This is a genomic window from Lysinibacillus sp. NPDC059133 (assembly GCF_042755925.1).
Lineage (GTDB): Bacteria > Bacillota > Bacilli > Bacillales_A > Planococcaceae > Lysinibacillus.
In genome coordinates this window covers 17,099-64,423 of record NZ_JBHZDH010000023.1, presented here as the reverse complement: position 1 = coordinate 64,423, position 47,325 = coordinate 17,099, and the positions used below count along the sequence as shown (strand labels likewise).

The 47,325-nt window shown below is 38.2% G+C and carries 46 protein-coding genes, 1 pseudogene, 1 riboswitch and 2 other annotated features; of the genes and pseudogenes, 7 read left to right on the top strand and 40 right to left on the bottom strand.

The window, feature by feature from the left end:
- Positions 1-520: 520 nt before the first annotated feature.
- The 11 genes from ACFXN8_RS13910 to ACFXN8_RS13860 form a co-directional block, all read right to left on the bottom strand.
- Entirely contained in the window at positions 521-1,240 is a 720-nt protein-coding gene (locus ACFXN8_RS13910) for a YebC/PmpR family DNA-binding transcriptional regulator (RefSeq protein ID WP_376072400.1), read from the bottom strand.
- Between the two features lie 612 nt (positions 1,241-1,852).
- Entirely contained in the window at positions 1,853-2,317 is a 465-nt protein-coding gene (locus tag ACFXN8_RS13905; RefSeq protein WP_386845851.1) for a low molecular weight protein-tyrosine-phosphatase, read from the bottom strand.
- 299 nt (positions 2,318-2,616) lie between these two features.
- Positions 2,617-3,225: a lysophospholipid acyltransferase family protein gene (locus ACFXN8_RS13900; RefSeq protein WP_376072393.1), complete on the bottom strand. Its 609-nt coding sequence runs from the start codon at positions 3,223-3,225 to the stop codon at positions 2,617-2,619.
- Between the two features lie 79 nt (positions 3,226-3,304).
- On the bottom strand, positions 3,305-4,141 hold the full coding sequence (locus tag ACFXN8_RS13895) for a putative RNA methyltransferase (protein WP_386845848.1): 837 nt from the start codon (positions 4,139-4,141) through the stop codon (positions 3,305-3,307).
- Complete coding sequence (locus ACFXN8_RS13890) at positions 4,141-5,526, bottom strand: MATE family efflux transporter (RefSeq protein WP_386845846.1); 1,386 nt, start codon at positions 5,524-5,526, stop codon at positions 4,141-4,143. The genes ACFXN8_RS13895 and ACFXN8_RS13890 overlap by 1 nt, the downstream gene beginning before the upstream one ends.
- Before the next feature lie 322 nt (positions 5,527-5,848).
- Positions 5,849-6,616 (bottom strand): tyrosine-protein phosphatase, encoded by a 768-nt coding sequence (locus ACFXN8_RS13885; RefSeq protein ID WP_386845844.1) that lies wholly within the window; start codon positions 6,614-6,616, stop codon positions 5,849-5,851.
- A 724-nt stretch (positions 6,617-7,340) separates the two neighbouring features.
- A complete protein-coding gene (locus ACFXN8_RS13880; protein ID WP_386845842.1) occupies positions 7,341-8,303 on the bottom strand; it encodes a helical backbone metal receptor in 963 nt (320 codons plus the stop codon).
- A gap of 1 nt (position 8,304) precedes the next feature.
- Entirely contained in the window at positions 8,305-8,847 is a 543-nt protein-coding gene (locus ACFXN8_RS13875) for a hypothetical protein (RefSeq protein WP_386845840.1), read from the bottom strand.
- Between the two features lie 199 nt (positions 8,848-9,046).
- A riboswitch (cobalamin riboswitch) is annotated at positions 9,047-9,247 on the bottom strand.
- A 253-nt stretch (positions 9,248-9,500) separates the two neighbouring features.
- Entirely contained in the window at positions 9,501-10,049 is a 549-nt protein-coding gene (locus tag ACFXN8_RS13870) for a hypothetical protein (RefSeq protein ID WP_386845838.1), read from the bottom strand.
- Between the two features lie 634 nt (positions 10,050-10,683).
- Positions 10,684-11,910: a C40 family peptidase gene (locus ACFXN8_RS13865; RefSeq protein WP_386845836.1), complete on the bottom strand. Its 1,227-nt coding sequence runs from the start codon at positions 11,908-11,910 to the stop codon at positions 10,684-10,686.
- A 357-nt stretch (positions 11,911-12,267) separates the two neighbouring features.
- Positions 12,268-14,256, bottom strand: coding sequence for an ABC1 kinase family protein (locus tag ACFXN8_RS13860; protein ID WP_376072372.1), 1,989 nt, complete (start codon positions 14,254-14,256; stop codon positions 12,268-12,270).
- 369 nt (positions 14,257-14,625) lie between these two features.
- Between ACFXN8_RS13860 and ACFXN8_RS13855 the strand changes: the two genes are divergently transcribed.
- Positions 14,626-16,320, top strand: a complete 1,695-nt coding sequence (locus ACFXN8_RS13855; protein ID WP_386845835.1) for an FAD-dependent oxidoreductase — start codon at positions 14,626-14,628, stop codon at positions 16,318-16,320.
- A 40-nt stretch (positions 16,321-16,360) separates the two neighbouring features.
- Here the strand turns inward: ACFXN8_RS13855 and ACFXN8_RS13850 are convergent, their stop codons facing one another.
- From ACFXN8_RS13850 to hmpA, 14 genes are all read right to left on the bottom strand, one after another.
- On the bottom strand, positions 16,361-17,305 hold the full coding sequence (locus ACFXN8_RS13850) for a c-type cytochrome (protein ID WP_386845834.1): 945 nt from the start codon (positions 17,303-17,305) through the stop codon (positions 16,361-16,363).
- A gap of 299 nt (positions 17,306-17,604) precedes the next feature.
- Positions 17,605-18,309 carry a DsbA family oxidoreductase gene (locus tag ACFXN8_RS13845; RefSeq protein WP_386845832.1) on the bottom strand — a complete coding sequence of 235 codons (705 nt, stop codon included), beginning with the start codon at positions 18,307-18,309 and terminating at the stop codon, positions 17,605-17,607.
- Between the two features lie 13 nt (positions 18,310-18,322).
- Positions 18,323-19,099 carry a sulfite exporter TauE/SafE family protein gene (locus ACFXN8_RS13840; protein WP_386845830.1) on the bottom strand — a complete coding sequence of 259 codons (777 nt, stop codon included), beginning with the start codon at positions 19,097-19,099 and terminating at the stop codon, positions 18,323-18,325.
- Positions 19,100-19,213: 114 nt separating this feature from the next.
- Positions 19,214-19,441, bottom strand: a complete 228-nt coding sequence (locus tag ACFXN8_RS13835; protein ID WP_376072695.1) for a sulfurtransferase TusA family protein — start codon at positions 19,439-19,441, stop codon at positions 19,214-19,216.
- 410 nt (positions 19,442-19,851) lie between these two features.
- The gene (locus ACFXN8_RS13830; protein ID WP_386845828.1) at positions 19,852-20,979 is read right to left on the bottom strand and encodes an MBL fold metallo-hydrolase; all 1,128 of its coding nucleotides are present in this window, start codon (positions 20,977-20,979) and stop codon (positions 19,852-19,854) included.
- Between the two features lie 196 nt (positions 20,980-21,175).
- Positions 21,176-21,313 carry a hypothetical protein gene (locus ACFXN8_RS13825; RefSeq protein WP_376072355.1) on the bottom strand — a complete coding sequence of 46 codons (138 nt, stop codon included), beginning with the start codon at positions 21,311-21,313 and terminating at the stop codon, positions 21,176-21,178.
- Positions 21,314-21,372: 59 nt separating this feature from the next.
- Positions 21,373-21,768 (bottom strand): DsrE/DsrF/DrsH-like family protein, encoded by a 396-nt coding sequence (locus ACFXN8_RS13820; protein ID WP_079562216.1) that lies wholly within the window; start codon positions 21,766-21,768, stop codon positions 21,373-21,375.
- A gap of 12 nt (positions 21,769-21,780) precedes the next feature.
- The gene (locus ACFXN8_RS13815) at positions 21,781-22,335 is read right to left on the bottom strand and encodes a sulfurtransferase TusA family protein (protein WP_386845825.1); all 555 of its coding nucleotides are present in this window, start codon (positions 22,333-22,335) and stop codon (positions 21,781-21,783) included.
- A gap of 77 nt (positions 22,336-22,412) precedes the next feature.
- Entirely contained in the window at positions 22,413-22,709 is a 297-nt protein-coding gene (locus tag ACFXN8_RS13810; protein WP_386845823.1) for a rhodanese-like domain-containing protein, read from the bottom strand.
- A gap of 12 nt (positions 22,710-22,721) precedes the next feature.
- Positions 22,722-23,063: a rhodanese-like domain-containing protein gene (locus ACFXN8_RS13805; RefSeq protein WP_376072346.1), complete on the bottom strand. Its 342-nt coding sequence runs from the start codon at positions 23,061-23,063 to the stop codon at positions 22,722-22,724.
- A 44-nt stretch (positions 23,064-23,107) separates the two neighbouring features.
- Positions 23,108-23,368: a metal-sensitive transcriptional regulator gene (locus ACFXN8_RS13800; protein WP_386845821.1), complete on the bottom strand. Its 261-nt coding sequence runs from the start codon at positions 23,366-23,368 to the stop codon at positions 23,108-23,110.
- Positions 23,369-23,621: 253 nt separating this feature from the next.
- A complete protein-coding gene (locus tag ACFXN8_RS13795) occupies positions 23,622-23,846 on the bottom strand; it encodes a sulfurtransferase TusA family protein (RefSeq protein WP_249074808.1) in 225 nt (74 codons plus the stop codon).
- A 16-nt stretch (positions 23,847-23,862) separates the two neighbouring features.
- Entirely contained in the window at positions 23,863-24,924 is a 1,062-nt protein-coding gene (locus ACFXN8_RS13790) for a YeeE/YedE thiosulfate transporter family protein (RefSeq protein WP_376072342.1), read from the bottom strand.
- 183 nt (positions 24,925-25,107) lie between these two features.
- Positions 25,108-26,274: an NO-inducible flavohemoprotein gene (gene hmpA, locus ACFXN8_RS13785; protein ID WP_376072339.1), complete on the bottom strand. Its 1,167-nt coding sequence runs from the start codon at positions 26,272-26,274 to the stop codon at positions 25,108-25,110.
- Positions 26,275-26,464: 190 nt separating this feature from the next.
- On the opposite strand from hmpA, the gene ACFXN8_RS13780 reads away from it, so the two are divergent.
- Complete coding sequence (locus ACFXN8_RS13780) at positions 26,465-26,902, top strand: Rrf2 family transcriptional regulator (protein ID WP_386845818.1); 438 nt, start codon at positions 26,465-26,467, stop codon at positions 26,900-26,902.
- Between the two features lie 51 nt (positions 26,903-26,953).
- Here ACFXN8_RS13780 and ACFXN8_RS13775 read toward each other — a convergent pair whose 3' ends face one another.
- The 5 genes from ACFXN8_RS13775 to ACFXN8_RS13755 form a co-directional block, all read right to left on the bottom strand.
- The gene (locus tag ACFXN8_RS13775) at positions 26,954-27,934 is read right to left on the bottom strand and encodes a GNAT family N-acetyltransferase (RefSeq protein WP_386845816.1); all 981 of its coding nucleotides are present in this window, start codon (positions 27,932-27,934) and stop codon (positions 26,954-26,956) included.
- 212 nt (positions 27,935-28,146) lie between these two features.
- Positions 28,147-28,524 carry a VOC family protein gene (locus tag ACFXN8_RS13770; protein ID WP_386845814.1) on the bottom strand — a complete coding sequence of 126 codons (378 nt, stop codon included), beginning with the start codon at positions 28,522-28,524 and terminating at the stop codon, positions 28,147-28,149.
- Positions 28,521-28,958, bottom strand: coding sequence for a DUF1801 domain-containing protein (locus ACFXN8_RS13765; protein ID WP_376072328.1), 438 nt, complete (start codon positions 28,956-28,958; stop codon positions 28,521-28,523). Before ACFXN8_RS13765 ends, ACFXN8_RS13770 begins: the two co-directional genes overlap by 4 nt.
- Before the next feature lie 188 nt (positions 28,959-29,146).
- Positions 29,147-29,803 (bottom strand): YdeI/OmpD-associated family protein, encoded by a 657-nt coding sequence (locus tag ACFXN8_RS13760; protein ID WP_386845811.1) that lies wholly within the window; start codon positions 29,801-29,803, stop codon positions 29,147-29,149.
- A 129-nt stretch (positions 29,804-29,932) separates the two neighbouring features.
- Positions 29,933-30,427: a DUF1648 domain-containing protein gene (locus tag ACFXN8_RS13755; protein WP_386845809.1), complete on the bottom strand. Its 495-nt coding sequence runs from the start codon at positions 30,425-30,427 to the stop codon at positions 29,933-29,935.
- A 311-nt stretch (positions 30,428-30,738) separates the two neighbouring features.
- Between ACFXN8_RS13755 and ACFXN8_RS13750 the strand changes: the two genes are divergently transcribed.
- A complete protein-coding gene (locus ACFXN8_RS13750; RefSeq protein ID WP_386845807.1) occupies positions 30,739-32,433 on the top strand; it encodes a methyl-accepting chemotaxis protein in 1,695 nt (564 codons plus the stop codon).
- Positions 32,434-32,812: 379 nt separating this feature from the next.
- Here the strand turns inward: ACFXN8_RS13750 and ACFXN8_RS13745 are convergent, their stop codons facing one another.
- Both ACFXN8_RS13745 and ACFXN8_RS13740 read right to left on the bottom strand, forming a co-directional pair.
- The gene (locus ACFXN8_RS13745) at positions 32,813-33,052 is read right to left on the bottom strand and encodes a hypothetical protein (protein WP_386845805.1); all 240 of its coding nucleotides are present in this window, start codon (positions 33,050-33,052) and stop codon (positions 32,813-32,815) included.
- Between the two features lie 140 nt (positions 33,053-33,192).
- Positions 33,193-33,960 (bottom strand): HAD-IIB family hydrolase, encoded by a 768-nt coding sequence (locus ACFXN8_RS13740; RefSeq protein WP_386845803.1) that lies wholly within the window; start codon positions 33,958-33,960, stop codon positions 33,193-33,195.
- 370 nt (positions 33,961-34,330) lie between these two features.
- Positions 34,331-34,568: a binding site (T-box leader), on the top strand.
- A gap of 124 nt (positions 34,569-34,692) precedes the next feature.
- Here ACFXN8_RS13740 and ACFXN8_RS13735 point away from each other — a divergent pair.
- Positions 34,693-36,264: a 2-isopropylmalate synthase gene (locus ACFXN8_RS13735; RefSeq protein ID WP_386845801.1), complete on the top strand. Its 1,572-nt coding sequence runs from the start codon at positions 34,693-34,695 to the stop codon at positions 36,262-36,264.
- 52 nt (positions 36,265-36,316) lie between these two features.
- On the opposite strand, the gene metG is transcribed toward ACFXN8_RS13735, so the two are convergent.
- From metG to rsgA, 4 genes and pseudogenes are all read right to left on the bottom strand, one after another.
- Positions 36,317-37,951, bottom strand: a complete 1,635-nt coding sequence (metG, locus tag ACFXN8_RS13730) for a methionine--tRNA ligase (RefSeq protein ID WP_386845799.1) — start codon at positions 37,949-37,951, stop codon at positions 36,317-36,319.
- Between the two features lie 271 nt (positions 37,952-38,222).
- Positions 38,223-38,489, bottom strand: a binding site (T-box leader).
- Between the two features lie 121 nt (positions 38,490-38,610).
- Positions 38,611-39,258 carry an NIF family HAD-type phosphatase gene (locus ACFXN8_RS13725; RefSeq protein WP_386845797.1) on the bottom strand — a complete coding sequence of 216 codons (648 nt, stop codon included), beginning with the start codon at positions 39,256-39,258 and terminating at the stop codon, positions 38,611-38,613.
- 55 nt (positions 39,259-39,313) lie between these two features.
- Positions 39,314-39,709 (bottom strand): annotated as a pseudogene (gene fosB / locus ACFXN8_RS13720) (metallothiol transferase FosB); the annotation flags it as partial.
- Positions 39,710-39,989: 280 nt separating this feature from the next.
- The gene (gene rsgA / locus ACFXN8_RS13715; protein ID WP_386845795.1) at positions 39,990-41,057 is read right to left on the bottom strand and encodes a ribosome small subunit-dependent GTPase A; all 1,068 of its coding nucleotides are present in this window, start codon (positions 41,055-41,057) and stop codon (positions 39,990-39,992) included.
- A gap of 366 nt (positions 41,058-41,423) precedes the next feature.
- Between rsgA and ACFXN8_RS13710 the strand changes: the two genes are divergently transcribed.
- Positions 41,424-42,506, top strand: coding sequence for a type III polyketide synthase (locus tag ACFXN8_RS13710; protein ID WP_376072297.1), 1,083 nt, complete (start codon positions 41,424-41,426; stop codon positions 42,504-42,506).
- Position 42,507: 1 nt separating this feature from the next.
- Complete coding sequence (locus ACFXN8_RS13705; RefSeq protein WP_376072294.1) at positions 42,508-43,050, top strand: isoprenylcysteine carboxyl methyltransferase family protein; 543 nt, start codon at positions 42,508-42,510, stop codon at positions 43,048-43,050.
- A 136-nt stretch (positions 43,051-43,186) separates the two neighbouring features.
- On the opposite strand, the gene ACFXN8_RS13700 is transcribed toward ACFXN8_RS13705, so the two are convergent.
- From ACFXN8_RS13700 to ACFXN8_RS13685, 4 genes are all read right to left on the bottom strand, one after another.
- The gene (locus tag ACFXN8_RS13700) at positions 43,187-43,990 is read right to left on the bottom strand and encodes a hypothetical protein (protein WP_386845792.1); all 804 of its coding nucleotides are present in this window, start codon (positions 43,988-43,990) and stop codon (positions 43,187-43,189) included.
- 14 nt (positions 43,991-44,004) lie between these two features.
- Positions 44,005-44,301 carry a hypothetical protein gene (locus tag ACFXN8_RS13695; protein WP_386845790.1) on the bottom strand — a complete coding sequence of 99 codons (297 nt, stop codon included), beginning with the start codon at positions 44,299-44,301 and terminating at the stop codon, positions 44,005-44,007.
- On the bottom strand, positions 44,294-44,869 hold the full coding sequence (locus ACFXN8_RS13690) for a hypothetical protein (protein WP_386845788.1): 576 nt from the start codon (positions 44,867-44,869) through the stop codon (positions 44,294-44,296). Before ACFXN8_RS13690 ends, ACFXN8_RS13695 begins: the two co-directional genes overlap by 8 nt.
- Positions 44,870-45,010: 141 nt before the next feature.
- The gene (locus tag ACFXN8_RS13685; protein WP_386845786.1) at positions 45,011-45,649 is read right to left on the bottom strand and encodes a BMQ_0737 family morphogenetic spore coat protein; all 639 of its coding nucleotides are present in this window, start codon (positions 45,647-45,649) and stop codon (positions 45,011-45,013) included.
- A gap of 245 nt (positions 45,650-45,894) precedes the next feature.
- Here ACFXN8_RS13685 and ACFXN8_RS13680 point away from each other — a divergent pair, with 245 nt between their 5' ends.
- The gene (locus tag ACFXN8_RS13680; protein WP_386845784.1) at positions 45,895-47,262 is read left to right on the top strand and encodes a hypothetical protein; all 1,368 of its coding nucleotides are present in this window, start codon (positions 45,895-45,897) and stop codon (positions 47,260-47,262) included.
- Positions 47,263-47,325: the final 63 nt, after the last annotated feature.

The window sequence follows — 47,325 nt, the reverse complement described above, 5'->3', positions numbered from 1 at the left end:
CCAACGTGATGTTGGTCACTCAGTCGTTGCCACAGGACGTGGCGTTCTTAGACTGAGTTCCTCTATTTCAGCGGATGTTTGGACACCCGCTGAAAGAAGTTAAAAACCAGTAGCTTTAATTGCTACTGGTTTTAGTTTGTCGATAAAAGAATAAATTAAAGTGTATCCATAGACAAAGGTTGATTTTCACTCCGAGTTGGCGCTTTCCGCGGGCTTGGCTTCAATCTCCTCGTCACTACGTTCCTTCGGGGCTTTCAGCGCAAGCTCATCCCGCTGGAGTCGCCACTCTCCGTGAAAAATCAACGGCTCCTCATCATTATTATGAGTAGACAAGATGAACCAAAATAGTATGGATTAAAATATCAAAGAGATTCAGCCTAAATAATAATAGGATATGTTTGATTATTATTTTTATATCCAAGAAAAGCCTATTACCATATAACTTTATGCCATCAGGAGTATCGTTTTTTCTACAGACAAAACCAGTAGCTTTAATTGCTACTGGTTTTATATGTTTATATTATTCGCCTAAATCAGCATTATGGTAAACGTTTTGAACATCCTCTAAATCTTCTAATGCATCAATTAATTTTTCAAATTTCGCTACGTCGTCACCAGTTAATGCTACTTCTGTTTGTGGAAGCATTGAAAGCTCTGCTACTGTAAATTCTTGAATGCCAGCTGCTTTTAGTGCTTCTTGTGCAGTAAAGAATTGGTCCGGCTCTGCATAAATAATGACAGCCTCATCTTCTTCCAGAATATCACGAGCATCAACATCTGCTTCCATTAAAATTTCAAGAACTTCATCTGCTGATTTACCTTCTAAACCGATAACTGCCGTTGAATCAAACATGTAGGCAACAGATCCACTGACACCCATATTCCCATTATTTTTACCAAATGCTGCACGTACATCAGAAGCTGTACGGTTAACATTATTCGTTAAAGCATCAACGATTAACATAGTGCCTGCTGGTCCGAAACCTTCATAACGTAATTCGTCGAAGTTTTCATCGCCGCCACCCTTCGCTTTATCAATGGCTTTTTCAATAATATGTTTAGGAACACTGTATGTTTTTGCTCGTTCAAGAACAACTTTAAGGGCACGGTTTGATTCGGGATCTGGCTCGCCTGATTTAGCTGCCACATAAATTTCGCGTCCAAATTTTGCATTGATACGACTTGTGCTTTGGTCTTTAGACGCTTTCTTTTCTTTAATATTGTTCCACTTACGACCCATTGTTTCCACTCTCTTTCAAATAATAAGTTTATAAAAATCATAGATGCGCAGTTGCACATCTGTAAATGGTGATTAAATACTTCTCGTATCTTTACTCTGAAAATAATAACACAAATGATGCTTACAAAGCTAGATATGCCAATGTTTAAGGTAACTTTATTAAGTTATTAATTGTAAAAAATTGTTTCACTTAGAGCCACTTGGGATCATCACCAAAACGTGTGGTTGATTTCCGTTCCGGCTGGGCGCTTTGTTGTTGCTGTCGCTACGCTTTCGCACAGATAAAACAATTGCTGCCGCTTTGCTTTCGCTACAGAAAACATTTGTTGCTGACGCTTCGCTTTCGCACAGATAAAACATTTGCCGCTGACGCGCAGAGCAGAGCTTCCTAGGGGGCGTCCGATGAGCCGCTTGGGCCAACACGATGTTGGTCACGAAGGCGTTATCACAGGACGTGATGCTTATAGCCTTCGTTCCCCTATGTGCTCGCTCCAGGGTCTCATCTGTGACGCTGATCCCAAGGAGTCGCCCAGCCTCCACTCCAACCAACTTATTTACATAGTAGACGTTTTAACAAAAGTCAGCCACTACTTTTGATGATGAACCACCACTTTACAATTGGTTTTCTACTTTGATTTTTTCTAATAGTGCATGACAGCCTTCTAAAACTAAATCATAGGTTTCTTGGAAATCTCCTGTATAGTACGGATCAGGTACGTCTTTTCGATGGTCAGTTAAATCTAAAAAGCGGAAGATCTTTGGGGAATCAGGATTCCCAAGCGTCGTTCGGATATTACATATATTGCTTTCATCCATGCCAATAATGTAATCAAAATTTTCATAGTCAGCCTTTTGTAATTGTCGGCCTTGCATCTCTTTCGTTGAGATTCCATATTCTTTTAGCTTATCTTGTGTTCCCCTGTGAGGTGGTTCGCCAATATGCCAAGAGCTTGTTGCAGCTGAATCTACCTCGACTTTATAACTCAAATGCTCTTTTTCTACCAAATCACGCATGACCGCTTCAGCCATTGGTGATCGACAGATATTCCCCAAACATACAAAAAGTACTCGAATCATTTTTATGTCCTCCTACAATCAATTTCGCCTTGACCCAATTATAGCTGCCGCTTCGCTTTCGCACAGAAAACATTTGTTGCTGTCGCTTCGCTTTCGCACAGAAAACATTTGTTGCTGTCGCTTCGCTTTCGCACAGAAAACATTTGCTGAATTGAAGATAAAGCACTCAAAATCAATCGATTCTGAGCGCCTTCTAAGTTATCCCATATTACTAGCAGTAAGCTACTACTTCAAAAGGATGTGAAGATATTAGTTTGGGTTCTTCACACAGAGGGTTCTCCTCTGAATGATATTTCACTTTATTTCTTTTCTGCTGCAACTCGCTTCTCTAATTCTTCGGTTAATGCTACTAATTCATGCTCAAGGCGATGTGTAAATTCCTCGCGCCCTTCTTTACCTTTACCCGTTACATAAAACGGCTCACCATAAATCAGATAACCTTTTCCACGCTTAAAGACATCACCAGCATTACGCGCACCAATGTAAGCGGCTGGTACAATTTGTGCCTTTGACAATTGCGCTATTGTAATCGCACCTTGCTTTAAATCCGATCCTTCTGCATTTCGCGTACCAGATGGGAAAATCCCAACAATTTTTCCCTCTTTCAATAGCTGCGAAGGAATTTTAATAACACTTGGGCCTGGATTGTCACGGTCGACTGGAAAGGCATTTAAACGCTCTATAAGCCAGCCAATACCCTTCATATCAAACAATTGCTTTTTAGCCATAAAGTTAATTTCTCGAGGGTATACAGCAACACCAAGATTTAAAATATCAACATAGCCCGTGTGTGTACATGCAATAATAAACCCACCTTCCTTCGGTAAGTTTTGCTCTTCGTATACACGCGCTTTTGAGCCCGTTAATTTTAATATCACTTTTACAAATTTCGCTATAAATTTATACACTGTTTCATTCCTACCTTATTCAATAGTTATTCCCATTGTAATCGAAAAGACCAGTATACTGCAATTGCAGGTGAAATAATTAAACTCTTCCCACTAATACATCAACATCAATCGTAATTTCTTCTAAATGGATATTGGCTTCCTCTTTTTTATGCCAGCCCATTGGTGTCATTTCAAGCAGTGCTGGTACAAGCTCTGTAGCTAGTGGTACCGTATAAGTAATACGTTCTACACTAACATCTGTGAAACTTTCTTTAAATCGAGAAACTATTTGTTCATTCGAATACGACTCTTTCGTGGAATCCGCATATAATTGTGCTCGAAGCTCATGTAGATACCCGCTTTGAGGTACAACCTTAACAACACAACCATTCGGAGTTAATAGACGTTTAAATTCTTCGTAATTGGCAGGTGATAAAATATTTAAAATGGCATCGAAGCTTGATTTTGCAAATGGACTTTTCGCTAAATCACCGACACACCAAATTTGCTCTGGATAATGTCGAGATGCAGCAAGGATGCCTTCTTTTGCTATATCAATACCAATGCCAATACAGGCACCATTTTTATCCTCCGTAATACGGGCTAAATGTGAGCCCTCACCACAACCTGTATCAAGCACGGTTTCTGCATTAGCAATTAGCTCTCCGATTTTATCTTCTACTACATCATAGATTCCACTATCAATAACCGCTTTTCGAGATTCAAAGAGATCTCTACTGTACTTAGAAACAGCACCATGTGTCAGCATATTGACATAGCCCTGTTTGGCAATATCAAAAGAATGATTTGAGGAACATACTAATCTACCTTGCTCAAAAACATCCATTGACTCCTGACAAATTGGACAAGCAAAAAGCTTTATATTTTTATCCATTAACGCTGCCCCTGCAGCTCTTTTAGAAAGTGCCCCCATTAATTTTCCTCCTTCTGTTCTGTAGGTGAAACAAGTGCAAAACGCTCCCACTTACGACTTCTCCATCTAAAGTATACGATAATGGCTCGCATCCATTCATCTGCCGCAATTGCTAGCCAAATACCTACTAACCCCCAATGTAAAACGAAGACGAACAAGTAACCGAGCGGGAGGCTCATACATACCATTGATAAGAAACCAATTTTCACCGGAAATCTTGCATCCCCTGAGGCACGCAGCGAGTTAATCACTACAATATTCATTGTACGCCCTGTTTCAAGTAGAATACTTAATGCTAGGACAGACGCTCCGATGGCTATTACCTCTGGATTATCTGTAAAAACGTGCATTAGTTGCTTACGGAATATCGTCACAACTGCAACCATAGTGATCGTAAAGGCAAAAGCTGCACGTACACTTGTCCAAAGTTGATGATAAGCTTGATCCTTTTTACCAGCGCCGACATTTCGTCCAATAATTATAGCTGTACCTGTTCCGATCGCAATCGCAAATAAATACGTAAACATCGAAATATTCATAGCATATTGTCTTGCCGCAAGTGTCTCTGCGCCTAAGTATGTTGCATAATAAAGGAAGACAATCTGACAGAACTGATAAAGCACCTGCTCAAATGCTGACGGTAAGCCTATATTTAATATTTTTTGAACATATTCCTTTGAATAATCGAAATAATATTCTAGCTTTACTCTTACTCCCATGACTTGATACAACAGCCAGAAAAACACAAGAACTGCTAAACCACGACTTATCACTGAGGAAATAGCCGCTCCTTTTACACCTAACTCCGGTAATCCTAAGTTACCAAAGATCAAACCGTAATTTAATACAACATGTAGCACATTCATACCTAGAGATACATACATTGTTTCTTTTGTCCATCCATGTACACGGATAATCGCTGCTAAGGCATTTATAATTGCTTGTAAAAAAATGAAGCTTCCTATAATGATCAAATAACTTTGAGCGTATTTAAGCACTTCTCCTTGCAAGTTCATCATGGTCATTAAATGACTTGAGAAGAAGAAAAATAAAACACTCATCATTAGTCCAACGGCTAAATTCATCGTTACTGCTAAAGCAGAAATCTTCGCAGCTTCCAAAAAACGCCTTGAGCCCAAATATTGAGATACCACTATAGAAGCACCATTACCAACTACTTCAAGTATTAAAATTGCAATATGAATATATTGATTGGCTGCACCAACTCCTGATACAGCATTATCTGATAAAGCACTGAGCATAAAAGTATCGGCTAGTCCCATTAACATAAATAAAAATACTTCTAAAAATATCGGCCATGTTAAATGAAATAAGCTTAACTTATCTGTCTCTTTTATATCACTTTCTCTCAATGTTTCTCCCAATACTCTCCACTTCTCCTATACGCTTCTTAAAGATTTTACGGACTGTTAATCTTTCAACTACCTTTTTTGTCTTCGGTATAGATAAATTACTGCCCGTTAAAAATATATAGTATCTTATCATAGATTTTTAGGCTGTAAAGAGTTTTTATATTGAAACAATCCATTATGCCTCTGCATAATTGCGTCCTAAGGCCGGGAGACTTCTGAGCTGGCGTTTCACTTTCACTACGAAAACACTTACTGAAAGAAGTTAAAAGATTATGCAAAGCTAATATAAGACGCAAAAAACCCCTCTCACAATTTTATGTGAAAGGGTTTTTTATCATAGTAAGCAAAAGTCCTGCAATTGCTTACGTTTTTCATTTGTTAGGCCAAACTCTTGCTCTAAAAAAGCTGTCTTAGAGCCATATCGGTTATCCATAGCATCAAATGCTGCTTGTAAATAGTCTTCACGGGCAGACAGTAAAGCATAAAATTGCTGTAATTCTTGATCGTTATAATCTTGCTGCACTGTCTTAGCCATTCGTTCAACTAAGGGATGTAAATGTACATTTGTATCTAAATAGTCTTCCATTATCGTTTCCTCAGGTACATCTAAAGCAAGTAAAATAAGTGCACTGCCAATACCTGTTCGATCCTTCCCGACCGCACAATGATGAACAAGCCCTAAATTTTCAGGGTGTTGAATCGTTGCTATTAGTTCCTTAAACGAGGCATTATTAAAAGGCATTTGTGCATAAAATTCTCGAAACATCTCTGGGCTTACAACCTTATAAAAATCTCTTCCACCCGTGTTTGTAGGCATCTCAAAAGCATGATTTCCCTTTGCTGGTATTTGAATATACTTGGCATGCGAGAATATCGGATTAGGATTATTTTGAGCCTCATGGTTGTCTCGATAATCAAAAATTGTTTTCACGCCTAGCGTTTCAAAAAGCTCCTTATCTGCTTTCGTCATTTTCCCAAGTGCTGCTGAACGATAAATCAAACCATTCTTAACAGCACGCCCATCTCTCGATTTATAACCACCCATATCCCGAAAATTATAGACTGCCTCAAACGGAATAATCTTCATATCAAACTGTTTCACTCACTGCACCTCTTCCTGTTAGCAAGCATACTTATCTCTATTTTATAGAACAATTCGATATAATACCAATTTTCGCACTAGGAAATGTCATACACTACTTAGAGCGATGAGGGGATTTATTTGAGTACTTCTTTATCTGGGCGGAGCGGGTGACCGTTTACCCGATCACTTTCCCATCCAAGCGGAGCAGTTATCCACTCTACCCGATCACTTTTCCACCCAAGCGGAGCAGTTATCCACTCTACCCGATCACTTTCCTATCCAAGCGGAGCAGTTATCCACTCTACCCGATCACTTTCCCACACAAGCGGAACAGTTATCCACTCTACCCGATCACTTTCCCACACAAGCGGAGCAGTTATCCACTCTACCCGATCACTTTCCCACACAAGCGGAACAGTTATCCACTCTACCCGATCACTTTCCTACCCAAGCGGAGCAGTTATCCACTCTACCTGATCACTTTTCCACCCGAGCGGAGCAGTTATCCACTCTACCCGATCACTTTCCTACCCGAGCAGAGCAGTTATCCACTCTACCCGATCACTTTCCTACCCAAGCGGAGCAGTTATCCACTCTACCTGATCACTTTCCCACACAAGCGGAGCAGTTATCCACCTTTCCCGATTACTTTTTCATCCAAGCGTAGTAAGTCTCCTTCTTATCCATAAAAAAAGCTGCCCTTGATAAAGGACAGCTCCAAAATACTATTTTTCGATATAAACTATTTAAATGACTCAGGATATACCGCTTTTGCTATTAACTCAACAGCTTCACCAATACGTGGACCTGGACGGTTTGAAATATCAGTATCAATATAGTAAACAGCTTTATTTTGAATGGCCGTGATTGAATTCCATCCATCACGAGAAAGAATTTCTTCCGCTGAGTTTTTCACATTGTCTACTGTTGTTAAAATGACTTCTGGATTTTTCGCAATGACATCTTCCTCAGATACCTGTGCCCAGCTTTCAAGGTCAGCAAAAACGTTGTTCACATGTGCAGCATTTAAAATCTCTTGTTGGAATGTATCAGAACCAGCTGTATAGATGACTGGCTTTGGACTAATCTCTAAGTAGATATTTTTTTGTTTTTTCACATCTTTAACTTTTGCTTGGACTTCAACAATTTTAGCTTTAATATCTGCATTTAACTTGTCGCCTGTATCTTTGATTCCCATAACTGTTGCGATTTGTTCGATATCCCCATAGACATCATCAAATGATTTAGCTGATTGAATGGCAAATACTTTAATACCCGCATCTTCGAGACCTTTTAAAGCATTTAAATTTTCTTCATCGCCTCCTGTTGTATAGGCAATAACGACATCTGGCTTTAGGGCTAAAATACGCTCACTATTGAATATTGTAGAATTAGAAACGCGCTCAATTTTTTGTGCTTCTTCTGGGTACGTATCAAATTCTGTTGCACCAACGATATTATCGCCAACACCTAGAGCAAATAAAATTTCTGTATTACTCGGTTGTAAGGAAACAATAGTTTTAGGTACTGCAGCAAACTCTACTTCTACGCCACGGTCATCCTTAACTTTATAACTAGTTTTCTCAACTTGTTGATCTTCTTTAGAAGCAGTCTCTTTATTCGTATCTTCTTTCGCCCCACAGCCAACTAATACGAGGGCCAGCATCAGCACAGAAAGCCATTGTAGCTTAAACATTTTCTTCATTTCATTGATTCTCCTTTTTCTTTTTCATCGGGTATGACTTACTAATAAACGGTATTTCAGCAATACCAGCCCGCTGATTCATAAAGACAGCCATTACAAAAAATACATTGGCTAGTAATCCTAAATAATCAAAGAGAATAGCAGGTATTTCCCGTTCTTCAGATACTATGTGCAAAACGCGATATGATTTTTTCGCCTCACTACGGCATAAATGTAATGCAGTAGCAGCCTCTGTTCCTTGAGGTAATACAAAGTTTTGTATTTCCTCCTTAACATGACTAACATAGAAATCATAGCGATCACTGAGCCAAGTCAAATCATCTTCGGTTACCGCTAATTTACCTCGGACTGAGCCATTTACATGGTAAGCCATTGGTAAAATGGCTAGTAAATCATCTGCTACTACCTCTACCGTTTCTTTTTTCACCGCCGCCATTGCTACACCAATATGTGTTGTTAGGCTATCCGTTCGAATTTCAAAATCTACTATCGATGCCTTTTCACGCATAAATGGATAACAAGAATAACGTGCATCTTTTTTCAAATCTAAGTCCCCGCTTTCCTTCGTGAAAAATTCTTACTTTATTAACACCTCGGCTTACATTAGGTGAATTATAAGTGTACATAAAAAAAACGTTGTTCCCACTTCTATGGAAACAACGAAAAATAACATAAATAGTGTCGCCTAGATACGACATAGCCTATGTATTTGCCGCATATTCTCCTAGCTTCCGAAGAGTTATCTATACGTTCAAACAAAGGTCGGTCTCCTGGCTTGTACAGTTCATTCAATCACGTTGTGAGTCATAAAAAACCTTCCCATCGAATAATTCGACAGTGGTATATCTTTATGATTCCTGTACTTACAGTTGCGGAAACAGCTTCGGTTTTTCACCGAATTCCCGATTATGCTATAGTTCAGCACCCTCATTCTGCAAGAATTATTCACTTGTAATGCAGTTTAACATAGATTGATAGGAAAAAATAGCTGTGGAATTTAGAATAAACAAATGACGATGGATAAAAATCATGCAGGTATTACCTTATGCACACGGATATATTCACTGCCCTCATGGGTATTCATCCTGCTCGTGCAGATATTTGTTATGCTTCATAGAGTAAAGCATTTTATTTTTTAATACGTTATAAAAACGATCTCTTAACGAGAGAATTTGCGGAAAATTAGCCAAATAACTTTTACCGGATGGCAGTCTTATATTTCTTTTTGGATTTAACATCTTTCTCTTCCTCAATTAAACGCTGTGCAATGTCTAGTAGTTTTGGGTCATTCGTTGCATCGAATAGCTTTTTAAAGGATACAATAATATCATAGCGTATTAATGTCGGATGCTTTTCGTCTAAACATGTTTGATACCTTTTAGCCAAATATGATACGACTAAATCTCTTTGTACCTGCCCTGCTAAGCCTATTTTCCAAATTGCCTGTAAAGTATGCCTCGCAGTTACTGTTTCTTCATCATACGTTACTGCCCAAATCTTTAAGAAGTCCTCTAATACTCTTTCTTCAGGATCACTTTTTGCTGCCAATGCGCATAAAAATTGTGCAGCACTTGCACGCACATGGCCATTTTTGTATGTAAGTGTCTGAACAAGTTGTTCCCAAACTGAATATGTCCAATCAACTGGTTCCTGCATAATTTTCAATAATTCTTCGTATGATTTGTATTGAATATCACTGTCACGCTCTGTTAAATTACTAAAAAGTTGCAAAATCTCTTTTTCCATGATTCATCCCTACCTTTATTGTTTCAGAACGAAAAAAAATAATGCACTTGTAAGTGTTTTCTCATTTCCCATCATTCGTTACTTTGCTACTACAAAATAAAAGTCTCAAATAATTATAATTTCAAAGCAAGATCCCTAATTGTATATTTCAAAATTATCAGAAGTGAGGTTCAATATGCAAGGAATCCTTTCTTTTAGCTGTATGAAGACATATTTTACTTGTTAGCTTTTTTTATTGGAGGTATCACACACTTATTAGCCTTCGATTTAATACAAGTAAAATACGCAATAACGATGACAATCATAATATGAATAATTGATGTAATTGCTTTTCTCGGCTCCACTATCATTTTTGTAACCGGGACTATAGTAGTAAATATATCTACTTATGTAAATTTATTCATCTTAGAAGTTATTTTACTCATTATTGGTCGAGTAGTCGAGCCTAAATTAATGGATAACCACATCTGTTTGCCTGATAGGTTTACTCATAGGATCTTAGCTATATTTTAATCAGATGGTTTTTAAGGTTAATCTCCAATACCGTCAAATAATAAAAAAGGCTATCTTTGTAATTTCTTTTACAAAGATAACCTTTTTGCTATTTAAATCGTCGATATAATAGTAAGGCTTATTAAATACGACCGAAGCCTACTAGATATTGATTCCACCAATCAAGTGATTCAATGACAACACCTTTATTTTGAGCATCAATCATCGTGTTGTTTCCTAAGTAAATACCTACATGCGCTATACCTGAACCATAGCTGAAGAATACTAGGTCACCTACACGTGCTTCGCTTGCTGAAATACGTTGTGTTGCTAAATATTGTTGTGATGCTGTACGTGGTAAAGATACGCCTGCTTGTTTGTAAGACCATTGCACAAGACCAGAACAGTCGAATCCTGTCGATGGGTTACTACCGCCCCAAACATAGCTACGACCCAGGAATTGCTTCGCAGTTGAAATAGCATCACCTGAAGATGCAGTGCCTGATCCAGAACCAACAACGACTTTTTGTGGTGATTTTACATTGTTAGCTTTGCTACTATTGTTAGCGTTGCTATTGCTGTTGCTATTATCGTTAGTGTTAGTGTCACTGTTATTGTTATTATTGTTGTTTGTTGCTTGTACAACTGGAGTAGCTGCTTGAAGTGCACGTAAACGAGCTGCCTCTTCCTCTGCTGCTTTACGTTCTGCTTCTAAACGCTCTTCTTCTTGCTTCGTTGCAATTTGTGCCTTTAATGCAAGAGATTTCGCTTCATTTTCAGCTTTTTTTACTTCCATTTCGCTTTCCTTTTGTTGAAGCTCTTGGAATTGCTTTTGAAGCTCTTTTTGTTTTTCATCTAATGTTGCTTTTTGTTTCTCTAAGTTAGCCTTATCCGCTTCTTGTTGATCTACTAATTCTTGGTCAGCATCCATTAATGTTTTTACCGCTACGACACGGTCCATTAAATCTGCAAAGCTTTTTGATTCAAGAACAGCATTTAAATAAATGCCCACAGTATTATCTTGAGCTTGGTATGCAGCCATACGATCACTTAAAATCGCTGAACGTTGCTCAATACGTTTTTTAGTATCTACAATATTTGCATCAACTTCTTTAATATCTGCTTGTACTTTGTTAAATACTTTTACTTTTTCATCGATCTCTTTTTGTAGTTTAGTTAATTCTTCTTGTAGCTTTTTAACCTCTGTATCTATTTTAGCTTTCTTATCCATCATTTGTTGAGATGTTTCTTCTGCGTGCACTACGGTTGGTTGAACTGTATTAAATAATAAGCCGCCAGCTAGTGCTAATGCTAGCACCATCGACTTACGCCATTTATTGCGCTTACCCACGTTATTCTTCCCCTTCACTAGTCAATTTCGTCCTTAGAATTTTAATGTAATCATTGGAACGATTCTTTTATTTAATCTTATATTTTATTAGCCTTTTAAAGTCTAGCACTATTAGCATAACTTTTATACTATTTCGCGCCTTTTTAATGGTTTAGTAAAACTCGCAACATTCTTGTAATATTCATGTAAATTCTAATAAATTCTACAAAATTACGTTTTATTCTACATATCAACGATTATAACTACTTTACCAACAGACCCACTCTTTGTTTTGTAATGTTTTTGTAATATTTCTAGAGAACATTTTTAAAATAAAAAAAGGTAAGGGAACATTTCCCCTACCTATAAATAATGTGTATCCATAAACAAGCGCTTCTATTGCTTCATAGAACGCAACGCTTGGATAGAAAGACGTACTAAAAGAATGGCACACAAAAATAATCCTAAGTATGCGGCTGTATTTAAGTAAACAGCGTACGTGTCATGAATAAATTGTGAGATTGCTAAAAGTGCTACAGAAATAATGCCAAAGGTAATACCAACGAGGAGCAAGACGAAACGGGAAAACAGATTGGTAATAAAACGAGCATTATCCTCATCCGAAAAAACATCGTGATGTAAGATAATTTTCCCACTCTCTATCCGTTGAATAAGTTGGTCAACTCGTCTTGGCATTTTGCGCAATGTCGGAATAAGCATAGATAATTCTTCTTGTAAACGTTCCTTTGTTGCCATCGGTTCTTTAAATGGCTTCAGGAAGGATGCTCGCATATATGCGGATGAAAAATCTTTCGCTTCTGTAAAAATATCAAATCTTGGGTCAATTACCCGTAATGTGCCATCCAATGTTACTAAGGAACGCAGCGCTAAACCTACTGCGGGATAGAAAGCAAGACCGAAATCACGAACAACTGTAAATAACGCATGTATCAATTCCTCTGTTGGAATCCGATCCACGTAAGAGATTTTCAAGAGAATTTGATCAATGGCTTGCTCCATCTTTGCACGGTCTGCATGATCAGCATTTTCAACCAATAGTGTTAAGCCGTCATATAAAATACTTGAATCATTTAGCTGAATCCCCATTAAAAATAGCTTTAAGCCCTCTTGTTGAGTAGCTCCCAAACGGCCAACAGCTCCAAAATCAAGCAGTATCGGTGTGCCATCCGTCTCATCAATATGAATATTTCCTGGATGCGGATCTGCATGAAAGATACCTGAAAGAAGCATCTGCTCAAAGAAGGAATATAAAACAGTCCGCGCAAACAGCTTACGATCACATTCTACTCGGTTAAATTCAGCAGCAGCATTAGCAACACTTTTCCCCCGTACATATTCCATGACAATAACATTTTCATTATAATATTCTGTATAGATTTTAGGAATTCTCACCTTATATTCGCTTTTGGCAAGAGCATTTGTCACCTGCAATGTATTACGAGCCTCAATATCTAAATGAATTTCCTCGCGTAACCCATCTGCAAATCCTTTAGCAAGCTCTCGAAAACCAAGTGACTCAGCCCATGTAGATTTATTAGAAAGCCAATTAGCAAATTCCTCTAAAATTTCAAGATCGTCTCGCATGAATCCCTTCACTTCTGGACGCAGTATCTTCACCACGACTTCGTCAAAATTTTTCAATCGCGCCTTATGAACTTGTCCAATAGATGCTGCCGCAATAGGTTCCATTTGAAAGCTTGCAAATATTTCATTCAAAGGCTTCGGAAGTGAATCTTCTAAAATTTGTGTTACCTGCTCTGACGGTAGAGGCTTCACACTATCCTGTAGCCTCTCTAACTCGTCAATAAAGGTAGGCGAAAATAGTTCCTTACGTGTAGAAAGTACCTGACCAAATTTAATAAATATCCCACCACATTGCTCCAAAGTTACCCTTAAAGCAACGGCAAGCTCCTTTTCATTTTCTCGTTGTCTTGCGTATTTGATTGTTTGAACAACGCCATTTGTTACAGCTATTTTAAACACCTGACGTAAGCGCTTTTGTTGTCGCCAGTAGCTACGAATACGCAAGAATAAATTCTTTTTCCCATTTCGACCATCTCTAGCTGTAATACCACTTGAATCGAAAAGCTCAAAAACAAGATAGAGCAACATCGAAATGAGTAGCATGCTACCAATCCAAATAAGTGTACTGACCTCTGTCACGGTTTGCATCATCGGTTCATATAAAAAATCTGTATGGCGTAAATAGGTATACCAATAAACAAAGGACGTTAGCGTCACACTAATGACTACAGAAAGAACCCTACGCATAAAATTAATGTTTGAACCAATTAATCGACCACTGACAAAATAAATAAGCCCTGATACAACAATGATTTGGATTAAAAATTTCAAAAAAATCAACAGCGTCACCTCCGATGCTACTTCCTAATATTGCTAGTATAACAAATCTAAGGCTCATCATCCTAACGCGGGTTCATTTCCGTCCCGACTGTCATCTCCAATTTTAGTGATAACCAAATCTGGGTACTTAATTTCTTTTACTCCTAGGTTTATCCCCAAAATTTTGTCTATTTGTTTACTTTTTTAGTATTTATCCACTTACAACGATTTTTAATCAGTAATTTTCGTTGATAAAATACCTAACAGGGTATATCATCTATTTAAATCAATAGTTATCCACAATTTTATTCATTGTTAACGCCAGAAAACTTTTGATTTATACACAACATACCCCTGTATGTATACTACAAGAAAAGGATGTGCTTACACATGAGTAAAAAATTTTTAGTAGTTGGTGGTGTCGCAGGTGGTGCCTCGACCGCTGCGCGTATTCGTCGCCTCGATGAACAGGCTGAGATTATAATGTTTGAAAAAGGACCGAACGTTTCATTCTCAAATTGCTCTTTACCATTTCACCTAAGTGGAATTGTTGATAACAGCGACAAATTAATCTTAATGACACCACAAACCTTTCAATCAAAATACAAAATTGAAGCTCGTGTTAATCAAGAAGTTTTACATATTAATCGAAAAGAAAAAAACATTACTGTAAAGGATTTAACTACCGGCACTGAGTATGAAGAAAGCTACGATACGTTAGTGTTATCTCCTGGTGCGGGTCCAATTGTTCCAAACTTGGATGGCGTTCATTCTTCACACGTTTTTACTGTTCGTAATGTCGTGGATATAGACCGTTTAAATCGTTATATCCAGAGCGATGACATACAGGATATTGCTGTCATCGGTGGCGGATTTATAGGTGTAGAGGTTGCAGAAAATTTACAGCTTGCCGGTTTTAATGTCTCACTCGTTGAATTTAGTCAACAAATCATGATGCCCTTTGATTATGATATGGCACAAATATTACACAAAGAAATGATGGATAAAGGAATTAATGTCATCGTCAATGATGGTCTAGCTAAGGTTACAGCAGATTATGTAAAATTGAGTTCCGGTAAACAATTGAAAGCACAGGCTGTCGTATTAGCTATCGGCGTTCGTCCCGAAACCTCTTTAGCGAATGAAGCCGGACTGGCAATAGGTGAACTCGGCGGCATTCAAGTTGATGCTAATTATGTAACATCCGATCCTTCTATTTACGCTGTGGGCGATGCTATAGAAGTATTCCATCAGCTAACTCATAAACAAACGCGCCTGGCACTAGCAGGTCCAGCGCAACGACAAGCACGAGCAGCAGCTAATCATATGTACAATATACCCCAACAAAACAAAGGAGTTATCGGCTCTTCAAGCGTGCAAATTTTTGATTACACGTGTGCCACAACGGGCTTAAATGAAAAAACAGCGCTCGCACATGGCTTCCAAGCAAAAAGCGTGTATTTGATTGCACCAGATAAAGTTGGTTTAATGCCAAATAGTAATCCACTTCATTTTAAGCTTGTTTACGAAGTGCCCACTGGGAAGATTCTTGGAGCGCAGGCGATTGGAAAAGGTAATGCCGACAAACGCATCGACGTTATTGCAACTATGATCACAATGGATGGCACATTAGAAGACTTAAAAGAGCTAGAGCTATCATATTCTCCAATGTTTAGCACCGCACGTGACATAGTTAATTTAGCAGCACTCGTTGCTCAAAACCAATTATACGGTCATTATAAACAAGTAAAAGTTGACGAGGTTAGAGGTCTCATTGAAAATAACGCCTCTTTCTTAGATGTCCGTGAAAGAAATGAATTCGAGGCGGGTCATCTCATTCATGCGCATAATATTCCGTTAAGTGAGCTCCGTGAACGTTTGAATGAGATTCCACAAGATAGACCAGTTTATGTACATTGCCGATCTGGCCAGCGAAGCTACAATGCTGTAATGGCCCTCCAGAATAATGGTTTCTCTAATGTCTTTAATGTTGCTGGCTCCTTCCTCGGTATTTGCTTGTATGAATACTTCACAGATACGACAACTAACAGAGATAAAATTGTCACGGCTCACAATTTTAAATAGCACGAAAGGGATGCCGCTAGTTTGCAGCATCCCTTTCATTTTAATTAGTAGAAAGCACTTTCTCCCAATTTATTGTGCCATTTTTAACTTGTTCCCGTTTTTCTTTATTCATAATATCATTAGGACGTCCGCCTTTTGGCCAATCTTTATTATGATTTGCCCACTCAGGTCGGTCCTGCGATAAAATAAAGGCTGCTAAATCAGCGGCATCTTGATCTGTCAAAGTACCAGCTGCACCGACTGGCATATTATTTTGAATGTAGCCAGCCATTTTTGACATTCTTGCCATACCCGCTCCATCATTGAATGATTTTTCACCCCATAATGCCGGACCTGTATTAGCACCAGTACCTGAACCATCACCCGCGTGACAAGCGATACAAGACTGGGCATATACTTCTTCGCCGTTCTTAACATCCGGTATAGGAATGTCCTTCATTGTACTTGTACCTACCCATTCACGCTCTGCCCCGATCGGTACACCTTCTGAAATATAGGCGAAGTATGAGACCATCGCTTCTAGCTCTTTGCTATTCATGTCAAACTTCTTACCGTTCATACTGCGCACCATACAACCATTAATACGCTCCTCAATCGTTACAATATCACCTGAGCGCGCGATATATTGGGGATAATTCGCCATAACACCTACTAATGACGAAACTTGCTCATCATAACCTGCCCCTGCATGACAGCTTGTGCAAGATAATTGATTCCCAACATATTCTTCTGCAGCAACATGTGTATTATTGACAAGCTCATGACCATATAATATTGCTTCCTTCATAGGTCCATCTGGTACTTCTTCAATACTTGGTGGCGCATAGACAACTGACTGAGCAGCTGCTGTTGTTGGTATTTTTGTTTGTTCAGCGGCTTCTTTGCTTTCTGCATCCCCTAAAATTTTGTCGCTAATGGCTGCTCCCACAAAAAGTGTACCCGCTAACAACACTGTCCCCGCTACTCCTGCTACTATAGGTTTCATCTATAATACCCCCCTTTGTATAATCACCTATATTTTAGCAAAAAAGCCTGTTTTCCGATGTGACTTTTCTCACACCTTACGCAAATAGAATCATTTAGAGGATAAAATTATGAAATTCATTGTTCTACAACACATTAATCGAGACTTAATACCTCTTGTAGTATGTATTTTTTCCTGACCTAATCAATTTCACCTTGGCGTAATTGTAGCCGACGCTTCGCTTTCGGTACAAAATCAATTTACTGAATGAAGATAAAAAATGTCGAGCACAGCACTGTACCCGACATTTTAGCATTTCACTATAATTTACATTCACCATCTGCACAAATAGCTTCACCATCACCTACCATCTTTAATACCGGCTGAATCCCAGCTATCTCCGCCGCTTGATGCAAAGTTCGCACAAAAACCTCATTTGGCTCCGCACCTTTAATACCGTAACGATTTTCAAACACAAAGAACGGAACACTTTGTACACCTAGCTGTTGGGCATCATATCGATCTCTGTCTAAAGCTTCACTGAAGTCAGTTGATGCCAAAACACCCTTCGCTATTTCAACATCTAAGTCTATCGTTTCAATGACTTTTAACAAGAACATATCGTCGTTTAAGTCTTTTCCTTCCGTAAAGTAACCACTCATAAGTTCTTCCGTATAGACCGACTCTTTGCCAAACTGTCTTGTCCATTTTGCCAATCGATGAGCTTTTTCAGTATGCGCTGTTTTCATATCTTCAAAATTGTAATGCAAACCAACCTCTTCAGCCCGCATTGCTATACCCTTAGTCATTTCCTTTACTTCGTCTATCGTGGAATCCAATTTTGCAGTCATACCCTCATATAAAGTTGGTGCATCTTTCTTAGGCGTATCTGGTCCTATTTGATATGCTTTGTATTCAATTTCTACCTGTCCTGAATAACCTGCCAAGTCAATGGCGCGTTCCAATTCTTTTTTGCCAATATAGCAGAACGGACATGTAAAATCTGAGAAAATCTCAATTTTCATTTACTACAGCTCCCTACAATATATCTATCCAAATTTTAATGGCAGTTGCTAAAATGAGCACTGCTAAAATAGCTTGTAAAACTTTTGTATTTAATTTTTTCCCTGCCTTTGCACCTAGTGGAGCTGCTATTAGGCTTGCTACAATCATAATGATTGCAGGATAATAATCAACTTGTCCCGTCATCAATTTTCCAATTGTCCCGCCTATAGAGGCTATAAAAGTAATGGCAAGGCTTGTAGCGATTGTCATACGTGTTGGTATACCTAATACTACTAGCATTATCGGTACTAGCAAGAAGCCACCACCTGCCCCAACAATCCCCGATCCAATACCAACAATAAAAGCTAATACAGTTGCTATCGGTTTATTGAACGTCACCTCATCCAATGGCTTATCGTCAATTTGCTTCTTAGGAATAAACATCATCACTGCAGCAATCAACGCCAATACACCATAAACGACGTTAACCCCCACTTCAGATAAAAATTGGGAGCCATAACTACCAACGAAACTTCCTGCTAATACGGCACTACCCATATATATAATCAGTGATTTATTTAAATAACCACCTTTTCGATATGCCCACACCCCAGCAAGAGAGGCAAAAAACACTTCTACTGCACTAATACCCGATACCTCATGTGCTGAAAATGTTGCAAAACCAAGTAAAGGTGGGATATATAATAACATTGGATATTTAATAATTGCTCCGCCAATTCCTAGCATTCCCGATACAAACGAACCGACAAAGCCAATCAAAAATATTGTAATAATCCATGCTAAATCCATATTTTTTCCTTCTTTCTGGTGACTTCACTTTAAGGGACATGATCATTTCCATCAATATTAAATGAAAGGAGGGTTGCTCTAAACTTCTAATAGAAGAGACAACCCTCACCAGTTTTAAGCTTTCTGAATAAAGAATGTAATGACGCCAGCGTCTTCAGCTTTGTCTAAAATGATATGACCGCCAGCTTCGGCCCAAGCGGGAATGTCAGCTAAAGCTCCCTTATCTGTTACTTGAACCTCTAAAATTTCCCCTGAAGCTAATGTATCTATAGCTTTTTTTGTTCTCACTATAGGCATTGGACAAGATAAACCTTTTGCATCTAGTTGTAAGTTTGATTTCATATTTTTCTCCTTTGGAATAGCAAACGTTGTAAGCGATTTTGCCGGTTCTGTTTGTTTTTTCACAACTTTACGAAGGATGAGCGCCTTCGCTTCGCGGTATTTACATGCTATAACCATGCATGCGTACTCATTGCATTTCTATCTTATCAATTATACCTCGGCATAATTGAGTCCGGAATCGGCTTTGTGCTTAGGCCTGCATGACGCAGGCCAGTTAGCCGTTATCGCATGGATGCGATGATTTTAGGCTAACATCCCCAAAGAACTCCTTTCCGATTCCGTGACATCCGCCGGAGGCTTTAACTTCTTTCAGCGGATGTTTTGGACACCCGCTGAAAAGTGACTTTAAAACCGCATTCATCTCACCAACTATAGAGGTGGGGGGCTCCCGCTGAAAGAAGTTAAACGTACTATCTAACTGCGCAGCGATTCGGACCAATTTCCATCTCTGTCTGCTCATCCTGCGTTGGCGTAACCTTACCCATATTTACTTGACGAATTTCTTGATAGGCATTCGGCTGTGGAGGCAAGTGCTCTGTTACGACACTTCGGAATTCTGCTTCATCTTTAATATTTAAGCCGTGATTTTCAGCAAATAATTGTCCAAGGTGTTTTGCTACAGTTCCGTCTTCATTTAGTTCATCAATCACCATAAAATGAGCCGGCAAAACAATTAGATCATCCGATAATTCTCTGTATCGTTTGTAAAGTGTTTCACGTAAATCACCAACCCAATCTTCTGCAAGACCCGCTAAATCAGGGCGTCCAATTGAGTCAATGAATAAAATATCTCCAGTTAATAAATACTTGTTGTCTACAACAAATGACGTTGAACCAATTGTATGACCAGGCGAATAAATCGCTCCTACGTCAATTTTGGAGGCGCCCACTTGGACAGTTGTGCCATCAAGTAAAGGTGTATAGTCAAACACAACCTCTTCAGCATCTTTTGGTGGTAAATAATACGTCGCACCAGTAGTAGCTGCTATATGTCGACCACCAGAAATATGATCGGCATGTAAATGTGTATCGAACACATATTTAATGTTTACGTTTTTCTCTTCCGCAAAGCTTGTGAATGCGTCTGTAAAACGCACAGCATCGATAATCGCTGCTTCACCCTCAGAGATGACCATATAAGAAAGGCAACCCTTCCCTAAACGTACAAATTGATAAAGCTCACCACCACCTGTTAAATCTCCAACTTTAATCGGTTCTAAATATTCACTCCACGTTTTCATTCCACCAGCTAAATAAGCCACTGCACGACCTGCTTCTGATAACATCTCAGCTACCATCAGCGATGAGCCTTCTTTCGCACAAACGACTAACACATCTTTATCAACTGGAATCTTCGGTAAAATATCTTCAACGCCATCTAACAACTCAAAATACGGAATATTAAGGTATTCAAATTTATGGCCATCAATTTTCCAATCTTCGAATGCATCCGCATTTCGGACATCTAAAATAAATAATTCTTCTTTATTAATTACTTTTTTTGCTACTTCTGCTGCACTCCATTTTAAAACTGACACTCTTATTACCCCCTAAGGTATTATTTTATTGATTTTTTTAGCGGAAAGGATTGTCCTCTCCGCCTATATAATAAGATCAATTATGCCTCGGCATAATTGCGTCCGGAATCGGCTTTGTGCTTAGGCTAACATCCCCTAAGAACTCCTTTCCGATTCCGCGACATCCGCCGGAGGCTTTAGGCCAACACGAAGTTGGTCACTCAGTCGTTGCCACAGGACGTGGCGTTCTTAGACTGAGTTCCTCTATTTCAGCAAGTGTTTTTTGTAGCGAAAGCGAAGCGTCAGCTACAGATGTTTGTACACCCGCTGAAAAACAACTTAAAACCGCATTCATCTCACCACCTATAGAGGTGGGAGACTTCTGCTGAAATAAGTTAAAATCATTTATGTTAATTAGAATGTTAATGACGGTGCTGCATCCTTCGCAAACTCTAAGAACGTCACAGCTCCTCCAACCTCGATACCTTCAATAAAATCATCTGTCGTTAAACCCATTACATCCATAGTCATTTGACACGCGATCAACTTCACACCTAATTCCTGTGCCATTTCCACTAATTGCGGAATTGCTGGTACATTAGCTTTAGCAAACCCTTCTGCAAAATGCTCCGCTCCCGCAGGCATAGGTAATGCATGCATCCCTTGTTTATGAATTAAATTTAACCCTTCGAATGTAAAGAAGATCGCTACTTCTTTCTCTGTAGCCGCCGCTGCCGTTGCAATATTGAACACCTTATATGCATCGAAAAGACCACCGTTACTTGCAATTATCGCTACTTTATTTGACATAATAAATTCCCCCTAAATATTTTTTGTTAAATCTCCTGTCCAGGATGTCATTCCTGAAAGAACGTTAAATACCTTTGTAAAGCCATGTGCCACAAGCTTTTGGGCAGCTAAATCACTACGCTTCCCAGTTCGACAAACGACATAAATCTCTTGCTCTTTATCAAGTTCAGAAAGGCGTCCGTCTAGCTCACCCATCGGAATAGACTTTGCTCCCTCTATGTGGCCAAAAGCAAACTCTGCCTCCTCACGAACATCGAGAATAAGACCTTCTCTTTCCATTGCCTCTTTTAACTCCATTGTATGTTCAAATGTTCGCTCTTCCATCGTGTCGTCCGAGCATTTACGAATGTAATGTTTAAGCACACTTTCTTCTTCCACTGTCCCAATATATTGATGACCCACAGATTCAGCCCATGCAGCAATATCCGCCTTCGAACCTTTATCCGTTGCTGATACTTCTAAAATTTGACCATCTACTAAATCAGCCATCGCCTTTTTCGTTTTAACAATTGGCATAGGACAAGAAAGCCCCTTGGCATCCAGCTGAAAATCTGCCTTAATACTCATAACATCCTCCCTCATACCTGTATAGGTATTATTTTTATTAAAAAAATATAGCAAGCGCTATAGGTTCACTGCACCTGCTACTTTACTTCACCATTCCAAGCAAGCATGCCACCAACCATATTGGATACATCGAAGCCTCGGCTTTCTAAAAACTGAGTAGCACTGCCACTACGACCACCTGATCGACAGACCATAACATATGGTTCATTTTTATTTAGCTCATGTATACGAAATTCAAGTAAGCCAAGTGGGATATGAATAATGCCCGGAATGTGTCCTGACTCCACTTCATCTACTTCACGTACGTCGATTAAATTTATTGCCTGACCTTGCTCTAAAGCCTGTTGTACTTCCATTGTTGAAATTTCCTTCACGCTATTCTCCTCCTAATACGCGCTCATGCCTCCACGGACATTTGTCACACGCTCAAATCCTTGTTTCTTCAGTTGTTTACATGCCTGACTACTGCGCATGCCACTTTGGCAAATGACAACGATCTCTTTGTCCTTCGGTATCTTGTCAAAACTAGAACCGAGCGGAATATTTTTGAACTGTGGGATATTTCGCCCCTTATATTCAGCTGGTGTTCGCACATCGATAAAAACTTTATCCTTATCATGTAAAATATTTTTCAATTGTACCGCAGAAATTGACTGTACCCCTTTCGTTGGCTTCATTCGCCAAACGAAAAATGCTATAACAACAGCAAGTATAATCCATGTTCCCATGTAACATTCGCCTCCTCACACATACTATTTAGGGTATATAAAATTTATCTACTTTTCACGACTAAATCCATTGCTTCTTGAATCGCAGTATTCACTTTTTCCGCATTCCCTTCAGCAGTCGTTACACATTCCAGTAAATTTTCACTAACGATTACTCCAATAGTTCGATCAACCGCAGAACGCACGGCAGATAGCTGTGTAATCACATCTTTACAGTTCTTTTCTTCTTCCATCATGCGTAAAACACCACGCAATTGACCTTCTATTCGCTTCACTCGATTAGCTGTTTTTGTACCGTAAGCCATACTATCATGCCTCCTTTCAAAACGATCGATTGAACTTGCTTACGTGATTCATAATATACCCCATTAGGTATAATGTCAACATGAAAGCTCGAATTTTTTTACTCATCGTTACAATGTCATTTCCCGCTTGTATCAACGTTTTATCCGTCCCTTTCAGGTTGTTATCCTTATTTTCTTATCTTTCAGTTACAAAAAAAAACGAGAAATCCGACGATTCTATCATCGAATTTCCCGCTTAAATAGCCATGAAGGTTTATTTCTTTTTAATAGTTATTGTCCAGGCAGCTTCACCAACTTGTTCATACTCTGTTACCTCGTGCCCTTCTTCAGCAGCCCAACGAGGAATAGATTCTGTACCTTGTGTACAATCAAATTGCACTTCTAATTCATCGCCTGAGTTTAAGTCTTTTATAGCTTCTTTTGCTTCCACTAATGGAAATGGACAAACCATTCCCATGACTTCTAATGTTTTTTTCATATGAAAACACTCCTTTTTACGCTGTTATTACGTGCGCAGCTTGCTTAGCTTTTTTACTTGGTCGAACGAATACAAAGTAAGATGCTGTCCATGTACCTAAAATCATAAACCCTAATGAAATCCAACCTTGCCAAGTCATCATCGCTGTCATCACCAATCCATTACCAATTGAGCAACCCCCTGCTAAACCTGCGCCGAACCCCATCATAAGTCCACCACATAAGCTGTTAATCGCTGTTTTTGTATCTGGAATACGGAATCTAAATTCACCACTCATTTTTGCCGCGAATAATGATCCTAAGAAAATTCCCAATACTAGAAAAACACCCCAGTTGATGAAGCTAATTTCTCCTGTCACCAAAAATTGCAAAATATTAGCAGAAGGTGTTGTAACGCCTAATCCGCCTATGCGACCAGTAGCTACACTTAACGGCCATGCTAAAGTTGCAATCACACCAATAATTGTTGCAGTTATAAATGGATGCCAACGTTTTTCAAACAAAATATGTGCTAATCCCGTTTTTTTCGGCTTTAACCCTGGGATTTTTAATCGTGGCTTCTTTAGCTCACGGTAAACAATCAATGCAACAACCACTACAAAAATCGTTATAATCAACCAGTTGTTTACGCCAATTGTCTCGGCAATAGAATTACTTTTAATGCTCGTTTCTTTAATAGCCGTATCCAACGGCAACAATACGCCTGATTTCATCATTGCTGCTACAAGCATATAACCAGCTAATGCAATCCAACTGCCAATTAGACCTTCTCCCGCCCGATACCAAGTACCTGTTGCACAACCACCAGCGAAAATAATGCCAATCCCAAAAATAAATGAACCAACAATAACAGCTACGATTGGTAAAGAACCAGCACTGAATTCAAATACCTTTAAACTAATCAAGGTATATACACCAACACTTTGGATTGCTATTGCAATAAGTAATGCGTAAAACATACGGTTATCTTTTGTTAAATACATATCGCGAAATCCGCCAGTTAAGCAAAAACGACCACGTTGCATAACAAATCCAAGTAAAGCTCCGCAAATTAGTCCTGTAATAACCATTTGACCCATCCATCATTCCCCTTCCAATACCTTAGTATTCTTATAGGGTATATTACCACTTGTTTTACTATGAATTCAATTACTTTTTTAACTATTTTAAATCTAATGACTTTTTTCATATCTACGCACACAAAAACCCCTTGCTACAAGTGCAGAAAACTGCTTTTTTATAACAAGGGGTCAGATAGTTATTTATTTTGCTAACTGCATTGCTGGACCAAAGAATTCATAATGAATTTTTTCGTCTTTCACGCCAATCTCATGTAAATTTTTAATGACCGCTTCCATAAAGCCAACTGGTCCACATACGTAAACATCTGCATTGTTGGCTACTTTTTCAGCTAAAAATTCTTTTGTGATTTTCTTATCTTCATCTGAATATAACGCTGTGTATGTTGCATTTGGAAGCACATTTACTTTCTCTTTAATATCATCGCTAAATGCTACAACTTTTTCATTGCGTGCACATTGGATAAAGCTCACTTCATTTGTCGCATCATCTTTTAGTGATTGTAGCATACTGTTTAATGGCGTTACACCGATACCACCACTTATAAATGTAATTGGAGCAGCAGTTTCTTCTAAGACAAATAGTCCTGCTGGAACACTTACATCTACTAAATCTCCTACTTCTAATACGTCGTGAATAAAGTTAGATACTTTACCATTTGGCGTATGATCGCTTTCACGTTTTACAGAAATACGATAGCCATCTTCTGTACTTGCTTGCGAAAGTGTATATTGACGGTTCATTAAATATTCTTCGCCTGGTACTTTCACACGGATACTGATATATTGACCTGGCTCATAAGCTGGTAGAGGGGAACCATCTTCATTTTCAAAGTAGATAGATGTAACAAGTTCACTTTCTACTACTTTTTTCGCCACTTTCAATGGTTTAAATAAGCGCCATCCGCCATTACCTTCTGCTTTTTGATATAGCTCTTCTTCTACTTGAATGAAAATATCTGCAATTAGGCCATATGCTTCAGCCCAAGCATTAATAATATCATCTGTTGCTGCATCACCAAGCACTTCTTTAATCGCTTTTAATAAGTATTCTCCTACTATTGGATAGTGCTCAGGTAAAATACCTAGACTACGGTGTTTATGGGCAATTAACATCACCGCTGGTAAAATAGCTTCTAAATTTTCTATATGAACCGCAGCAGCATAAACTGTGTTTGCTAATGCCGTTTGCTGACGACCTTTTTCTTGATTTGTATGGTTAAAAATATTTAATAATTCTGGATGAGCTTGAAACATATTTTTATAAAACGTTTTAGTAATTTCCACTCCATGAACTTCTAATACAGGAACTGTTGCTTTAATAATTTGTACTGTTTCTTGTTTTAACATATCGCTTACCACCCTTTCGTGATTACAATATAACGCTATCAATCCCTTAAAGCAATATATAAAATACATCTTTAACAAAATGGACATAATTAATGTATTTTAAATACATCTTTAAAAAAGTATTGAATTTATTATACTTCAATGTAAAAATGCTATAATTATTTTGAACTATAGAAAGTAGGGTGTTCTTATGCGCTTAACTTTATACACAGATTATTCTCTTCGAACACTCATATATTTGGGTGCAAAGGAAGAAGGCCAATTATCAACTATCCAAGAAATTTCTGATGCTTATAATATATCGAAAAACCATTTAATGAAGGTGACACACCAACTTGGATTATTGGGCTATATTGAAACGATTCGAGGACGAGGTGGAGGAATTCGCCTAGCGATTGATCCAAAGACCCTTACAATTGGTGAAATCGTGCGTCATACAGAAGAGGATTTTCATCTTGTCGAATGCTTTGACAAAGAAAATAATCTATGCAAAATCGCACCAGAGTGTCAGCTAAAAGGCGTATTATACGAAGCACTACAAGCCTATTTGGCCGTCCTAGATCACTATACTCTAGATGACTTTTTACATTCGAAAGAAAAGTTGTTGGCACTGTTGTTTGGCGAATAAAAATACCCGCACAACTCAAGTTGGACGGGTATTTTTTATGTTTATATTATTTTACAATGCCTTTGAAAAGAAAATCATATCGAGTGCACGAATACCATTTTCATAGATCGGCTCTGGGTAATTACTGAAAAAGTCTTTCTCAATTGCTTCCATACGAAAACCTGCTTTTTGATAGAATGCAATATTATCAATACTAGAATTTGCAGTTCCAACTATTATCGTTTTATATCCCTGAGATTGGCAAACTGTTGTTATTTGTCGCAGCGCTTCCTTCCCAAGTCCTTTTCCTTGATACTTCGGTACGATCGCAATATTTTTTAACTCTACTGTTGAATCAGACTGTGCAAGAAGTAAAGCAACACCCGCTAACTGCTCTCCACATTTAATCTCATATAATTCACCATCATTTAAATATTCTCGAACAGCGACTTCACTTTCATCAGCTAATAATAATTGTGGTAAATAGTCTTCCCGCACACCTTCCACTTTCTTTAAGGCTGTACGATATCGAACAAAATCTTCGCGCTCAAAAACATTTAAAACACATGGCTGCTTTTCTTTGACCTCTAGCCATGAATGCTCCTGCGGAAAATCCTTCTCAACTCCTAGTCGAATAAAAGACAACTTTTCCTGTGCCTTTTGTGAGCGAATATTGACCATTCTAGCTCCTGCAAAAACACGCTCTAGCCCTAACTCAAAGAATGCAATATCCAAAATTGCAACCTTCGATTGAAGATTATAGCCTTTTCCCCAAAATTCATAGCCAAGCCATGAACCAATATGACAGCTCTTTTTATTGTGATCAATAAACATTAACGCCGTCACACCAATTAGTTGTCCTTCCTCATCCAAGACAACACGAGGAACTGTTTTTCCTGCTTCTTCATCCACACATTCACGTTTAATAAAGTTTATCGTATCTTCCACTTTGCCAGCAGGTAACCCTAGTGCATCTCGAACCTGTGGCATGGAAGACAGCGCATGCATTGCTTCAGCATATTTTATAGCGTGTCTTACTAAAGTTACTGCCATATGCTATTCTCCTTTTAACATGATTAAGCCTTATTGCATCGGATTTTTATCGTCCTCTAGTTGCATAAGAGCTTATCCTGTCTATTTTTCATGTCTATGGCTCATCATCATAACGTGAGGTTGATTTCCGTTCCGACTTATACACATAGTATACGTTTTTTTAAAATCATCCCTAACTTTTGGCGATTAGGCATATTCATTTATTCCTAAATTTAATTATATGTTAGTTGCCAGGATACACCGAAGCGATCCTGAATCCAGGCAAATTTCTTTGAGAACCCATAATTATCAAGTGGCATTAACGCCTGTCCACCCTCTAAAATTTGAGCAACTAGACTGTCGATTTCTTCTATAGACTCACATTCCACAAAAATAGAAGTTGACGGTGTAAATGTAAAGTTATGCTGTATAACACTATCATTCACCATCATTTTCAGACCCTTTAAATGAAGAACAGCCATCGCAACTTGTTGTGAGTTTTCCATATACGTTAAGCTTTCTACCTGCAACTCTGAAAACCACTGTTGATATTGCTGAATAGCTTCATTGGCTTGTCCCTGAAACAGTAAAAACGTAGTGGCACTTTTCATTTATTTAACTCCCCTTCATATTTTGTAATCCATTGTGTTGGTGTCATTTTCGAAACAAGCTCTCCAATTAGTTCATATGGAATATTTTTAGTGTTTGTAAAACGAATACAGCTTTTCCCCATATTAAGCTTTGTCGGTACTCGTTTCGCATATTCCTCTTGGAACCACGAGAGTAACGCTTGATCTGCATAAATGCCCATATGATAAACCGCAATATGACGTTTTTGTGCAGCAAGGCTTATAAAGGGTAAAGGAGTATTCGGTGTAACATGGTAGCCCTTCGGATAAGTAGATAACGGGACAACATAGCTTATCATGTCATAATACATACTTTCTTCAAAACCCTCTGGTAAATTGCTTTCTACCACATCTACAAGTTTGGCAAAACCCTCCTGCCATTTTTCATCTACTTGCTCAATATAAGTGTTTTTCATACTCTCTCCCCTTTTCAACATAGTATTATTGCTAGGTGTATATCTTTATAGAAGACTCATTCCATAACGTAGAATTGATTTCCGTTTTTAATCGCTCTGCTGCGTAATGAATGCTAGGCTAATCATAGGATTGCCAATTACCATGAATATTGCATCACTAAAAGGAATCAATAAAGTCCCTTTGTTATTTATGCTTTACCTTCCGCCATTGCTTTTCGGTATAATTCCTTTGTTTTGTAGCCCAGTCTGATAATTTCACGCATTTCCTCTAAACGCGCCACCTGCGTCTCATCCTTTTTCGCACTATAGATATAACGGGCCCAGTCCTTTTGATAACCCGGTGTTAATCCATCATAAAATGTTAAATCATCCGTATTTTCTGCAAGTGTATCACGCAATTGAGGAATCATACCCTCATAGTCACCTACGCACTGACTACTCGCCGTCTTCTTCTTGCCACGGCCCTTGCCATCTCTTTTTATGCTTACTATTGAAAATGTCTCATCTAACGACATAAGACTCGCAAATTTATAATCACTGCCAACAATGTATTTTTCCTCGTCTACTTGAATAGCTGGGAAGATTTCATCGCGATGGATAAACTGTTCATACTTCTTATTCCCCTTTTTCGGATAAACAAAAAATAAATAGCCCTGTTCCGCAAGAGTGTTTAACTTTAATGCATCTTGTAATAATGTGACCATTTCATCAATCGTAAACACAAAAGCAATGATTCGATCATGAGGTGCACTCCCTGATTGGGATATTCCCTCCAGTATCATATCCTGTGGTTGATTATGAATGGCAATGGACAGTCCATCCTTCAGCTTAAACTTCTTTTGCATAGCTTTGACACCTCTTCTAATTATCAATACAATTTTCTCTTAGTTTTGATAGTATAGCTGATTTAATGAAAAATTCGTACAAAAAAACGCTCGAATTTTCTCGAGCGTTTAGTTTTACATTGAAATAAGCTACTTTATTTTGGTAGTCGCTACTATTCCTTTAATAATCGGAATGGCTGTTCCAATTAGCACTATCGGTAGGAACCACCAGCCAATATTCTCTACCTCACCAATTGCAATACGGACCATTTGGAATGATATGGCTGCAAATAAAATGAGACAAAGATTTTTTATTTCATTTAATATTTTTCGGCTATTTAAATAAAATGCCTCTACATTACTTTCATTTAAGCGTGCTGGGTAATTATGCGTATGCGGAACCCTTTCAAGGAACCCTAGAAAAATCCATAGAAATATTCCGATTAACGGAAGGATGAATAATTCTATTTTGGAACCCCAGCGATTAACTTCTCCTGCACCATTAAAGTGAGCCGGAATCTCCTCGGGCAATTTGCCCCATATGACAAAAATATAAAAGATGGACAGTACAAATAATCCACCACCGATATAGTCCCAAATCTTTTCATATGTTGTTTTTGACAATTTCAAAACAGGTCTATACATCTTCCCACATCCTTGCTTACTCCTTTACTATTTCTACGTAACTACAGTTCATTTAGTTTCGAATTTATGCAAATTGTCTTAATTGTTTGTGATATACACATAACTATCCGCTTTCACTGATAGTAAAACAGCACTTTATTCTACCTTTTTTATCATTTTATCTACAACTTACGTCCATATTATTCCTATTCAATATAGTAAAAATTCTCATAATACTTTGTAAAATTCATATAATCTGATATAAATGGTATATACATATTTCATTTTTTTGTAACATTTCTACTAAATTACTGAGAAAGGAAACAACAACTATGCGATTTACTATCTATAAGAAGTTAACACTCGGTTTTTTTATTGTTATTTTAGTATTAGTTGGCACCATCGGATTAAATATTAAACAGCTTAATTCAGTAAACATGACATATCGCGTGTTGCTTGAAGAACAAACAACAAAATCTATTAGTATACAAGAGCTCCGCGCAATTGCTAAACAAGAAATTGTAAGTATGAGAGGCTATCTATTACTTGGGGATAAACAAAATTCTCAAAGTAATACAGCATCCCGTGAAGAATTTAAAAAGAAATATGATGAATTAATGGCATCGTTCGATTCTCAAAAATCGATTGAATTATTAGAGGCAATCAATAAAAGCGAGCAAGATGCCCAACAGTTCGCAGATCGAATGTTTTCATTAAAGGCAGCTGGAGAAACAGAACAATATGAAAAGCTTGATAGCACACAAGGCCGCCTAATTATTAAACAGTTCGATGAACGTGTGGCTAACCTTGCTAACTACCAAGATGAATATATAAAAGGGCAAATCGCTGCTACATCAAAAGAAACACAATCCATTAAATCCCAAATGATCATTCTTGGCGTTTTTGCCGTCGTCATTAGTCTGATAATTGCTATGGTCATGGGAAGCCTTATTTCCCGCCCTATCAAAGGTATGGCAAAAACTGCGAAAAAGATTGCTGGGGGCGATTTAACAGCTGAGCAAATTCATATTAAGAATCGTGATGAAGTTGGTGATTTAGCACTTGCCTTTAATCAAATGGCGGTAAATTTAAAGGATCTTATTACAAATGTACGTCATAACACCGTGCAAGTAAGTGGTTCTGCTGCTGAATTAACCGCAAGCGCTGAACAAACTATTCAAGCGACAGAACAAATTACTTCTTCTATACAAGAAGTAGCAAGTGGCTCCGAAGCTCAAGGTAAAAATGCTACTGAAAGCTCGGTAGCTATGAAAACTATGACAAAAGGTATCCAACAATTGGCTGTGACTACAGCTGCCGTTTCAGAGCTTGCTATAGAGACAAACACGGAAGCGAATAAAGGAAATGAATCCCTTCACCGTGTTATTACGCAGATGAACACAATTAATTCAGCAGTCTTAGAATCTGCTAGTGTTGTAAAAAATTTAGAAAACCATTCTGTTGAAATTGGAAATATTATTAGCCTTATTACAGATATTGCAGAGCAAACAAATTTACTAGCATTGAATGCTGCAATTGAGGCAGCACGCGCAGGAGATCATGGTCGTGGCTTTGCAGTAGTTGCGGATGAAGTGAAGAAATTAGCGGAGCAATCCAAACGATCTGCTGAACAAATCGCTACTTTGATTTCAGAAATCCAACAGAATACAAATCGTGCCGTAACTGTCATGGATACTGGTACACAAGAGGTTCAAGTGGGTATGCAAGTTGTAAAAGTAGCGGAGGAAGGCTTCTCAAAAATCGTTGAACTGATCGAACAAGTATCCAAACAAATTCAAGAAGCAACGACAGTTTCTGAAGAAATGTCATCGAGTGCTGAGCAAATTTACGCATCCTTCGATGAAATTGCAACAATCGCACAGATGTCTTCTTCAAATCTACAAAATGTAGCTTCTGCTTCTGAGGAACAACTAGCGACTATTGAAGAAGTGGCCGCTTCTGCTGCCGCACTATCAAACATGGCCGAGGAATTACAAACACAGGTTTCGCGTTTTAAAGTGGATTAAGGAATTTGGTAAAGTTTCTATAATAGCTAATTATCATAACGTGGGGTTGATTTCCGTTCCGACTAGGCGCTTTCCTGGGGGCGTCCGATGAGCCGCTTCGCTTCGCTGCAGGGTCTCGGGCCAACACGATGTTGGTCACGAAGGCGTTATCACAGGATGTGATGGTTTTAGCCTTCGTTCCTCTATCGCTGATCCCCAAGGAGTCGCCTAGCCTCCACTCCAATCAACTTGAATACATTGCATGCATTTTAACAATATTATGCCTCGAAGCACCATGACTATAGTTAAACGTATGAGCTGTTTTCAAAGTATCTACCTGGTAAAATACAGAAAACCATTGATTCTACGAGTGCAAAGTCAGCTCATAAAACAAATATATTTATCCTTTTCTTTTTAAAAACCAAAATAGTATAGCTACTATGAAAAGAAAAATGGGGGTTAGTCCAATATATTTAAAAACATTTACTGCTCCCCAAAAATAAAATGCTATAGGCAAAAATGAAATTGTACTAATCAGCATAAAAACCCAAGACTTTTTAAAAATACCTACTATTAATGTGACACCAGAAATGAAAAATGAGAGCTGCCAAAGGAACAAAGTTGTGTTAAGATCCGCCATATTGTCTTCTCCTTTTTAACATCTTCCTATCTGAGAATGGACTCTGAATTATCCCTAGATGGTACCTATCGATGACATTCATTGTATGTGTGCTGGAATCTTCGATCTCTGAAGGATTCCCGTACAGGTAGCATGGGAATCTATTCCGTTAAAGCCTCTTCTTTGTACTTTTCATTTAACACACTTAACATCTTAATTATTGCTGTCTCTTCACTTGGTACTTGTAAGGACGCAAGCTCACTTACTTTATGCTCACCTACACAAACGCTTTCTTTTGCCTTTGCAAACATCGACGCATCATTCGTGTCATTACCAAATGCGATAAATTCACCTTCAGCGATACCTAATTTCGTTAAACCATTCCATTTATCTATACCATTAGGGCTCATATCTACAATATTTTCGGATGTATGTTCATACAATGAGATTGGTAGTTTTTTTAGTTCACCTACTATTTCATTGCGTTGCTCTCCAGGAAATAATACAACTTTCACTATAGCCTTCAAATTCTGCAATGACACATTTTTCGCAAGCTTTAGTGGATCTAAATTTTGATAAATTGGATGTGCCTCACTACCTGTATATGCATAATCCCAATCACCGTCTATTAAATACGGCAATCGAAATGCTGTAATAATATTTTGAATCTCTTCTATAATTAATGCTTCAAATGCTGTTACTTCAATAGTTTCCCCGTTCCGTGCAACAAATGCACCATTTCCCCCAACCATTGAAAATTTCCGCATTGTTTCAGGTAATACTGGTAGTAAATCACGAATCGGACGAGCTGATGCAAAAATGATTTCATGCCCGTTTTCGATGCAAGCTTCTAGAGCATTAGTAATTCCCTCACTTAATGGTTGACCCTTAAAGCAAATTGTACCGTCCAAATCAAATACAAATTTCATTGTCACGCCCTCTTTCTAAACTGTTAGTTACCCATTTATTATTACATAAATATTTACATTTATTGCGAAAAATAATGATTATCGCCAACGCGTGGTTGATTTCCGTTCCGACTGGGCGCTTTCCCAGGGGCATCCGATGAGCCGCAAGGAGTCGCCCAACCTCCACTCCAATCAGCCTATACACATGGCATACATTTTAACAAATGCCATCACAAAATTTCGGAGATGACCCAAAAAAGAGAGTTTTTTATTGTTATCAAATGTTTGCTTTCAAAATTAATCGCCCCCCCGATAAGACTGAAAAGAAATAATTTTTAGAATATTGTTGACATTATCGTGATATCGAAGTATGATTGCTTTCAACAACACATTGTAGGCCAAGATTGGAAATAGTAGAAATGCAAGTGTACTTGTAGAGAGTCGGTGGTTGGTGCAAACCGATAGGCACACATTTTGAACTCGTCCATGAGCCACTCCCTGAACTTTAAGTAAGGGACGTCGGTTTCCTCCGTTAACGGGATAGACAGTGATGGCTGTCGATAAGGGGACTTTTTCTGTCATGAGAAAGTCAATTAGAGTGGTACCGCGAGCACAAACTCGTCTCTATATTTTTATATAGAGGCGGGTTTTTTTGTTTTTATTTTATTGGCCTAGGTGTGTATTTCGTCTCTATTGTGCAAGGCTGAGACATTATCAATATAATGACAACTACTACAAAAGGAGTGTTTGAAAATGGAAAGAAAAATTTGGGTGTTTGATACAACTTTACGTGATGGCGAGCAAGTGCCAGGTGCAAAACTGAATTTATACGAAAAAGTAGAGATTGCACAGCAACTCAAAAAATTAGGCGTCGATATTATCGAAGCTGGTTTCCCGGCTTCATCACAAGGAGATTTTGATGCAGTTAAAGCTGTCGCACAGAAAGTTGGTCATACAAGTGACATTATGATTACTGCTTTAGCACGGGCTGTACAGGCAGATATTGATGCTGTTTATAACGCTGTAAAATACGCTGAAAATCCGATGATTCATATGGTGCTTGGTACTTCTGATATTCATGTTGAAAAAAAATTCAGTAAATCCAAGGATCAAATTCTACAGATTGGCGTAGATGCAGTAAAATATGCGAAAACTCTTCTACCACAAGTCCAATATTCAACAGAAGACGCATCTCGTTCTGATTTTGAGTATCTTTGGAAAACCATTGAGGCTGTGATGAAGGCTGGCGCAACAATGATTAATGTACCTGACACAGTCGGCTTTGCAGAGCCAGAAGAGTTTGGAGCGATGATTTACAAACTAAATGAGCGTATGAAAAACTTAGACGATAGCGTTCTGTTAAGTGTTCATTGCCATAACGATCTTGGTATGGCAACTGCTAACACGCTTGCTGCGATTAAAAACGGCGCAGATAAAGTAGAATGTACAATTAACGGCATTGGCGAACGCGCAGGAAATGCGGCATTAGAAGAGGTCGTCATGGCGTTAAAAACACGTAGCTCTGTATACAATGCTGAGACCCGTATTAACACAAGAGAAATTATGAATACGTCTCGTCTCGTTTCAAGCTTTATGGGCTTAGACGTACAAGTAAACAAAGCGATTACTGGGGATAATGCTTTTGCCCATTCATCTGGTATTCATCAAGATGGCCTTCTTAAATCTCGTGATGCCTATGAAATTGTCCATCCAGAAGATGTAGGTCTAGACGATATGGAGTTAGTCCTAACAGCTCGCTCTGGGCGTCACGCGGTGAAAAATGCCCTTGAAAAACTTGGCTTTTCCAATCTTTCAGCGGATGAATTTGAAGGAATTTTCGATGGTTTTTTAAAGCTTGCTGATGCAAAGAAAGAAGTTTACGATCACGATTTATATGTTATTGTTGAAAGCTATTATGAAAAACATGACGCAAACAATGCCAATGCCACTCATTACAGTGATCAGTTCTTCGACTTCGATGATTTACAAGTCGTCAGCAACGCAAGCTTCCCTTCAGCAAGCGTGAAAGTACGTAAAGGTGGCGAAGTATTTAAAGCAAGTGCAGTTGGCTCAGGTCCAATCGATGCCCTATATTCGGCCATCGCAGAAATTACAAACATGGACGTGAAACTTGTAGAATATAATATCAATAGTGTTTCTCGTGGTAAAGAAGCGCTTGGTAAAGTAAAAATAACAATCGAGCATGAAGGTGAAAAATATATCGCAAAAGCTGCGGATACAGATATTTTAAAAGCGAGTGCGCTAGCTTATATTAATGCGATCAACAGTATTGTTGTTGCTAAATTAACGCCTGTTATGAACTAATTAAATAGTTAAAAGCAGTATGACACTATTGAGTCATACTGCTTTATTTTTCCTATCGACTACCCTCTACTAACTTTCGATATTCCTCTTCAATCAATTCAATATCAAGACGTTCAAACAGTGGTGTCACTTCGCTAATGCTTGCTGGTAAGTCCACTTGCTCACGCCATATCACTTCATTGATTCCCAACATTCCCCTTACCTTCTCAGCTGAAAACGGTAAAAATGGATGTAACAGTTGTCCAAGATTAGCAATAATATAAACACATGTTGCCAGTGTTCGATTTCCAGCTTCAACATTCTCTTTCACCTGTAGCCATGGCTGCTGCTCGTCAAAATAGCGATTAGCCGCACGAATATATTCAAAAACAGCCTCTAATGCTTGCTTAAAATGACCCGCTTCTATATGATTCCCAACATCATTAAACAGCTGAATCGTGTGTTTTCGAATGGTATTATCTACTTCGGCATGAGGCACTTTACTACTAAACGATTTCTCTAAAAACTTCAAAGTACGATTGACAAAATTACCGTAAGCGCCTAGTAATTCACCATTATGACTATAAATAAATTCTCGCCAAGAGAAATCCGTATCACGATTTTCTGGCGCATTCATTGTTAAAAAATAACGAATAGAATCTGCATCGTATCGACTCAAAATATACGGCACCCATACCGCCCAATTTTGGCTCGTCGATAATTTTCGTTTTTCTAATGTTAAATACTCGTTTGATACAATATGTGTAGGTAAGGCCTTTGCTCCAATTCCCATAAGTATGGCTGGCCATATAACTGTATGGAACGGAATATTATCCTTACCATGCACATAATACGAAATCGTTTCTTCATTCCACAAATCTTCAATCGCTATTTGATGCTGTTTTGCCCATTCAATACTAGCTGTTAAGTAACCTGCTACTGCTTCAATCCACACATATATTTTTTTGCCTTCAAAACCTGGTACGGGCACATCTATTCCATTTGGCAAATCCCTTGTTACAGCACGGTCTGGGACCCCTTCTGCCAAATAACGTTCTGTTAAACCTAAAGCATTGTCTCGCCAGCGTTTTTCCGCCTTTGCCTCCGCTAAATAAGTCTCCAACCTCCCTTGAAACTGACTAAAAGCAAAATAAAAATGCTCTGTCTCCCTGATAATTGGCTCATTCCCACAAATTTTACAGCGTTTATCGATTAAATCGAGCGGGTCTAAAATGGTTGAGCAATTATCACATTGATCACCACGCGCCTTCGCACCACAGTTTGGACAAATCCCCTCTACAAATCGGTCCGGCAAAAACTGCTTGTCCGTTTCACAATAGGCTTGTTCAATTTTCTTTTTGTATAAAAAATTGTTCGCTAATAGCTGTAAAAAAATTGTTTGTACAGATTCATGATGGTGCTGCGCATCTGTTCTCGTATACAAATCATAGGTAAATCCTAAATCATTGAAGCATCTTGAAAACTCTTCGTGATAATGATTAGCAATTGCTTCCGTTGTTGTGTTTTCCTGTGCAGCCCGAATAGAGATCGGTGTGCCATTACAGTCACTTCCCGAAACATACAATACCTTCTCGCCCTTTTGTCGGTAATATCTAGCCAAAATATCACCTGGTAATAATGCGGCAACATGCCCTAAATGCAAAGAACCATTTGCATATGGCCACGCGCCTCCAATAACAATTGTCATCCTAAGTTGCTCCCCTCGAAAAATTGTAAAAAGTTTAAGGTGTGTTGATTAACCATTTTTATCTATTCTAATTAATTAGAAGACACCGATTTCCGCTACGGGCTACTCGCTTTCCTGCGGGAGTCGAGTAGCCCTCACTACAATCAGCTAAAATGGGCAAATAATAACAAAATATCAACAAAAAAATCTTTTTATCGGCCAATAATAAACCTATATTCCCCTAATCAACACACCTAAAAAAGTGTATAAAAAAACGCCCTAATCAAAAATTGATTAGGACGAGTATACCCGTGTTACCACCTATATTTACAAATAGCTCACACTATTTGCCTCCATCAGTGCGTCTCATTTCAAATTTCAATGAGAGATACTGCCGCCGTTGTAACGAGTGCCCATCTCGTCGTAATCTACTCGCAAACTTGCTTTCGGTACGAAGCTCAAAGGTCATTTTCAAAAGGGGGCATTTACCTCATTTCCACCAACAGAGGCTCTCTATATAATGCTTATCCAATTTACTTTTCCTTATCAATGCTTTTACTATAGATTTCCACCATTCTACTCTTTCTGCTGTTGAATTGCAATGCATGTCGAAAATCCTTCATAGTTCTCGATAAAACAAAAAAGTTGGGTGATAAATCAGAATATGTTGTCGATAAAATTTATCCTAGCTTTAAATCAGGTAATTCTTTTAAATCATCAATAACAATGTCCGCTTTTTGTAATTCTGTTTCCTGCGCAAAGTCGAATCGTACACCAACAGAGAGTAGCTGATTGTCATGAGCTGCCTGAATATCAGAAGAACGATCACCTACAACTGTTCCACGTTCAATGGCATTTTCCTTGACTACCTTTTTCACTAAATCAGATTTATGACCGCTCGAAATGGACTGAATACTATATGTACCTTTGATATAACGCTGTAATTGATAGGTTTCTACTATTGCTTGTAAATACTCGGTTTGTCCATTACTGGCAATGAATAAATCATAGTTTTCTGCCAAACTAGCAAGTGTTTGCTCTGCATGTGGATACAATGCGCCCTGGCGATTACGTATTTGTTCAATAAGTTTAACATGGAATAATGCATTGCTTTCTTCACGTGTCTCTAGCGTGTGCATAGGACATAACGTTTCCCAAACAACAGGTAATGGAACCCCCATAATTTCGCGGTATTTCTCTATTGGTGTTTCTCCCAGCCACAAGCCCTTTTTACGTAGCACATCGAACGTCGCCGATAGTGCTGGCTCTAATATTAGATTTGTTTGAAATAAAGTGCCATCCATATCAAAAATAATAGCCTTTTTCACAAAATCACCCCTTCTACTATTATCAACGTTTCCATTAGAAGGAGTGTTGCAACCATTAATCATCAAAAAACTCCATATGCGTTTTTTCCTTCTTATAGTAATCCAATCGATCCTGTAAAGTCCCTGTATGAAATTCGAATTTATGACCGTCTGGATCTGTAAAATAAATCGATTTTTTATCTCTCACATCTCTTTTTCTGCCTTCCAGAATATTGACATTATATTGGACTAGTTTTTCATACACTTTATCAAAATCGTTCTCCTGGATAGAAAACGCTATATGTGTATAGGATTGATGGATTTCATTGCGTGGAATATCCTGTTCTACATTCAGGGCAAGCCACAGCCCATTTACATCAAAATAGGCTGTACTTTTCCCCTTCACTAGTAATTTTGCGTCAAAAACCTTTTCATAGAATGCAATGGATGCTTCTAGATTTGAAACTGAAAATAATCAATTTCGCCTTGGCGTAATTGCGTCCGGATTTTGAATTGTGCCCGCACAATTCATTCCTTTCAAAATCCGTGACATCCGCCGGAGGCTTTATCTTCATTCAGTGGGGGTTTAGACACAATAAAAAAGTAGCCACATCCACATTCATCTCACTTCTTCAGAGAGAAGCATTCTACTGAATGAAGATAAATGATTTATGTTTTGGATTGTCATGCGTGTGCCCTCAACTTTGAAACCGCTGATAACCGTTCATCCTCATATCAAGTTTCGTTTAATTTTATTTTTTACCTTTCTTCCCCTTCGCAATTTGCTTTGATTTACGTTGCTCATTTAGTTTTGCCTGTGCATTTGCTTTTCGTTCGATAAAAGCAAGCTCTCTTTGCAATTTAAAGTAGCTTTGGAGACGTGATTGTTCAAGCACACCATCTGTAATGGCTTGCTGTACGGCACAATGTGGTTCCTTCTTATGTGTACAATCCCTGTAACGACAGGCAGCAGAAAGTTCCTCAATATCCTGAAAACTAGAGGATAAGCTATCACTCTGATCCCATAATTGTAACTCTCGCATTCCAGGCGTATCAATTAAACAGCCGCCTTCTGGCAATAGAACTAACTCACGATGTGTTGTAGTATGGCGCCCCTTCGCATCATCTTCACGAATATCTGAAACCTTCATAAGCACATCACCACTAAGAGCATTCGTCAATGTGGATTTCCCTGCGCCAGAAGAACCAAGCAATGCTCCTGTCACGCCTTCCGTAAATAGCGTACGAATACCCTCTAAGCCCTCACCTGACAGGGCACTAGTCACAAAAATATCCACACCGAACGCTACAGACTCAACTTCACGTATCTTACTAGAGACATCTTCACAGAGATCAGCCTTCGTCAATACAACGACCGGCTTCGCACCTGAATCCCACGCAGCTACTAAATAACGTTCTAAACGACGAATATTAAAGTCTGCATTTAAGCTCATAACGAGAAGCACGATATCAACATTCGATGCTACAATCTGCTCTTGTATTTCCATACCCGCAGCCTTACGGGAAAAGACTGATTTTCGTGTAAACAATTTATGAATAATGGCCTTTTCCTCACCGGGCATTTTCTCAACTAGCACCCAATCCCCAACTGCTGGGAAATCCTCACGGGCTAATGATGTATACGCGTAATGTCCAGCAATCGTTGCCAGCCACTCTCCTTCTTCAGCCAGTACACGATAGGAATGCTTATGCTCTAAAGTAACCCTAGCAGGCACACAATTCGCCAGCTTAGCCTCCTGTTTAAATCCAGTCATTTGCTCTTCAAAATATGTTGAAAATCCTAAAGTTGTTAAATTCAATTTGTTTTCCTCCTAAATGTGCATATCATTTGTAATCAATTGATAAAAAATAAAAAACCTTGTCTCTGCGCAATTCGGCAGTTACAAGGTTCACAGGCACATTTAAAAGAATATACAAATCACCACAATTGTGATCGAAATACAATGCGTGGTCAATTTATATAATTTAGGCGTGTGAAATTGAACAAACCGAATTGCTGTTCGTTAAAAGCGGCTCTATTCATCATGTCACATCACCTACTTCCGATTTTGTTATTTTCAATATAACGGAATCTTCCGAAATTGTCAATTATAACTTACAAGCATGTATCCCCTCCCACCCTGCATACAATAAACAAGACCACTAGTTGCGAAGGAGATGTTGAATTGTCAAAAATCATTTCGATCAGTACATACAAACCACCGTACACATTACAACAGACAAATGCGGAGGAGCTGACGAAGGAGCTTTTTCATGCAAAAATCCCTAAATTAGAACGCTACTTAAAAGTTTTTGAGAATGGAGGGATTGCAACACGCCATTTTTGTGTGCCACCAGAATGGCATCGTACGGATCATTCCTTTGAGGAACGTAACGATTTATATATTGAGCTAGCTACACAATATAGCGTTGATGTCATTAAGGCTTGTTTACAAAATGAAGCATTTTTACAATCACCGATTTCTCCTAAAGATATCGATGCCATTATTTTTGTGAGTAGCACAGGCATTTCCACACCAAGTATTGATGCACGGGTTATGAATCAACTTCCTTTTTCAGACAGGCTTAAGCGTATTCCACTTTGGGGACTTGGCTGCGCTGGTGGTGCAGCAGGTGTTAGTAGAGCCTATGATTTTTGTCGTGCTCACCCCGAAGCAAAAGTTCTTGTCGTTTGTGTCGAGCTTTGTAGTCTAACCTTTCAGCCAAATGATTTTTCAAAAAGCAATTTAATCGGGGCCTCTCTTTTTGCAGATGGTGCAGCATGTATACTCGTCTGTGGAGATGAAGTGAACATCGCCGTGAAAAAATCAACACCTACTATTATCGGAACTGGCTCTAAGTGGATGCCAGATTCAGAGAATGTTATGGGCTGGAATATTAAAAATAATGGCCTACATGTCGTTTTCCAGAAAAGTATTCCTGGCATCATCACCAATTGGCTCGGCCCATTCATTGAACAATTTTTATTGGAACATGAACTATACTGTGAACAGCTTAACCATTTCATTGCACACCCTGGCGGTAAAAAAGTATTAAAAGCCTATGAAGATACACTTTATCTAGCTCCCCAAAAAACCGACATTTCTCGGGAAATATTAAAATATCATGGAAATATGTCGTCTCCTACGGTGCTATATGTGTTAGAGCAATTTATGTTAAACGAAGGACAAGTAGAGGATACTGGTTTGCTCGTCGCTCTCGGCCCTGGCTTCTGTGCTGAAGCTGTATTACTTAAATGGAGGGAGTAGCATGATGATTTACATTATTTTGATCCTCGTCATTCTACAAAGATTGACAGAAGTTTTCATTGCCAAACGCAATGAAAAATGGATGCTCTCACAAGGGGCATATGAAGTTGGTTCTTCTCATTATCCATATATGGTTACTTTGCACACCGCTTTTTTCTTGTTTTTAATTATTGAAATAGTTACTAATCATAAAAGTGTATCTCCTTTATTTCCGTTATTATTCTTATTATTTATTGCCGTTCAAGCATTACGCATTTGGTGTATTCGTTCATTAGGGTCTTTTTGGAATACGAAAATACTCATATTGCCTGATGCAGAAGTTGTACGTAAAGGCCCTTATACATTTATGCGTCACCCAAATTACGCAGTTGTTTGCTTAGAAATTATTCTTCTGCCTTTACTGTTTCAAGCATATTTTACAGTATTCTGCTTTACACTTTTAAATGTAACAATGCTATCTGTACGCATTCCAATTGAGGAAAAAGCTTTACGAGATGCGACAAATTATAATCATGTATTTCATAAGAAGATTTCGGAATCCTAGCCGAAATCTTTTTTCTTCTCTCTCATTTACTGCCCGTAAAAGCAGAATTGAACAATCAAGTAAAATCCTAATAACATAAAAATAGCTGCTTCAAAAGTGTCTTGTTTTACTTTTGAAACAGCTGTAACAGCATACTTTATACAGTTTTATCAGTATTGATTTCTATAGTTAGCTCGTTCAATTTGTGGTCCAGATCCTCAAGTAAGCGTAATTTATGATTCAATTGCTTCTCAAAATCCATTGATTGAGCAAGTACCCTATTTACTTGAGCATCTATGTGTGTAAAGAACCCTGGATTCATCATCGTTTTTCCACTCAGGGAAAGGCTATACTTTTTTACATCCGCTAATTCTTCCGATAATTTTGCTATCTCACTGCTTTTCTCCTCTATTTTTTTGGTTAAATGCTTATTAAGATTGTCTGAATTGGCTTGTTCTGAATGGGATCTTTCAAGGACTTCACTGATAGTCTTCATTTGCTGGCTTATATCTCTTGTAAAAACATTCAACTTATTTTCAAGACCATCCACTGTAGTCTTATAATTAGCATCTGAATTTATAGAAAGTAATTCATCTTTAGTGAATTTTAAAGATTCCTTTATTAGCTTATTTTCTGCACGCAGTTCTTCTAGTTCCTTTAATAAACCCTCTATCGAAGAAAGTTGTTTTTTCTTCTGGATTTCTCTTGCTTGTATATCATCATAGTAAGTTTTTATTGTTCTTTCATGGTCTCTCTTCAGCTTTAAAAGCTCCATCGAAAGTTCCTTTTTCTGTTTTGTTAATTCAACATTTTCTCGCTCTAATCTCAGGACTAGTGAATAATAATCACCATCTTTGAGCCTTTTAACTTCATTTTTATATTTCGCTAATTCGGCTCTTAAAAAAATGACCATTTGCTGAAGCTGAATAGGATCATTGTTTTTGACAATATCATTATCCACACCCACACCTCCTATCACGAAAATTTTTTAAGTAAACTAATCACTTCTTCAAATTGCTTCTTACTCTCCTCTAACATCTCGTCAAGCTGCTTCATCATCTTCATTTCTATTTCCTCATCGCCAATTTCTTCAGCTTTTCTCTTTTCTCCTGATATTAAATGCGTAATAAGTAGATTCAATGTGCCTTTTTCGAAATAAGCAAAGCTATTATTTTCCTCATTACTATAGTTAGGTAGATTTGCAAGCTGTTCCTTCATAAGTTGATGGACAACACTATCTATTTTTTGATTCATATTTTCATACTCACTCATTTTCATCCTCCTGTGTATAACTAAATCCATTGAGATTAATAGGATTTAAGACGACGACACCATCTTCTAGCTGATCACAATATGTAAAACCCATGATACTTCCTGAATAAGATACATTATGATCCCATTTGATCTGAAAGTTAGGAAATGATAGTGTTTCGTTTGGCTCTAACGTTGTTTTTCCTATAGGTCTAAGCCAGAACTCCTCCTTGCTCGATTGATCATTGATTCGCTCCCAGCTACTGTTTCCTTTTAAGTTTGGTGCGAAATGTTCATAGACATACCTTCCAGAGAAGGAGAATGGGGAATCTTCAGGTAGCTTTATGCATAAATAAGGATTCGTTATAGGCTGATTACCTATATTACGAATATGATAAGAGCCCAAGCATAAGCTTTCCTCATCGGGATTATAAGAAATATTGATTGAAGATGTGAAATAACTAATGACATTGACACTATCCGGAATAATAAGCCCCTCAATCGTTTTTTTAATTTCATGAACATAAAAATTCGTTTGTTTTTTTAATTCATTTATTTTTTCTTCTACACGATCGATGCGAGTAAGCATAATCAGTACCCCCTTGCTAATAATATTGAATTAACCAAAGCAAATTCAAACTTCTTTTTGTGGCTGTTACGTCCTTCCATAAAAAAAAAGAGAGGATTACCCTCTCTTTACAATATGATTTTCTTCTATGTGTTAGTACCATTAACCAACTGTTGGGAATACAGCTGGGCACTGCGCTGGGCGAACTACACCCGGACATGCGAACGGTAATTCTGCTCTTGGCTCGCAGAAAGTCGCTAAGAATTCCACAGTAACTGGGAATGTAGATTGAATACTTTGGCAAACAGATACCGTAATGGTTAATGCAGAAAACGTAATTGTACCTGCTCCAGCTGTTAATGTTCCAGTTGTACACACGAAACAATCTAAATCTGTGAATAAAATTTCTACATCTGTCCCTTTCGGCGCACATAATGTAACTTGTTCACAACGAGAAAGTGGAATAGTATTGCTTGTGAACATAGTGCCGTTCGGTAAACAAACAACTATCGTAAGAATAAAATTCTTTTGAATAGTTAAATTTTGAAGACATACAGTTGCACCATCAATTGTGAATTGGCGATTCTCACGGTTCAAGATCACAATAGGATTAGTTGTTGATGGAACTACCTTACATGTAACTACCGCACCTGTTAAATCAGTCGTTGGCGTTACTCCTGGAAAAGTAATTGGTCCAGTAGGGGAAAAATCAAACGACATTTCCTTTACAATCCAGTCAAATACCTTATCGACGTTGATACAAATTAGTTCTTGCGCCTGGGATGGCATATTCTCTAGCATCCTTTTGACACCTCCATAAATTTTTTATCTTTCGTTTGTATCATATGTTTTCTAGCTATAAGTGTATGGGCTAATAAGTAATTCGTTTTGATTTTTATGAAATTCTTCAATTGCAGTATGTATCATTTTTACTTACATCTCCTCTTCTAATGGAGGAACTAAAATATTCGAAAGGATTGGTATATTTGTAACAGAAAGTAACTATTTTTAATAAAATATTAATGGACAGAAAGGGGTGAAATGCAATGGAAGATTCAAAATTGTACTCCACTCAAGACATTGAAAAATTGAAGCAAAAGATAGAAGCCTACAAGGATACGTTAACTTCATTAAAAATGGGAACTTCAATTGAAGATTTCCTATTTATGAAAATGGATTTTGATGAGATTAAAACGCAAATGGCATTTTTAGAAGAGCTTACTGAAACAATGGATGATAAGCAAAAAAATTCACAAATTCGAGGCTATGAGGAGCAGGTAAAGTTTCTATCGGCACAAATTGAGTCTCTGAATCAAACGATTGAGGGCAGGAACCGAGAAATACTAATGGTTTTAAACAAATTACTCACGATTGAAAATACTGAAGCTTTAACCACTATACCTAAAAAGGAAAACACATCTAAATTTATTGCTAACGGTGTACAAAGGGATCCGATCATTACACAGACAACAAATCAATCGGGGATTACATCAAAACAGCCATCTTATAAAATGTTACAAAGTCTGGCAGGTAAAGCTACAAATGCGCAATTAGAAGGTAACAATAGCACACCTTCTACTCGTAACGGGAATCAAAGAGATGTACCCGAGGAACGCCATTTTAATCAACAATACTTTCAATCAATAAATACTCATCCAAGCCAAATATATAATGGCTTATATAGAAATACCACAACCGAATCCACCTTCCATTTTAAACACGCTACAAGCACACAGGAAATTCCAGTTAATATGAATGAATCTGCCTTACCATCCGACAATGCCTCAACTCCTGACAATTACAGAAAAAAAAATACTGCTGTCACTGTAGATGAAATGAACTCTGAAATAACAAATAAGCCTGGCAATCATAATGCAGTTGAAACTGTTAATGAATCTGGCATTCTGGCAGTAGCTGAAACTGTTAATGAGCCTGTCATTCTGGAAGCAGCTGAAACTGTTAATGAACCTGGCATTCTAGATGCAGTCGAAACTGTTAATGAGCCTGACATCCTTGAAGCAGCTGAAACTGTTAATGAACCTGATATTCTGGATGCAGTTGAAACTGTTAATGAGCCTGACATCCTTGAAGTAGCTGAAACTGTTAATAAGCCTGTCATTCTGGAAGTAGCTGAAACTGTTAATGAACCTGTCATTCTAGAAGTGGCGGAAACTGTTAATGAGCCTGTCATTCCGGAAGCAGTTAAAGTGGTTAACGAGCAAGAGGACACAAATAAATCCCCTAGTTTAAAAAGTAATGAATGTGAATTTTTTGAACCTTCATCAGGGGAAGAAACCCAAGCACAAATTGAAGAAGTAAACAAGCAACCCGAGCTAAAAGAAGAATCACCTGAAGAAAACCAGAAAAAAGATAAGGGTTCTTTGTTTTTCAATTTCTTTCGAAAATGGAGTTAGTTTAAAGTTGTGGTGTACAGTCTATGGAGATTTTACGATAAATCCGTCCAATACGTATGAAAA

What these genes read in the sequence shown, in the direction of transcription:
- ACFXN8_RS13910 (WP_376072400.1), bottom strand. Translation starts at nt 1,240, where the DNA reads ATGGGTCGTAAGTGGAACAATATTAAAGAAAAGAAAGCGTCTAAAGAC.
- ACFXN8_RS13905 (WP_386845851.1), bottom strand. Translation starts at nt 2,317, where the DNA reads ATGATTCGAGTACTTTTTGTATGTTTGGGGAATATCTGTCGATCACCA.
- ACFXN8_RS13895 (WP_386845848.1), bottom strand. Translation starts at nt 4,141, where the DNA reads ATGGGGGCACTTTCTAAAAGAGCTGCAGGGGCAGCGTTAATGGATAAA.
- ACFXN8_RS13880 (WP_386845842.1), bottom strand. Translation starts at nt 8,303, where the DNA reads ATGAAGAAAATGTTTAAGCTACAATGGCTTTCTGTGCTGATGCTGGCC.
- ACFXN8_RS13870 (WP_386845838.1), bottom strand. Translation starts at nt 10,049, where the DNA reads ATGGAAAAAGAGATTTTGCAACTTTTTAGTAATTTAACAGAGCGTGAC.
- ACFXN8_RS13855 (WP_386845835.1), top strand. Translation starts at nt 14,626, where the DNA reads ATGAGTAAAAAATTTTTAGTAGTTGGTGGTGTCGCAGGTGGTGCCTCG.
- ACFXN8_RS13850 (WP_386845834.1), bottom strand. Translation starts at nt 17,305, where the DNA reads ATGAAACCTATAGTAGCAGGAGTAGCGGGGACAGTGTTGTTAGCGGGT.
- ACFXN8_RS13845 (WP_386845832.1), bottom strand. Translation starts at nt 18,309, where the DNA reads ATGAAAATTGAGATTTTCTCAGATTTTACATGTCCGTTCTGCTATATT.
- ACFXN8_RS13840 (WP_386845830.1), bottom strand. Translation starts at nt 19,099, where the DNA reads ATGGATTTAGCATGGATTATTACAATATTTTTGATTGGCTTTGTCGGT.
- ACFXN8_RS13835 (WP_376072695.1), bottom strand. Translation starts at nt 19,441, where the DNA reads ATGAAATCAAACTTACAACTAGATGCAAAAGGTTTATCTTGTCCAATG.
- ACFXN8_RS13825 (WP_376072355.1), bottom strand. Translation starts at nt 21,313, where the DNA reads ATGAATGCGGTTTTAAGTTGTTTTTCAGCGGGTGTACAAACATCTGTA.
- ACFXN8_RS13820 (WP_079562216.1), bottom strand. Translation starts at nt 21,768, where the DNA reads ATGTCAAATAAAGTAGCGATAATTGCAAGTAACGGTGGTCTTTTCGAT.
- ACFXN8_RS13815 (WP_386845825.1), bottom strand. Translation starts at nt 22,335, where the DNA reads ATGAGTATTAAGGCAGATTTTCAGCTGGATGCCAAGGGGCTTTCTTGT.
- ACFXN8_RS13805 (WP_376072346.1), bottom strand. Translation starts at nt 23,063, where the DNA reads ATGGGAACATGGATTATACTTGCTGTTGTTATAGCATTTTTCGTTTGG.
- ACFXN8_RS13800 (WP_386845821.1), bottom strand. Translation starts at nt 23,368, where the DNA reads ATGGCTTACGGTACAAAAACAGCTAATCGAGTGAAGCGAATAGAAGGT.
- ACFXN8_RS13795 (WP_249074808.1), bottom strand. Translation starts at nt 23,846, where the DNA reads ATGAAAAAAACATTAGAAGTCATGGGAATGGTTTGTCCATTTCCATTA.
- ACFXN8_RS13790 (WP_376072342.1), bottom strand. Translation starts at nt 24,924, where the DNA reads ATGGGTCAAATGGTTATTACAGGACTAATTTGCGGAGCTTTACTTGGA.
- hmpA (WP_376072339.1), bottom strand. Translation starts at nt 26,274, where the DNA reads ATGTTAAAACAAGAAACAGTACAAATTATTAAAGCAACAGTTCCTGTA.
- ACFXN8_RS13780 (WP_386845818.1), top strand. Translation starts at nt 26,465, where the DNA reads ATGCGCTTAACTTTATACACAGATTATTCTCTTCGAACACTCATATAT.
- ACFXN8_RS13775 (WP_386845816.1), bottom strand. Translation starts at nt 27,934, where the DNA reads ATGGCAGTAACTTTAGTAAGACACGCTATAAAATATGCTGAAGCAATG.
- ACFXN8_RS13770 (WP_386845814.1), bottom strand. Translation starts at nt 28,524, where the DNA reads ATGAAAAGTGCCACTACGTTTTTACTGTTTCAGGGACAAGCCAATGAA.
- ACFXN8_RS13765 (WP_376072328.1), bottom strand. Translation starts at nt 28,958, where the DNA reads ATGAAAAACACTTATATTGAGCAAGTAGATGAAAAATGGCAGGAGGGT.
- ACFXN8_RS13760 (WP_386845811.1), bottom strand. Translation starts at nt 29,803, where the DNA reads ATGCAAAAGAAGTTTAAGCTGAAGGATGGACTGTCCATTGCCATTCAT.
- ACFXN8_RS13755 (WP_386845809.1), bottom strand. Translation starts at nt 30,427, where the DNA reads ATGTATAGACCTGTTTTGAAATTGTCAAAAACAACATATGAAAAGATT.
- ACFXN8_RS13750 (WP_386845807.1), top strand. Translation starts at nt 30,739, where the DNA reads ATGCGATTTACTATCTATAAGAAGTTAACACTCGGTTTTTTTATTGTT.
- ACFXN8_RS13745 (WP_386845805.1), bottom strand. Translation starts at nt 33,052, where the DNA reads ATGGCGGATCTTAACACAACTTTGTTCCTTTGGCAGCTCTCATTTTTC.
- ACFXN8_RS13740 (WP_386845803.1), bottom strand. Translation starts at nt 33,960, where the DNA reads ATGAAATTTGTATTTGATTTGGACGGTACAATTTGCTTTAAGGGTCAA.
- ACFXN8_RS13735 (WP_386845801.1), top strand. Translation starts at nt 34,693, where the DNA reads ATGGAAAGAAAAATTTGGGTGTTTGATACAACTTTACGTGATGGCGAG.
- metG (WP_386845799.1), bottom strand. Translation starts at nt 37,951, where the DNA reads ATGACAATTGTTATTGGAGGCGCGTGGCCATATGCAAATGGTTCTTTG.
- ACFXN8_RS13705 (WP_376072294.1), top strand. Translation starts at nt 42,508, where the DNA reads ATGATGATTTACATTATTTTGATCCTCGTCATTCTACAAAGATTGACA.
- ACFXN8_RS13695 (WP_386845790.1), bottom strand. Translation starts at nt 44,301, where the DNA reads ATGAGTGAGTATGAAAATATGAATCAAAAAATAGATAGTGTTGTCCAT.
- ACFXN8_RS13690 (WP_386845788.1), bottom strand. Translation starts at nt 44,869, where the DNA reads ATGCTTACTCGCATCGATCGTGTAGAAGAAAAAATAAATGAATTAAAA.
- ACFXN8_RS13685 (WP_386845786.1), bottom strand. Translation starts at nt 45,649, where the DNA reads ATGCTAGAGAATATGCCATCCCAGGCGCAAGAACTAATTTGTATCAAC.
- ACFXN8_RS13680 (WP_386845784.1), top strand. Translation starts at nt 45,895, where the DNA reads ATGGAAGATTCAAAATTGTACTCCACTCAAGACATTGAAAAATTGAAG.